The sequence below is a fragment of the Pseudoclavibacter sp. JSM 162008 genome, from assembly GCF_041366455.1.
GTDB lineage: Bacteria > Actinomycetota > Actinomycetes > Actinomycetales > Microbacteriaceae > Pseudoclavibacter.
Window position 1 is genome coordinate 1 of record NZ_JBEWYX010000005.1, and the last position, 56810, is coordinate 56810.

Genomic DNA, 56810 nt, shown 5'->3' on the forward strand with positions numbered 1-56810 from the left:
GGCCTTCCTCGGGCTGGTGTGTGGTCAGAGACCACCAGCATCGAGGAAGGCCCGCCTCATGCGGCGGAGCGACCCAGAGTGGGGAATTTCGATGAGCAGAACCGAGGAATTTCAGTGAGCGCCGTCATACGCACGACCTTGGCCTCGTCGGGCACTTGACGGAGCCGGAAGCGGGAAACACAGCGCGAGCTAGCCGGGGCTGCCCTGCCTTGTGCCGAGCCATGCCGCCAGTTCCGAGGCTTGAACCAAGCGCGGGGCGGCGCGCGACGCCAGTCTCCTGGCGCGCCAAGGTCGCCATAGGGAGCCACGTGGGGGCTGTCTGTCTGTTGCTGCGTGATACCTGACGGGTGAGGCGTCGCGGCGAGTGGAGGGTGCCGTGAGGCAGGAAGAACGAGGCGACATGGGGGTGGACCGGCCTTTCAGAGCCACAGGGTGAGGGGTGAGCCCTCTTCCCTCGAATTGCTCGCCGCTGCGCTGCTTCGGTTCGGGAGGAAGTCCCGTACCAATCACCCATCTCGCCACTGTCACCAGTGTCCCGGGATATGCAGGCCCCCCCGCAGGCCAGCAGGGTAGGCAGACCAAGCACAGGAGGCCCGACAAGGTGGTTAGACACCGACAGGCCTGTCGGTGTTCGATCTTGGCCCGTGTCGATACTGGATCTGTTTCACGTGGAACCCGGTGCTTGTTCCCACACTTCGGGACTGCACGCCAAGGCAGTGCCCCGTTCGTAAGTAGAGCCTCGAGTGCAGAATGCTGAACCCGAGGGGTGCAGCATGCTGAACCCGAGTCTTGTTCTACGCAATACGTGATCCGACCGACCGACACGAGGCTGGTCTGGGCTGCCGTTTCACGTGAAACGAGCACATGGGACGCGGGCCCCGGACCTGGCCATGCGTGTGGGCCTCGCTGCTTCAGACTAAACGCGACCAGAATGTCCATCCTCGCCGTGGCTGTAACTGGTCGTTCCACCAGAAACAGAATCGCACATCGTTTCCGCGATGAGCGTGCGAGATCTTTGTTCCTAGAGAGGCGAGACCACCTCATCTCCTCCGCACGCAACCTGCAACCTCGTCGTTCCACGTGAAACGAACAGTGTTTTACTGTTTGGCAGGTTCCCAAACTAGTCGTTCCACGTGAAACGGAACCATGCATTGTCTCTGTAGTGAGTGTAGGAGCTCGTCGTTCCACGTGAAACCGGAACCGGCCTACTGATTGGCAGGGGCCGGAGCTAGTCGCCCTACCTGAAACGGAAGCGCGGCACAGGACTCGGACGTGCCAGCCTTTCGCGCGAAGCGAGTCGTTCCAGGTGAAACTAGGCATGCCTGTTCTCTCGGTAATCACTCGAGCTGGTCGTTCCGCGTGAACAGAACTGAAGCGATCCTCGGCGTGGACCTCGTCATCCCGCACGAAGCGAGTCGTTCCACGTGAAACGAAAGTTGCTGGCTGGCGAGGAATTGGGCCGCGGAGACTGGCTCGGTGTCTGTCTTCGATCAGCCCGACTGCGCCGCGCTACAGCGCCGTAGATGAGATGCTCGTCATCGCTCACGAGCCTTCGCGAGCAGATTCGGTTGGATGAGGGCACCGTGCTCATCTGTTTACGGGCCGCGACGCGCAGGACGTATATCGCCCGTGGAGATCGCTCCCCTGGGAATGGGGTGGTGATGGAGACCTGTCCAACGAGCAGTCGGCTCGGGCCCAACGCCACACAATTCGGACCGCACGGCGCGCAACTCGCACCAAATGCCTCACAGCGCACAGCAGCGCTACAACGCCACAGTCTTGCCGCTCACCGGCGACCAGTTACGTCTCGCAGCTCTCGGCCTGGCGCCTCGAGATACTCGGCATAGGGGCACGGGCACGGGCTGTGGAGATGAGGTCAGGGATGGCGGTGGGGCAGTGACCGCAGTGTTGCTCACCGCACACACTACGCCGGCCAGGACGGTTAGAACACGGAGGGAGCCGGAGTGGGCGCCTGGAGGATCTTGCAGCGCTCTGTCCGTTGTTTGACCCTGGGACTGCACGTTGTGCCTTCCGTCAAGCCGTCGCAACATTGCAGATCGCCAAGATCACTCTGCTCGAGACACGCGATTTGGCGATGCACTGCCTGGCCAGCACCAAGGACGGACGCCGGCGCTCATCCCAGCGGCACCGAGCACCGCGGCCCACGTGGTTCCACCACTCGAACACAGGAAGCAGGCCAGACCGAGATTCAGTAGCCTCATAAGGCGACCATGCCTTCGTAGTCATGCCGTGTCTCGATCTGTCTAACCCGGCCGGTGCGTAGTCCAGCCCTGGCCAGGGCAGGCCCAGCGCCAGATCCGTCTAGCCTTTGAGACCCAAGGGGTGCCGCTGGGATGAGACCTAACCCCTAGCGCTCGATGACCTGTAGGTTCCAGGCGAGAGTTGCACTCACCCCGTCACTGCCCCCTCGATCGAATGTTCGTCGACTCCGTACTCCGTTCCCATCCTCCGGCCGTTAGGTCAGTTCGGGAATCCACGAACAGCTCGCGCAATTTGTGTCCCCACTCGCGCGCTCCGTTTCGTCAGCGGACTACATCGACGGCGGCATTCAACCGGTAGAGACGGTTTCGACATCCCTGTAAACGGTCTCACCGCTTGAACTGTGTAGTCGGACGGGCGGGCTGCACGAGCACCAGCCCCTAACGACGGTGTTGTCTTCCGGGACCAGACAGGTTTCCCAATGTGAACCAGGTCACTGAACTGGATCGGCCTGGGAGCCCGTTGCGAGATCCAGAGGTGGGCACCTCGTTTCACGTGAAACAGTTTGGCTCGGCAGCGCACGCCGTTGGTGGTTTGCGTTGTAAATCGCACAGCGGCCCAGATGCGCCGCGCGGGAGTCCGTCCGATCAACCCCTGGAGAGTCTGTAGTGCGGGGCGGGAAGCTAGCAATGACCAAGCCGCCGGACCATCGGCGGGACGAGTGCGGCTGGCCTCATCCACGACCGATCCGTACGCTCGATCTCGCACTTCGCACGGGAGAGTAGACCCTGGTGGGGTGCGCCCAATCCACTCTCTCAATTCTGAGTGCGAACACTCCCCAAGGGGAGCATGTTTCACGTGGAACAACGCACATGGCGAAGTACATGTACGAGATTCGGCCCAGTACTCCGCTAGTCGCCGGGATTGCCTGTTCATGCCCCGTTCCACGTGAAACCCTTCGAGTCCAGCCAGTCTTCGACACGATCGACTCATACATGCGCGAGCTGTTGCATATCCCGGGCACGACAAGAGGCTTGCATAGGCCATTTCCTACACGGCTCGTGCAGGACCCGGCTCGAGCATGACCGGGCCTTGTTAGCTACACGACCGTGCGGCCAATAGGCACACGGTTCCACGTGAAACAACCTCGTGCGGAGAACCGGGCTTAGCGCGAACGAGACGGCCAAGAGACCCTCGGGCCTCGGGCTTTTGCACGCAGCTTGACACCCGCGGTCATGATGGCCCGGGTTGCCGGCTCGCTAGGGTGTCTGCTTGTGCACCGATCACGTGCCGCCTCTGTCGGCTATCCATCCCGTCGCGAACGAGCACGTCCCTGACCCTCACGAGAGACGTCGTGGATTAGTACCTCTCGAAGGTTGAGACCTCCCGAAAGTCGCGTGCAGACGGCCATCCTGCGCCTGGGCAGACGGACGTTCACGTGCAAGCCCGCGAGAGGTTGGCTGGAGTCAAAACCAAGAGCGGGCCCGTTTCAGATCCCTATTGAAGTCACGCCTTGTGAGTTGGGAGATGAGATGGGCCCCTCCCTCTGCGCGACAGGGCAACGCTCAGAGTCCGACGCTGTTGCGCAGCGAGAACCTAGTGCGAGTATCGACAAGCCCCACCACTTGCGTTCTCCACCCGACCTCGGGTTTTCTGGACCAAAACGTCGAGACCATCGATCGACACAGCCGAAGGCCACCGACGCATGAGAGCGAGGTTCTCTTCTACCCTTTCCTGAGGCAAGCTGCCGAGAAATCGAGGCGCAAGGCCCACTCTGGCGGTACGCACTTCGGAAACGAATCAAACCAGCCTGTTTCACGTGAAACGGGTGCAGAAGCCACCGAGCTCGTCTCAAACCGGCGTCAGGAAACGAAGGAAGCATGTCTTGCTGGCGAAAACGCGGTCGTTGTCTGCGTTCGAGCACGACTCTCTTCAGAACGCCCGCCGATCATCCACATATCAGTCGATCTGGGTGCATTCAAACTTCTGAGTTGCATCGAAGGAATGGTGCGAACCCACGAGGCAGCATCCTTGAATCGAGAATAATCGATACAGGTCCTGATTTTAGACAAACGCGTAGCGATAGTCCTAGTCGACCGTTGCGCGGATGACCCGTGTGGTCTCAGTGTCGAGGTTCTCGCCGAGCTCTTCAACGCGAACATCTGTCAGACCGAACTTTCGGATCGCCTTGCTGGCCTTCTCGATCTCAGCTTCAGCCGATCGCCCCTTGAGGAACACGAGCTCCCCGCCTGAGCGAACAAGAGGCACCGTGATCGGGATGAGTTTGCTCAGCGCAGATACGGCCCGCGCGGTCAGCTGATCGAAGGTGAACTCATCGTGCACTTCCTCAGCTCGCGCTCGACGCACCTGGACGTTCGTGAGAGCGAGGGCATCCACCTCACGCTGCAACCACTCCGTGCGCCGCTCCATGGGTTCGATCAACACGAAATTGACGTCAGGACGCGCGATGGCCAGCACGAGACCAGGGAGGCCGGCACCTGAACCGATATCGCCGACGAGCCCGGGACGCAGCAAGGGGGCCATGAGAACCGAGTTGATGATGTGCCGAGTCCAGAGGCGGGGGTACTCGAGCGGACCGACGAGGCCGAGCTGCTCCCCGTATTCCGTGAGGTCAGACGTGAACGCGCGAGCGAGTTCGATCCGGTCCTCAAACAGCACCTTCGCGATAGCCGGCTCGACCTCGAGTTCGTTCGGGTGGTCAGTCATGGCGCGTGCCCCTCTCGCAACGTGGATGTCTCAAAGCACCGTAGATCGCGGCGCGCTCAGCTCGTGCCAGTTTGACACGATGCGATTCTTCACAGACCAACCAAAACGCAACCCGCGGCCTAACTGTGGATAACTCTGTGCATAACAGCGCATCCACAGCGCTCGAATCGAAAATCCGTAAGAAAGACCAGTTGACCTGGCCTTTTACCCCGAGAGGCAATTCCAGTCCAATTCCCCAGATAATGGCCTGTGGAAACTACTGTGGATAACTCCGCGCGTCAGACCAAAGGTGCCGGGCGGATGACCGTGTGACGCTCGCGCGCTTCGCCTTCAGACTCAGACACATAGCCGCGCTCGGAGACGATGTCGTGAACGATCTTTCGTTCGTACGAGGACATCGGGGGCAGGGCCGCGGACGAGGCGCCCTCCTCGATGCGGGTGATCGCGCGGTCGACGAGCCCGGCCAGCTCGCCCCGTCGCGCATCGCGGGAACCGCCGATGTCGAGGATGAGTCTCGAGAATTCACCCGTCTCCGCCTGCACCGCGAGGCGAGTCAGGTGCTGCAGCGCATCCACCGTCTCCCCATCAGCCAGCTTCGACAGGTTCGACTCCCCGTCGGAGTTCACCGAGATGTAGGTGCGCGACTCACGAACCTCGATGTCGAGGTCACCATCTACATCACTGATGTCGAGCAGCTCTTCGAGGTAGTCGGCGGCGATGTCACCGTCGTCACGGGCATCCGATGTCTCTGCGTCAGCGGGGATGGCCTCGGAGGTTGCTTCAGTCATTCGGGTTCCTTAACACAGAGGGGCGAGGCGAGGGGAAACTACTTCTTCGCGGGTGGGCTGCTCTTGCCAGAGGCTCCACTTGCGCCGGGCTTCCCGCCCGTTGCTTTCTTCTTGGCACGGTTCTTTGACACGGGCTGAGCGCGCTGTGCCGGCTGCTGCACGGGGGCTTCCACGATGACGTTGCCCTTGGAGTCCTTGCGCTCGGGCTCAACCCACTTGCCGCGAGCCTTCAGGCGCTCCTCACGAGCCTTCGCTGCCTCGGATCCGGGAGTAGGCATGTTGCGGATGATGATGTACTGCTGGCCCATGGTCCAGAAGTTCGAGATGAGCCAGTAGGTCATGACACCCAGCGGGAACATGACTCCGGACACGAGGAACGTGAGGGGCAGGATGTAGAGCAGCATCTGCTGCTGGCGGTACATCGGCGACTCCTTGGTCGCCTGCGACACGTTCTTCGAAGTGATCTGCTTCTGCGTGATGAACTGCGAGACCGTCATGACGACGACCATGACACCGGCGAGGATCTGGACGCCGACGTTGCCGTCGTTGTTGAGGAACGTTGCACTCAGTGGAGCGCCCCAGATGTCCGCCTGCGAGAAGGACGTCGCGAGCTCCTGGTTCAGCGCACCGACACCCACCGTGTTGTGCTGCGCGCCGTTGAGCACCGAGAAGAGACCGAAGAAGATCGGCATCTGCACGAGCAGTGGCCAGCATCCCGCCATCGGGTTCGAGCCGGTTCGCTGGTAGACAGCCATGGTCTCGCGACGCATGGCCTCCATGGAGAACTGGTCACGCTTGCCCTTGTACTTGTCCTGGATCTTCTTGATCTCAGGAGCGACATCCATCATCGCGCGCTGGGACTTCACCTGCTTCACCATGAGCGGGATCATGGCGGAGCGGACGACGAGCACCAGGCCGAGGATGGCGAGGATCCACGTCCAACCATCAGTGCCGTTGAGACCGAGCGTCGTCCACAGCGTGTGGAAACCGACCAAGATGAGCTCGATGACCCATTTGATCGGCCACAAGATGGTTCCGAGGATATCCATGAGTGCGGTGACGTCTTTCTCTTAAGTCCCGCTAGTGCCCTGGACGACAAATCCGCGAGCAGTAGTGGTGGTGGTTCGGTGTTCTGGCTCGGGCACGTCGTCAATGCCTCCAGCAGCCCAGGGGTGGCAGCGAACGAGTCGTCGCCCGGTGAGGAAGCCGCCCCGGAGGACGCCATGAACCTGCACAGCCCTTAAAGAGTACGCGGAGCAGCTGGGGTGATACCGGCAGACGTCACCGTAGAGCGGTGAGATCACCAAGCGGTACGCGTTCAGCAGTGCGATGACCACGTTCCGAGGAACGAGCGCGGCTCGTCGAAGGGCGCGCACGGTCACCTCCCGGACTTGGACGCACGAGCATCCGCGTCGCTGGGTGCAGCGATACGACGCACGGCTCGCAACGACCCGAATCTCGCGCGCTCGCGCAGATCATCGAACCCGAGTTCTGCCGCTTCCGGATGAACCCGATAAACGATGTCGAAGCCAGAACCGACCTCAGGGAGCAGCTCTCTGGAGACCGCCTTGAGGCGCCGACGAATGCGATTGCGCACGACAGCCACACCTACCCGCTTCGAGACAATGAAGCCGAAGCGGGTAGGTGTGTCATCGTGTTCGCGCTCGCGCACGCTGACCGTGATTCCTCGAGCACCCACGCGAACGCCGCGTCGAACGATGGCTTGATAGTCATCGCCCTTCGTGACGCGGTTCGCGTAGGGAAGCAAGAAGCTACGCGGAAAGCTCGGTGCGACCCTTGCGGCGACGAGCCGAGAGGATGGCGCGACCCGCACGGGTGCGCATACGCAGGCGGAAGCCGTGGGTCTTCGCGCGACGGCGGTTGTTTGGCTGGAAAGTACGCTTCGACATGAGAACTCCGGAAGATACGACCCGATCGGCGGACGCCGTACGGATTTTTCACAAGTGCCCTACCGATGGGCACAACTGCCTTAACCTACGTGACCCGCGCCCGGCAGTCAACTGTCGCCAGAGGGCCAGCATTATGCTCACACCGGTGCCCGGCAAGTGTGCGACATGCCGAATCCTCGCAAAGCGATTGGCGCGCGTGGCGATCCAGCGTAGGCTGGCCCCCTACCTCCGCGAGTTATGCACAGGCTCACGCCTGTTTGTCCACAGAAGTTGTGGATATCTCGCCGGGTAGATCACAATGACTTGCGCACCAGTGCCACACGGCCGGTGCGTTGACCATGCTGCGAGCGCGCAGCCAAGAAGACGCGGTCCGCAGAGATGCGGTCTCGTGAAGTACAGAGGGACGGGGGAGTGCTTCGGTGACCGACCCGGTTTCAGAGACGTGGCACACGCTGCTCTCCACACTTCGCGAAGATGATCGCGTCCCTGCTTCCCTGCTCGGGTTCCTCGGACTGGTCGAAGCCAAGGGCGTCATGAGCGGCGCGCTGCTGCTCGAAGTCCCCAACGACATGACCCGCACGATGATCGAGACTCGTGCGCGCGTGCCCATGCTGGCTGCGATCGCGGAACTCGGCGAGCCGGAGATCAAGACCTTCGCGGTTCTCGTCAACCCGGATGCGGCTCCGCGAGCTTCGGTCGGTGACCCACTCGCCTCGCACGATTACATCGAGGTCGCCCCGCCGCGGGCCGCGCCCACCCCGACCAGCTCGGTGAACGTCGTCGAAGCAGAATCCGTCGGTCATCATTCGTCCTCAGATCAAGGCGCGCGCACGCAGCCGGACCCTGAGTCGCGGCTCAACCCGCGGTACACGTTCGACAACTACATCATCGGTGGGTCGAACCGATTCGCGCACGCGGCTGCCGTCGCGGTCGCTGAAGCGCCGGCACGTTCGTACAATCCGTTGTTCGTGTACGGCGGCTCTGGGCTCGGCAAGACGCACATGCTCCACGCCATCGGCAACTACGCCGAATCGATCTACCCGGGCATCCAGGTCAGGTACGTCTCGAGCGAAGAGTTCACCAACGACTTCATCAACTCGATCGCGAACAACCGGACGCAGTCGTTCCAGGCGCGCTACCGCGACAACGACATTCTGCTGATCGACGACATCCAGTTCCTCCAGGGCAAGGATTCGACGCAGGAAGCGTTCTTCCACACGTTCAACACCCTGCACGAGCACAACAAGCAGGTCGTCATCACGAGCGACCTCCCACCGAAGCAGCTGACAGGGTTCGAAGACCGGATGCGCTCCCGATTCGAGTGGGGCCTCATCACCGATGTGCAGTCGCCCGACCTCGAGACGCGCATCGCGATCCTCCGGAAGAAGTCGCAGGTCGACAACCTGCTGATCCCGGACGATGCGCTCGAGTTCATCGCGGCACGGGTCTCCTCGAGCATCCGTGAGTTGGAGGGCACGCTCATCAGAGTCACCGCCTACGCCAACCTCAATGGCGAGAAGGTCGACCTGGCGCTGGTCTCCACAGTGCTGAAGGACCTGGTGTCCGATCAGGACACGGGCATCGTTTCTCCCGTGGACATCATCAATCGGACGGCTGCGTACTTCCAGCTGACGGTGGACGACCTCTACGGATCCTCCCGATCGCAGGCGATCGCCACGAGCCGGCAGATCGCCATGTACATCTGCAGGGAGATGACGAACCTGTCTCTCCCCAAGATCGGGCAGCTGTTCGGGGGGCGCGACCACACGACGGTGATGTACGCGCACCGCAAGATCACGAAGCTCATGACCGAGCGCCGCGACGTCTACAACCAGGTCACGGAGCTCACCGCGCGCATCCGCCAGAACGGAAACGGACGCTCCTGAGCGCCCTCCAGCTCCGCATCACGGGCCCTCGGGCACGGATGCGGAGTTTTTCTTGCCCTCAGGGCCTGTGGATAACTTGTGGACTGTGGAATCGACACGCGAGCACGAACTGTGGAAAAAACGCTCGGCGCTGTGGAGTCCGAGAAGTTGTGCACCCCAGTGCTCGTCAGCGTGCACAGGGCGTCCACCGCTCCGCCACAACTTACATTTTTGTAGTTCCCAGGCAGCCGCTGGGGAGTACGGAGTTATCCACAGTGTGCACAGCTGTTAATACGATGATGACAAGAAATCTATTGATATTGGGCGAGTCGATGACATTGGTGAACGGTGGTCGGCCGGCCCTCGCGGGACTGGTATTTTCGCGTGCGCGACGACGGGCTCGTGCCGTGGCAGGCAGCACAGGATGCTCTGACGCTCGGGCACAACACACCGAATCTGGGCGGCTACCATTGGGGCATTCCAACGAGAGGAACGCCTAGTGAAGTTTGTGGTCAACCGTGACGTCTTCAGCGATGCGGTGTCGTTTGTCGTCAAGCTTCTGCCTCAGCGCCCGACCCTCCCCATCCTCAGCGGTGTCGTCGTCGAGGTCGGCGAAGCAGGGGTCACGCTCTCGTCATTCGACTACGAGGTCTCCAGCCGCACCAGCATCGACGCTGATGTGCAGGAACCCGGAGCCGTCCTCGTGCAGGGACGCCTCCTCGCTGACATCGCGAATCGACTTCCTCAGGCTCCCGTCGAGCTGAGCCGCGACGACTCCGGAGTCGTCATCCGCTGCGGCAGCGCGTCGTTCCATCTGCCGACGATGCCGATCGAGGAGTTCCCGAGCCTGCCCGTCGTCGAAGGCGCGAGCGGTTCCATCGCCGGCGACGTGTTCTCGGAAGCCATCTCCCAGGTCGCGGTCGCAGCCTCTCGCGAAGACGTCGCACCCGTGATCACGGGTGTGAACCTCTCGCTGCAGGCCGATTCGATGAGCCTCGTCGCCACCGACCGCTACCGCGTCGCAGTGCGGACCATCGAGTGGCAGAGCTCCCTCACCGAGATCGAGACAGCTCTCGTGCCGGCCAAGACACTCGCCGAGGTCGGCAAGTCGCTCGGCAGCTCCGGTGAGATCACGATCACGCTCGTCAAGGACGACATCCGTGAGCTCATCGCCTTCTCCGCTGGCAACAAGACCGTCACCTCGCTCCTCATCAAGGGCAACTTCCCCGCAGTGGAGCGGCTCTTCCCCGCTGAGACGCCGCACTACGCAGTGCTGACGGTCAGCGACATCGTCGACGCGGTTCGTCGCGTGCAGCTCGTGCTCGAGCGCGAGGCAGCCCTGCGCTTCACGTTCACGACCGAGGGCCTCCACCTCGAAGCGCTCGGCAGCGAGCAGGCGCAGGCCAGCGAGAACCTCGACGCAGTCCTGCACGGCAACGACATGGTCGTCTCGCTCAAGCCGCAGTTCCTGCTGGATGGCGTCGGCGCCATCCACTCGCCGTTCGTGCGCATCGCGTTCACGAACTCCGAGAACCCCAACAAGCCGGGCCCCGTGCTGCTCACGAGCCAGACCTCGCGCGACGAGGGCGAGTCGACGAACTACCGCTACCTGCTGCAGCCGAATCTGCTCATGCGGTAACCAGTGCACGTCACCCGTCTGCTGCTGCACGACTTCAGGAACTACGAGTCCGCCGACCTGTCGCTGGGGCCCGGCGCCCACCTGTTCGTGGGCTCCAACGGCCAGGGCAAGACCAACCTCGTCGAAGCGATCGGCTACCTGGCCACGCTCGGCTCGCACCGAGTCTCCAGTGACCAGGCGCTTGTGCGCTTCGGCCAGGAGTTCGCCGTGGTCAAGATGGAACTGGCTCACGAGACTCGCTCGCTGCACCTGGATGTGCAGATTGCGAGTTCCGGTGCGAACAAGGCGAGGGTCGGCGGCCAGAATGTCAGGTCCCGCGACCTGGCTCGGTACTTCGCAAGCGTGCTGTTCGCTCCGGAGGATCTCACGCTCGTGCGTGGTGAGCCTGGCGCTCGGCGACGGTTCCTCGATTCCCTGCTCGTGACCCATTCGCCGAAGCTCGGCGGCGTGATCGCCGACTACGAGCGGGTCTTGCGACAGCGGAACTCGTTGCTCCGATCGATGCGGGGCCCGCGATCGTCGGAAGCGATGATCGCGACACTGGATGTGTGGGACGAGCGGATGCTGGAGCTCGGCTCCCAGATCATCGCCGAGCGGCTGCTGCTCTGCGATCGGCTGCTTCCGCACCTCGCCGGTTCGTACCAGCGTCTGGTCGGCGCGGACCATCGGCCGACGCTGTCGATGCGCGTCTCCGCCTTCGGCCACGCTGCCTCTGTCATGGGTGACGCCGATGGCGAGGGCGCGGAAGTCGAAGGCGGCGAGGTCACGACCGCGGAGATTCGTGACCGCTTCACCGCGCAGCTCGCCGAGATGCGTCCTCGCGAGCTCGAACGAGGCGTGAGCCTCGTCGGCCCCCACCGCGATGACGCCGTGTTCTGGCTCAACGGTCTGCCGGCGCGAGTCACGGCGAGTCACGGTGAATCCTGGTCGTTTGCGCTTGCCCTCAAGCTCGCGGCCGCCGAGTTGGTGCGCAGTGAGTCACGCGCGGGCGATCCGGTGCTCATCCTCGACGACGTGTTCGCGGAGCTGGACGCCTCGCGCCGGTCCCGCCTCGCGGAGGCGATCGGGGACTTCGAGCAGGTCCTCATCACGGCCGCGGTCCTCGAGGACGTTCCTGAGGGGCTGCGCTCGCAGATCATCCGGATCAGTGCCGGCACGATCCAGACGGGTGCCGCCGATGAGTGAGGGTGCAGAGGTCTACGCGCGGTTCAAGGAGGTCTTCGGCGGGAAGACGACGTCGCTTCGCCGACGCCTTGCGGCGAAGGCCAAGGATGCGGAGGGCACCGAGCTGTCCGAGCCGTTCGGCTTCGGACGTGATCCTGTTGCCGCTGGATCGGCCCTTGCGGCCCTGACCAGGCAATTCGGTTGGAACGGACCACTCAAGCAGGCCGAGCTGATGGACGCGTGGCCCGAGATCGTGGGCAAGGAGACGGCGGCGCATTCCACTCCGCTGCACATCGAGGACGGCGTGCTGCTGGTGCAGTGCGATTCGACTGCGTGGGCGACGCAGCTCCGAGGGATGCAGACGATGCTGCTCACGAACCTCACCGAGAGGTACGCGGAAGCGAAGGTCGAGCGCATCCGCTTTCTGAACCCGGGTGCCCCCTCGTGGAAACGCGGTCCCAGATCGGTTCCAGGGCGTGGTCCACGCGATACCTACGGTTGACAAGGCAAATACGGTACGTCCCCTTGTTTTCGTCGCTTCACGCTCCATTCTCGGGCCTCGAGTCGTGTTCCTTGGTAGACTGAACAGTCGCTAGATCCGCGTCACGCGAGTTTGCTCGCAACGCGGATCTTGCATGTCGCCACACAGCAAGGAGACGCCCGAGTTATGGCATCAGAAACTTCCGACCCCGAGAACACGACTGAGACGCCAGACGACGCTCTGCAGTCGGACGGTCCAGGAACGTCGGAAGGCCAGGAGGGGGCTCCCGCCGAGGTGGTCGAGGCCCGCTCGCAGAACGATCGGGTTGAGAACGACTACGGCGCAGGCCAGATCCAGGTGCTCGAGGGGCTCGAAGCCGTTCGCAAGCGCCCCGGCATGTACATCGGATCCACCGGTCCCGAGGGGCTCCACCACCTCGTGTACGAAATTGTGGATAACTCTGTGGATGAATCGCTCGCGGGGTACTGCGACGACATCCAGGTGACGCTGCAGGACGATGGAGCCGTGCGCGTTCGGGACAACGGTCGAGGCATCCCGGTCGAGCTGCACCCCGTCGAGGGCATCTCCACCCTCGAGGTTGTCCTCACCAAGCTGCACGCCGGCGGAAAGTTCGGCGGCGGCGGATACGCGGTCTCGGGTGGTCTCCACGGCGTTGGCTCCTCCGTCGTGAACGCCCTGTCGTACCGCCTCATCGCGCAGGTCAAGCGCGACGGCTTCGAGTGGGAGATGGACTTCGAGAACGGCGTGCCGACCGGGAACATCCGGAAGGGCGAGCCGACCGAAGACACTGGAACGACCATCACGTTCTACGCGAACTCCGAGATCTTCGAGACCGTCGAGTACGACTTCGAGGTGCTCCGCGCCCGCTTCCAGCAGATGGCGTTCCTCAACAAGGGCCTGCGCATCTCGCTCGCAGACGACCGCGACCAGTCGAACCTCACGGGCGATGGACTCGCCGCGCAGATCACTGAGCTGCAGGACGAGACCGCCGCTGACATCGACGACGCCGAGCGCACGGAGACCGGCGAGCCGAAGGCCGTCACCGAATCCATCGAGATCCCGCAGAAGCGCGCGCAGACGTACCTGTTCGAGCGCGGACTCGTCGACTACGTGCAGCACCTCGTCAGCCGTCGCAAGAAGCAGCCGGTGCACGAGGAGATCATTGAGGTCAACGCCGAGGACACCGAGCGCAAGATCTCGCTCGAGCTGGCGATGCAGTGGATCGACTCCTACTCGGAGTCCATCCACTCGTTCGCGAACACGATCAACACGAAGGAAGGCGGCACGCACCTCGAGGGGTTCCGCGCCGCCCTCACGACGGTCGTCAACCGGTACGCGCGCGAGAAGAACCTCATCAAGGAGAAGGACGAGAACTTCTCGGGTGAGGACGTCCGCGAAGGGCTCGCCGCCGTCATCTCCATCAAGCTCGGCGAACCTCAGTTCGAAGGTCAGACGAAGACGAAGCTCGGCAACACCGAGGCGAAGTCGTATGTGCAGCGCATCGTCGGCCAGGCGCTCCAGGACTGGTTCGACCGCAACCCCTCGCAGGCCAGGGACATCATCCGCAAGGCCGGCCAGGCATCCGCTGCCCGCCTCGCCGCCCGTCGTGCACGCGAGCAGACCCGACGCAAGGGCCTCCTCGAGACCGGCGGCATGCCGGGCAAGCTCAAGGACTGCCAGTCGAAGGACCCGACACGCTCCGAGGTCTTCATCGTCGAGGGTGACTCGGCCGGTGGCTCGGCAGTTCAGGGGCGCGACCCTGAGACGCAGGCGATCCTCCCGCTGCGCGGGAAGATCCTGAACGTCGAGAAGGCCCGCCTCGACCGCGCCCTGCAGAACAACGAAGTGCAGTCGATGATCACAGCGTTCGGCGCCGGGCTCGGCGACGACTTCGACCCTGAAAAGGTCAGGTACCACAAGATCATCCTCATGGCAGACGCCGATGTCGACGGCCAGCACATCACGACGCTGCTGCTCACGCTGCTCTTCCGCTACATGCGTCCGCTCGTGGAGCTCGGCTACGTGTTCCTCGCGCAGCCCCCGCTCTACCGCATCAAGTGGTCCAACGCGGCGCACGACTTCGCCTACTCCGACCGTGAGCGCGACGCGATGCTCGCAGACGGCAAGGCGGCCGGTCGCCGCATTCCCAAGGACAACGCCATCCAGCGCTACAAGGGACTCGGCGAGATGAGCTACCAGGAGCTCTGGGAGACGACGATGGACCCCGCCGTGCGCACGCTCCTGCAGGTCAAGGTGAGCGACGCGGAAGCGGCTGACGCCGTGTTCAGCACGCTCATGGGCGAGGACGTCGAATCGCGCCGGACCTTCATTCAGCAGAACGCGCACGACGTGCGCTTCCTCGATATCTAAGGCACACAGGCACATCTATGGCTGAAGAACGCGTCACAACCACCAACGCCGACGGCGAAGACCGCATCGGGCAGGTCGACCTGCAGCTCGAGATGCAGCGCTCGTACCTCGACTACGCGATGAGCGTCATCGTCGGTCGAGCGCTCCCCGAGGTGCGCGACGGGCTCAAGCCCGTGCACCGCCGTGTCATCTACGCGATGTACGACGGCGGCTACCGGCCCGACAAGGCATTCTCGAAGTGCGCCCGCGTCGTCGGAGACGTCATGGGGCAGTTCCACCCGCACGGCGACTCGGCGATCTACGACGCCCTCGTCCGCCTCGTCCAGCCGTGGTCGCTGCGGTACCCGCTCGCCCTCGGCCAGGGGAACTTCGGCTCCGCCGGCAACGACGGTGCCGCCGCGCCCCGATACACCGAGACCAAGATGGCGCCGCTCGCGCTCGAGATGGTCAGGGACATCGACGAGGACACCGTCGACTTCCAGGACAACTACGACGGCCGCACGCGCGAGCCAGCCGTGCTGCCCGCCCGCTTCCCGAACCTCCTGGTCAACGGCTCCGTGGGCATCGCCGTCGGTATGGCCACGAACATCCCGCCGCACAACCTCCGCGAGGTCGCGGCGGGTGCGCTGTGGCACCTCGAGCACCCGGATGCGACCCGCGAGGAGCTCATGGACGCGCTCATGGAGCGCATCCACGGCCCTGACTTCCCCACCGGCGCCCAGATCCTCGGCACCAAGGGAATCCAGGAGGCGTACCGCACCGGTCGCGGTTCCATCACGATGCGCGCTGTCGTCGCGATCGAGGAGATCCACGGCCGCACGTGCCTCGTCATCACGGAGCTGCCCTACCAGGTCAACCCCGACAATCTCGCGCTGAAGGTCGCCGAGCTCGTCAAGGACCAGCGCCTCACCGGCATCGCCGACATCCGCGACGAGTCCTCCGGCCGAACCGGTCAGCGCCTCGTCATCGTGCTCAAGCGCGACGCCGTCGCCAAGGTCGTGCTCAACAACCTCTACAAGCACACGCAGCTGCAGGAGAATTTCGGCGCGAACATGCTCGCGATCGTCGACGGCGTTCCTCGCACGCTCGCGATCGACGGCTTCATCACGGCGTGGGTGCAGCACCAGGTCGAGGTCATCGTGCGCCGCACGAAGTTCCGCCTCAAGAAGGCGGAAGACGAGGTTCACATCCTCCGCGGCTACCTCAAAGCGCTCGACATGCTCGATGAGGTCATCGCGCTCATCCGCCGGTCGCCGACCGTCGAAGAGGCCCGCACGGGACTCATGGAGCTACTCGACGTCGACGAGCTGCAGGCCAGCGCCATCCTGAACCTCCAGCTGCGCCGCCTCGCCGCGCTCGAGCGCCAGAAGATCATGGAAGACGCAGCGCGTCTCGAAGCGATGATCGCCGAGTACAAGGAGATCCTCGCCGACCCGGTGCGTCAGCGCACCATCATCGCGGATGAGCTGCAGGAAGTCGTCGACAAGTTCGGCGACGATCGACGCACCGAGATCCTGCGAGGCTCCGGCGGCGACATGACCGACGAGGACCTCATCCCGGAAGAGGAGATGGTCGTCACCGTCACGCGCGGCGGCTACATCAAGCGCACGCGCAGCGACAACTACCGTTCACAGCACAGGGGCGGCAAGGGCATCAAGGGCGCCCAGCTCCGCGCGGACGATGTGGTCGAGCAGTTCTTCGTGACGACGACGCACCACTGGCTGCTCTTCTTCACGAACCTCGGCCGGGTGTACCGGGCCAAGGCGTATGAGCTCATCGAGGCCGGCCGGGATGCGAAGGGGCAGCACATCGCGAACCTGCTGCCGCTGCAGCCCGACGAGAAGGTCGCGCAGATCCTCGACATCAGCGACTACCGCCAGGCGCAGTACCTCGTGCTCGCCACCCGCGAGGGGCTCGTCAAGAAGACGGCGCTCACCGAGTACGACACGAACCGCCAGGCCGGCATCATCGCCGTCAACCTGCGCGAGGGCGACGAGCTCGTCTCGGCGATGCTCGCCGACGAGTCCGACCACGTGTTCTGCGTCTCCCACCTCGGAATGTCGCTTCGCTTCGAGGCGAACGACGAAGCGCTCCGGCCCATGGGCCGCTCCACGTCCGGCGTCAAGGGCATGTCGTTCCGCGACGGCGACTACCTGCTCACTGCAGCGGTCACCTCGAGTGATGACGCCTACGTGTTCATCGTCACGGAGGGCGGATACGCGAAGCGGACGTCGGTGTCGCAGTACCGCATCCAGAAGCGCGGCGGCCTCGGCATCAAGGTCGCGAAGCTGAACGAGGAACGCGGCGGGCTCGCCGGCGCGCTGCTCGTCCACGACGCCGAAGAGGTGCTGGTCATCCTCGCCTCCGGCAAGGTCGTGCGCTCCAACGTCGCCGAGGTCTCCGTGACCGGACGCGACTCCATGGGCGTGACATTCGCGAGGCTCGACAACAGCGACTACGTGATCGCGATCGCGCAGAACGCCGACCGTGAGCTCGAGAAGGAAGACGAGGCGGGCGAGGACGGCGAATCCGCCGGCGCCACCGCCTCGGACGACACCGAGTCGGAGACCGAGGCGACCCCTGATGCCTCCAGCGATGGGGAGAGCACGACTGCCGAGAGTGACGAGAGTGAGACTGTGGCAGACTCGGTCACGTCGTTCGAGCAGGACGAGACCGAAGACTGAGGTACTGATCTATGACGAGCGTTGCTGACAAGCTGGCCCAGAAGTCCAGCAAGAAGACTGCGAGCAAGCAGGTGCGCCTCCGTTTGGTGCACATCGACTTCTGGTCTGTCGTGAAGTTCTCCTTCCTGCTGTCGATCTGCTTTGGCATCATCACCATCGTTGCGACGTTCCTCATGTGGACGGTCATCGAGAACACGGGTGTGCTGGGGAGCGTCAACAACCTCCTCAACGACGTCTCCGGTTCGGCAGGCGTTGGAGTCGATGACTTCGTCACGCTGCCGCAGCTCATGCTCTTCTCGCTGGTCGTGGCGCTCCTCAACCTCGTCGCGGGCACTGCCCTCGGCGCGGTCGCGGCGTTCCTCTACAACCTCGCGGTGAAGGTCACGGGAGGCCTCGTGTTCGGTTTCACGAACAGCTAGCGGCTCGATTTCCCCTGCGGTGCACTTTTCGTGTATGTTGGGGCAGTCGCTTCGGGGGCTATAGCTCAGGCGGTTAGAGCGCTTCGCTGATAACGAAGAGGTCCCAGGTTCAAGTCCTGGTAGCCCCACGGTTCGACACTGAAGGTTGGTGTCGTTTCCACCCCGAACGGGGCCTTAGCTCAGTTGGTAGAGCGCCTGCTTTGCAAGCAGGATGTCAGGAGTTCGAATCTCCTAGGCTCCACGGTGACACAGAACCCCGGTCAGAGAAATCTGACCGGGGTTCTTCTGTGTGAGTCGGCCCATCCGGGGCGGACTTGCGGCCGCTTCAGGCGAGTCTAGACGACCACAACCCCGCCCTCGGCATCCGGCCTACGCGTACGGGTGCTCGTACAGGGCGAGCGGTTCGTCCGGGAGATCGCCGAGCGCTGTCGTCATGCGCCCAGGAGGCGTTGCCAGTCCGAGGGAACACGTTCCTCCGGCCCCGGAACCGTTTGCGACCGTGGGTGGCTGTGCGGCGCGTGCAGCGTCGGCCCGTCGAACATCGTCTCCGTCGCGTAGTCCCAGAACCACACCTCGTCAGGCTCGTAGCTGCAGATGACCTGATGACCCGTTGCGTGAACGTGCTTCGTCGCATGCGTGTTCAGGGAGTCGTCGCAGCAGCCGATGTGGCCGCAGAACGTGCAGCGACGCAGGTGCAGCCACCAGCTGCCCGACTGCTCGCATTCCACACACCCCGGACCGGACGGTGGGACGTCCGGTTTGATGTACTGATCAACACCCGTCATCGCCGCGCTCCCTCGTTGGACTGCCGAACGGAGGGTCGGCCGGGGATGTGCCCGAACCGCCCATCTGGGACTCACACTAGGCCGTTGGTCTCGAGACACCCTGCGACGTCCGTCGCGCACCCGTTCGACGCCCGTCGAAGGTCGACCGGTCGGCAGCGGTGCTCCCGGACGGCACGCCAGCGCACGTCGTCCATGCGGTCAGTCGACGAAGGCATCGGGAAACAGCTCGGCCGCATCCACACCGGGTGAGTAAGCACCCAGATCGCTCACGCCCGCATCCGCGAGCACGTCTTCGCACAGCAGCGTCTCGCCCTGGTATCGGCCACGCGGCGACGTGAGGACGACGTGCGCGGCATCCGCGTACAGCTCGGGAGTCCGGCTGCGCCGCATGAGCTCCTCGCCGCCGATGATGTTGGCGACCGCAGCGGTCTGGATGGTCGTGCGCGGCCAGAGGGTGTTCGCCTCGACACCCTTCTCCGCGAACTCGGCACCGATGCCCAGCGTTGCGAGCGTCATGCCGTACTTCGCGGTCATATACGCGGGATAGGTGCCGAGCCATTTCGCCGAGAGGTTGAGGGGAGGTGAGAGGGACAGGATGCGGGCATCCGGCGACTCGAGCAGGTGCGGCAGCGAGGCCCGCGACAGCATGAACGTTCCCCGCTGGTTGATCTGATGCATCAGGTCGTAGCGCTTCTCGTCGATGTCGAGCGTCGACCGCAGGTCGATGGCGCTCGCGTTGTTGACGACGATGTCGATGCCGCCGAACTCGACGACCGCCGTATCGACCGCCCGCCGCAGGTCGGAGTCGTCGCGGACGTCGCCCACGACCGGCAGCGCACGGCCACCGGCCTCTCGTACCTCCTCGGCGGCCGTGTAAACCGTGCCGGGCAGCTTCGGGTGGGGCTCACCGGTCTTCGCCAGGAGCACGACGTTCGCTCCATCGCGTGCCGCGCGCTTCGCGATCGCGAGTCCGATGCCGCGGCTCCCGCCGGACATGATGATGGTCTTCCCAGCGAGGGAACCTGTCTGCGCTGACTGGGTCAAATCCGCACCTCCGTGTGCATCGTGGACATGTTCACGCTACCCACGCGCATCCCGAACCTCATGTGCGTTGTGGCACCGAGACAACGAGAGCGCCGAAATGGTCACCCCGACCGGGTCGGAGCGACCATTTCTACGAACTCGAGCAGTCCGTGGCGTGCTCGGACGAGGGAGTGCCTAGTGCTCGACGGCCTCCTCGGCCCCGTACCCGGTGAGCGAGCGCACATCCATCTCGGCGGCGACGCGCGGATCCTCCTTCTTCTGCGGCAGGACGGACCCGAGCCAGCCCAGCAGGAAGCCGACGGGGATCGAGACGATGCCCGGGTTGTTGAGCGGGAACCAGGCGAAGTCGATCTCCGCGCCGAGCATCGCCGTCTCGGCACCCGAGACGACCTTCGAGAAGAGAATCAGGACGATGGCCGTCGTGAGACCCCCGTACATGCTCCACAGCGCGCCGCGAGTGGTGAACTTGCGCCAGTACAGCGAGTAGAGGATCGTCGGCAGGTTCGCGCTGGCGGCAACCGCGAAGGCGAGCGCCACCAGGAACGCGATGTTCTGGCCCTGCACGCCGATGCCACCGACGATGGCGACGACGCCGAGCACGACAACCGTGTACTTGCCGACCTTCACCTCCTGCTCGGGGGTTGCCGTGCCTCGCTTCACGACGCTGTTGTAGATGTCGTGGGCGAAGGATGCGGCAGCCGTGATGGCGAGGCCGGCGACCACGGCGAGGATGGTCGCGAACGCCACGGCGGAGATGAAGCCCATCAGGATGGGCCCGCCGAGCTCGAGGGCCAGCAGCGGGGCCGCCGAGTTCACGCCTCCCGGCGCATCCTTGATGGCGGGAGCTCCGACCAGCGCCGCCGCCCCGTAGCCGAGGACCAGCGTGAACACGTAGAAGCCGCCGATGAGCCAGATGGCCCAGACCACGGACTTTCGGGCCTCCTTGGCGGTGGGCACCGTGTAGAAGCGCATGAGCACGTGCGGCAGGCCGGCCGTGCCGAGGACAAGAGCGAGCCCGAGCGACACGAAGTCGATGGGGTTCTTGCCGTATTGGAGCCCCGGAGCGAGGATCGCGGCCGGGTCTTCAGCACCGTCGAGCGCCGCCTTGTCGACGGCCGCCTGCAGGAGCGCGGACAGGTCGAAGCCGTTGATGACCAACACCCAGATCGTCATCGCGCCAGCGCCGCCGATGAGCAGGAACGCCTTGATGATCTGCACCCAGGTCGTGCCCTTCATCCCGCCGATGAGCACGTAGATGATCATGAGCACGCCGACGACGGCGACGACGATCGCGACGCCGATGTCGTCCGTGATGCCGAGCAGGAGCGCGACGAGACCGCCGGCGCCGGCCATCTGGGCGAGGAGGTAGAAGAAGCAGACCGCGAGGGTCGTGAGGGCCGCCGCGACGCGCACGGGCCGCTGCTTGAGGCGGAACGACAGCACGTCGGCCATCGTGAACTTGCCCGTGTTGCGCATGAGCTCGGCGACCAGCAACAGCGCCACCAGCCAGGCGACGAGGAACCCGATCGAATAGAGGAACCCGTCATAGCCATTGACGGCGATAGCACCGACGATGCCCAGGAAGGATGCAGCGGAGAGATAGTCGCCGGAGATGGCGAATCCATTCTGCGTCCCCGAGAAAGAGCGACCGCCCGCATAGTAATCGGCGGCGGTCTTGCTGTTTCGGCTCGCCCTGATGACGATGAAGAGCGTCACGGCGACGAACGCCGCGAAGATCGCGATATTCAGGACGGGGTCGTTGTCTGCCACCGCGCTCGCCCGCGGGGCGATGAGCTGGACGCTCATGCCTGGTCCTCCTTGGTCAGCTGGACGCGCAGGTCATTCGCGAGCGGATCGAGTCTCCGGTTGGCGTAGGAGACGTACCACATGGTGATCGCGAAGGTCGTGACGAACTGGCCGATGCCCAGCAGCAGACCCACGTTGATGTTCCCGAAGACGGGCGTGGCCATGAAGTCGTGCGCGTACGCGGCGACGATGATGTAGGCGCCGTACCAGACGAGGAAGAAGATGGAGAGTGGGAAGACGAAGGAACGCTGGCGTTTCTTCAGTTCCTTGAAATCGGCCGATTCCTCGAATTCGACATAGTCGATTCCGCCGGTCGGCGGTGGTGACGTTTCATTCTGCATGGGGCCTCCTTGCCTCAGTGCATTGCTGCGTTCGTCAGGGATGGACGTGTATTCCGGAGCGGCTGACGGCGGCATTTCTTCGCATCATTGCGAACACGAAAGCCTCATCGCCTGCGTGATAGCATCCACGCTACGCATACGACGAAGTATCGAACTACCCCCGGAAGTTGGTAGTGACGCACATGATGTTCCCAGAGGCAGCAACCGAAGCTGACGTCTTCGCTCAGGCTGTGGCGCGCCTGCGGGACTCCACGGGGTGCCCCCTCTCGTTCGGCGGTCCGACGTACCGCGACACGACGGACGTGCATACGATCTGCGGCAACCAGGGTCGCGGCCTCGTGGGGCTCAGGGTGCAGCTGGGTCGCGGTCTCGGAGGTCGGGCAATGCTCGAGCGTCGCGCAAAGGTCACCACGAACTACCGCGGCAGCAGTCGCATCACGCACGACTACGACGTGCAGGTGCTGTCCGAGCACGTCCAGAGCCTGATGGCTGTGCCGGTCATCGTCGACAAGCACGTGCGGGGTGTCCTCTATGGCGGGTTCCGGGCGGCCCCTGACTCTCAGTCGATGTCGCTCGGTCAGGCGGTCGCGCTCGGGAAGAACGTTGAAGACGAGCTGCGGCTGCGGGATGAGCTCAGGCGTCGGATGCGGGTGGGGTCCGCGAGCGTCTCGGAGCTGGGAGGCGGTGGCCTCACCGCGACGCAGCTCGAGGAGCTGAGGGGAACGTTCTCCGAGCTGCGCGAGGTGGCATCCCTCCTCGGGGATGCTGAGGTGCGGGCCCGGCTACGGGGCATCGAGGAACGCCTCGTGAGGTTCGCCGGCGACCACGGGGATCCGCGCAGCAGAGAGGCTGCCGCCACCGCAGATCTCCCTGAGGCTCCGGTCAGGCTCTCGCCGCGGGAGCTGGATGTGCTCGGTCAGATCGCGCTCGGGCTGACGAACAAGGACATCGCCAGGAAGCTGATTCTGACCGAGAGCACGGTCAAGAGCTACCTCGGGACCGCAATGACGAAGCTGGATGCGGGCTCTCGCTACCAGGCTCTTGCGAAGGCCAGGCACTTGGGCCTTCTGCCCTGAGTTGCTTGGCGATTCCAGCGCAACATTGTTGCGTAGGTGACGCCGTCAGTGGACTGTTACGCAACGTGTCAGGATGTATCGGCGCGGCGACGCGCTGTTCTCTTATTCTTGCGAGGCCCTCTAGACCCTTAGAGGATTGCCGGCGTTCGCGCGCCGCATTGAAAGGACCCTCCTCCATGTCACGTTTCACCAAGATCGCCGCAGCAGTCGGCGCGATCGCCCTCGTTGGAGGCCTCTCCGCGTGCTCCACCGGCGCCTCCGATGAGAACACCATCAGGCTCGGTGTCGTCGGCGCATCCGACCCGTACTGGGACGTCCTCGTCGAGGAAGCGGCAGCTGAGGACCTCACGGTCGAGCTCGTCGACTTCTCGGACTACAACCAGCCCAACCCCGCCACGAGCGAGGGTGAGCTCGACGTCAACGCGTTCCAGCACATCATCTACCTCGCGCAGCACAACGCCGCGAGTGGCGACGACCTCGTGCCGATCGGCTCGACGGCCATCTACCCCCTCGGCTTCTACTCGTCGCAGTACGACTCGGTCGACGCGATTCCGGACGGCGCAGAGGTCGCAGTCCCGAACGACGCTTCCAACCGCGCCCGCGGCCTCCTCGTGCTCCAGGAAGCTGGCCTCATCGAGCTCAAGGACGGCGGCTCGCCGTTCTCCACCCTCGACGATGTGCTCCCCGAGTCGCGTGTCACGGTGACCGAGCTCGAGGCTTCCGTCACGGCAACCTCGCTGCCTGACCTCGCCGGCGCGATCATCAACAACGACTTCGTCGAGAACGCTGGCCTCACCACGGAAGACGCACTCACGCGGGATGACCCGCAGAACGAGTCCGCGTTCCCGTACATCAACATCTTCGTGACGACGGCCGAGAACGCCGACAACGAGAACTACCTCAAGCTCGTCGAGATCTACCAGAACTCGGAGGGTGTTGCGGCAGCGGTCAAGGAGACGTTCGGCGAGACCGCCGTGCTCACCAAGACGCCTGTCGACGAGCTGCAGACGACGCTCGACGAGCTCGTCGCAGAGATCGAAGCCCAGGGCTAGGACTCACCCCTAGCGCGCTCGCCGCCCGAGACCCGATGATGATCATCAGGCCTCGGGCGGCGATCTCGCTTGCACCAACGAATGGCGTCCCGGCGCCGCTCACCAGCACCACCACACGGGTCCACTGAAGAAGGCGAGAGCGAACACATGGCCCTCATCACACTCACCGACGTCGTCAAGGAGTATCCGGCACCCAAGCGCGGAGCCCCGGTCATCAGAGCCGTCGACGGAGTCTCGCTCAACATCGAGGCCGGCGACATCTACGGGGTCATCGGATACTCGGGTGCAGGGAAGTCAACGATGGTGCGTCTCATCAACGCGCTCGAGCCGACCACGTCCGGCAGCATCCACGTGGATGGGGTCGACATCACGAAGCTGCCCGAGACGAAGCTGCGCTCTGTGCGCGCGGGAATCGGGATGATCTTCCAGCAGTTCAACCTCTTCAACTCACGCAACGTCGCCGGAAACGTGGCGTATCCGCTGCGCGTCGCCAAGACGCCGAAGGCAGAGCGCGAGAAGCGCGTCGCCGAGCTGCTCGAGTTCGTCGGACTCTCCGAGAAAGCGCGCGCCTTCCCCGACCAGCTCTCCGGCGGGCAGAAGCAGCGCGTGGGCATCGCGCGCGCCCTCGCGACGAACCCCAGCATCCTCCTCGCCGACGAGTCGACGAGCGCGCTCGACCCGCAGACGACGGCGGACGTGCTGCAGCTGCTGAAGAAGGCAAACGAGGAGCTCGGGGTCACGATCATCGTCATCACGCACGAGATGGACGTCGTGAAGGAGATCGCGAGCCACGTCGCCGTCATGGAGCACGGCAAAATCGTCGAGCAGGGCGAGGTGTTCGACATCTTCGCGAACCCGGAGGCCTCGGCAACGCAGCGCTTCGTCTCGACGGTCGTGCAGGGCATCCCGGATGCCGAGCTGCGCGCAGACTTGGGTGCCCGCCACCCTGGCACGCTCGTGACGCTGAGCTTCCGCGACGGGCGGACCAACCAGGGTCAGGCGCTGCGTATCCTGCACGAAGCAGGCATCACTGTCGAGCTCGTGTACGGCGGAATGAACGAGATCCGCGGGAAGTCGTTCGGCGACCTGACCTTCGCGCTGCAGGGTGACGCGGATGCACGACGCCGGGCCCTCGATGAAATCGGCGGCCTCGCGGTCGTCACGGAATTCGACGACATCACTGCGGGAGGTGCGGCATGAACGAGGTCATCGAACTCCTGCCGAAGCTGTTCGAGGCGACCGGCGAGACTCTCTTCCTCGTCTCGCTTAGCCTGCTCTTCGGTGGGCTTGGCGGGCTCCTGGTTGGGCTCGTGCTCTATCTGACGCGCCGCGGCAACCTCTACGAGCAACGTTTCGCGAACGCGGTCATGAACGTAATCGTGAACTTCTTCCGACCCATCCCATTCATCATCTTCATCGCGGCCGTCCAGCCACTCTCAAGACTCATCGTGGGTTCTGGTATCGGTACAAATGCGGCGATCGTTGCGCTCTCGCTTGCGGCCACTTTCGGCATATCTCGCCTTGTCGAGCAGAACCTGCTGACTGTGTCACCAGGTGTCATCGAGGCGGCGCGCGCGTCGGGTGCGGGACGTTTCCAGATCGTGTGGACCGTCATCGTGCCTGAGGCACTTGGGCCGCTCATCCTCGGATACACGTTCGCCGTGGTCTCGCTCGTCGACATGTCGGCGGTGGCCGGATTCATCGGCGGTGGCGGACTCGGTGACTTCGCGATCCAGTATGGCTATCGACAGTTCCAGCCCGAGGTCACGTGGGCAGCTGTCATCGTGATCGTGATCCTCGTGCAGGGGCTCCAGTTCCTCGGCAACTGGGCCGCGCGCAAGACGCTGCGTCGCTGATCCCGCTCGCTACGCACCATCCGGCGCGCGTCGGCGCCTCCCTGTGCGGGAGCGCGGCGCGCGTCGGCGTACGATAGCGTGCGCCCGTGGTTCGGGTCGGCCAGGCACCGGGCCGCTGACCTCGAGACCCCGGCAGAGATCTTTGGGGGTTCCGTGCATCGACGACTCGCTTCCTACGGTGTCATCGTGCGCGACGGGCAGATCCTCCTCGCGCACTGGCATGACCGTGGTCGCTCAGGCTGGACCCTGCCCGGGGGCGGAACGGACCCAGGCGAGGACCCCATCGACGGCGTCGTCCGCGAGATCTGGGAAGAGACCGGCTACCACGCCTCCATCGACCACCTCCTCGGCATCGACTCGCATATCATCGCGGGCCGTGACCGGCTCGAGCCGGGCAAGACTCCGATGCAGTCGGTCCGGATCGTCTACGAGGCGAGCATCGTGAGCGGCGAGCTGCGCAACGAGCGTGGCGGCTCAACGGATGAGGCTCGCTGGTTCGACCTCGCGGAGGTGGCCGCGCTTCGCACCGTGTCGCTCGTGGATGTGGGGCTCAGGCTCCACGCGGAACGCCCCGCCAACGGGCACCTGCGTTCTCTCCGCGCCGCTCACTGAGTTCCGGCTTGTGTGCGCGTCTCCTCGGTGCTGCGACGCCCGCGGAGACCCCGTGACACGGCGACAGCGTTGACGCCGACGATCATGGCCATGCCGACCCACTCGTGCGCGACGGGCACCTGACCGAGCACGGCAACTCCGGCGAGCGCCGCGAACATCGGGTTGATGCTCATGAACACCCCGAAGAACCTCGTGGTCACCCAGCGCAGCGCGATGATGTCGATCGAGTAGGGGATGACGGAGCACAGCAGGCCGGAGAGCGCCGCGAGCAGCAGGGGCCAGCCCAGGAACTTCCCGTCGGCGATCAGCTGCACGGTGATGGGCAGCGTCAGCAGGCTCGAGACCAGCGTGGCCGTGGCCGGCGCCTGGAGGCCGGTCAGGCGGCCTCCGAGCATCCGGTTGAGCAGGATGTAGCTGGCCCAGCAGCAGGCGGCGAGCAGGCCGAACGCGTAGCCGAGGAGATCGCTGGATCCGTCGGGCAGCAGCAGCACGTACACGCCGACGGCGGCACCCGCGGCGAGGAGCAGATCGGCCCGCGTGCGGGACGAGGAGAGCGCGACGGCGAGTGGGCCGAGGAACTCGAGGGTGACGGCCAGCCCCAGCCCGATGCGATCGACCGCCGCGTAGAGGGAAAGGTTCATGGTCGCCAGGACGAGTCCGAGCAGCAGCGCGGGCCACCACTGCGTCCAGGTGAAGCTCCGCAGCCGTGGCCGGGCGACCGGGAGCAGGATGGCGGCCGACACGAGCTGGCGGACGGCGACGACTCCCGCGGTGCCGAGGGAATCGAAAGCGAGCGCTCCGATTGCGGCCCCGAGCTGATTGGAGAGCCCGCTGCCGGTGAGCATCGCAGACCCGGCGAGGACGCCGCGCGGCGCGGCAGCGTTCGGCATCGTCGTGTCCGCGGTCCCAGTCATGGGCCAATCGTGTCCCTGGTGGGTCGCGCGCAGAAATGCATGACACGCGGGAGTTATACGCTGGGCGCATGAGTCTTGAGCTCCGCCACCTCCGCGCCCTCGCCGCGGTCGTCGACGCGGGCACCTTCACCGATGCGGCCATCGAGCTGCACTGCTCGCAGGCGGCCGTGTCGCGTGCCATCCTCGCGCTCGAGACCCAGCTCGGTGCGCAGCTCCTCTCCCGCTCCACACGCCACGTGGCACTCACACCCCTCGGTGAGCGGATCCTCGCCCGCGCACGCCGCGTCCTGCTCGAAGTGACCCTCATCGGCGACGAAGCGAATGCGGCCACCCGGGAACTCCGCGTCGGTTACGCCTGGTCGACGCTCGGCGCGCACACCAGCACCGTGCAACGCCGCTGGCGAGCCGAGCATCCTGAATCACATCTCGTCTTCCGGCAAAGCAACACGGCGACGGCCGGACTCCTGGATGGTGAAGCCGAGCTCGCCGTCCTCCGCACGGCACCCCGCGATCCCCGCATCGAGACCGTTCTCGTCGGGAAAGAGCGACGGGTCGCAGTCCTGTCGAAGGAAGACCCTCTCGCGCGCAGGCGAACCCTGGTCCTCGACGACTTCGCCGGCAAGACCCTCGCGGTGGATGCACGGACCGGCACCACAGTCGGCTCACTCTGGCAGGCCGACCGATCGCCCATCTTCATCCCGACCACCTCCCTCGACGAGTGGCTGACCCTGATCGCGGATGGCGATGTCTTCGGCGTGACCAGCGAGGCCACGGCCGCCCAGCACCCTCGGCCGGGGGTCGTCTACCGGCCCCTGCGCGACGCTCCGGCCATCGAAGTGCGGCTCGCCTGGTGGCGGGGCGCGAAGCCCGTGATGGCGGACGCGCTGGCACAGCTCATCACCGGCACCTACGACGAAGCCCCGCAACTCACGAGGTGAGCGCGGGGCCAGTCAAACGCAGGAGCGCGCGAACTACTTCGCGGCCGACGCGGGCGAGACCGTGGTGACGGGAGCGTCGAGCTCCTCGTCAGCGATCCACAGGTCGTCGTCTGCGCGGAAGGTCTGCCAGAGGGCGTAGCCCACAGCAGCGACAGCCGCGACGCCAGCACCGATGAGCAGCCAGCCGCCGACGCCGACGCCGGAGCTGTTGTACTTCTTGTCGTACGCCTTCGACGCCTTCTTGGCGCGCGAGTTCAGCTCTTTCGAGACCTTCTTCGCGGAGCCGGCGACATCCTTGAGGTCGTGGTTCTTCGAAGCGAGGTTGCTGACCGTGCCAGCCACCGAGCCCGAGAGGCCGGCGACGACGGGGAGGACCTTGCCGTTGAAGCGGACGCTCGCGTCTTCGTACTTCTCGCGGGCCACGCTGTAGCCGCGGTCGAAGCTCGGGCGAACATTGTTGTCGTAGCTCTTCTGCAGAGCGGGGACGAGCTCGGACTCAGCCAAGCCCTTCGCGCTCACTCCAGCGGACTGCAGGATGCCACGAGCGTGCTCGATGACAGACTGCTGCTCGCTCCACAGGTTTGTTGCGTCCTTGCGGAGACGCTTGAGTTCACGCGACTGCTTCCGTGAAAGGGCCATTGGTACCTCCGGACGTTGACAAGTAGGTAGTGCATATCTTGGCACGCTTCTGCCACACGCAACCTGAATCACCGCACGCTGTCGGCGGACAGGCAGGAGAGAAGTCGGACGGCTATGGAAAGATGACGAGCATGTCAATCGCCACTGCACTTGCAACGATCAACACGAACCACGGCCCCATCAAGGTGGAGCTGTTCGGCAACCACGCGCCGAACACGGTCAAGACCATCGTGGGTCTCGCCACGGGCGAGCTGGAATGGACCGACCCTCGTGACGGCCAGACCAAGAGCACGCCCCTCTACGACGGCGTGATCTTCCACCGCATCATCCCCAACTTCATGATCCAGGGCGGCGACCCCACGGGCACCGGAACCGGCGGCCCCGGTTTCGCGTTCGACGACGAGATCCACCCCGAGCTCAACTTCAACGAGCCCTACATCTTCGCCATGGCGAACGCCGGCAAGCAGCTCGGCCGCGGAACGAACGGATCGCAGTTCTTCATCACGACGGACCCGACGCCGTGGCTGCAGGGCAAGCACACCATCTTCGGCCGCGTCGCCGATGACGAGTCGCGCACGGTCGTGGACGCGATCGCCAAGGTCCCCACCGATGGTCGTGACAAGCCGCTCAAGGACGTCGTCATCGAGAGCGTCACCGTCGAGCAGCTCTAGGCTCCAGGTTCCTCTTCACGAATGACATCACCCGAGCTGTCGCAGCAGCGAGAGAACTTCTGCTATCGACACCCAGACCGACAGAGCTTCGTGCTCTGTCAGCGGTGCGGCCGCACCGTCTGCCCCGAGTGCCAGACGCTCGCGCCTGTCGGCGTGATCTGTCCTGAGTGCATCCGGGAGTCGAATGCGAAAGCCAAGGCCGCTCAGCGTCCTTCAGCACGAACGCGGCTGCGACGGCTTGGGCAGGACCAACGACCGCTCGTCACGTACGCCATCATCGGCGTCTCGACCGTCCTCTGGCTCCTCCAGCAGGTGACCGGCGATCTGGTCACTGGCCTCCTCGTCTATCACGGCATCTACTCCCACGTCGGGAGTGGTGCGTTCGAACCGTGGCGCATGCTGACGTCCGCCTTCGCGCACTCGACCGTCTTCCACCTCGCGTTCAACATGCTGACGCTGTGGATCTTCGGGCGCGTCCTCGAGCAGGTGTACGGGCATCTGAGGTTCGCGGCGCTCTATATCGTCAGCGCGCTCGGGGGCTCGCTCGCGATCGCACTCGTCGCACCGAACACGACCGTCCTGGGCGCATCCGGTGCCGTCTTCGGCCTCTTTGGCGCCTACTTCGTCGTCATGCGGCAAGCGCGCATGAACACGATGTCGCTCATCGTGCTCGTGGGCATCAACGTCGTCATGGGGTTCGTCATCCCGGGCATCGCCTGGCAGGCCCACCTCGGTGGCCTTGTCACCGGCGCGCTCTGCTCGTGGCTGTTCCTGTGGGAGTCGAAGTCGGCGAAGCCCTCGCGGAAGGGGCTCTGGATAGTGGCGGCGCTCGGTGTGCTCATCGTGGTCGGCGCCACCGCGAGCGTCTCGCAACTGCCGCTGGGCATCGCCGGGTAGTCACTCGGAACGCAAGAAGCCGCGCATCCATCGGGATGCGCGGCTTCTTGCTATGCGGCTTCTCCGCCACAGAGAGCTGTGCACAGAAGTTATCCACAGGGTTATGCACATCTGGGGATGAATTACACAGCTGTAATTCGAGCTCCTGTGGAGAAGAGAAGCGGCTAGCGCCAGTTCGTCGTCATGATGAAGCCGATGAACGCGATGCCGAACCCGACGAGGATGTTCCACGACCCGAGCTCGGCGATGGGAAACGCGCCGCTCGTCAGGTAGAAGACGATGATCCAGAGGAACCCGACGATCAGGAAGCCGAACATGAGCGGCTTGAACCAGACCGGGTTCGGGTTGCGCTCATCGCTGTCGGCGACACCAGCTGCGCGCTTCTGCCTGCGCTGCTTCTCGGTCGCCGCGAGAGCGGCCGCTGCGGCGGACGCTTCGGACGAACGGTGCTTCTTCGTACCGGCCGGAGTCTTCTTCTCCGGCTCGTCGGACTTGGAGCCGCTGGACTTCTCACGAGACATGCGGGCCATCCTATCTATGATTGCTCCTATGCCATCTGCTGAACGGCCTGGACGAGACGACGGGACCACCTCGATCGAGTCGCTCCTCGCCGACGACGACGGCTACCAGACTCGGGCCCAGCGACGTGCCCTCGAAAACGAGACCCGCCAGCGTCAGAGCTCGAGCAGAGGTCAGCGTTCCTCATCCGGCTCCAGGCCGCGCCGCAAGCTCAGCGTCGTGGGTGTCTCCGGAGAAGTCCTCATGACGCTCGGAGTCGTCATGCTCCTCTTCGTCGGTTGGAAGTACTGGCTCAACGACCTCATCGTCGGCGAGGAGCAGAACCAAGCCGGGCAGGAGCTCAGCCAGGTGCTCGCCGAGGGTGGCGAGGAAGCCACGACCGTGACCACGACCGACCCCGCGATCGGCATCCCCATCTCCTCGGCACCGACCGTCACCAACGAGCGGTTCGCGATCCTCTACGTGCCCACCTGGGGCTCCGACTACGCCCGTCCCATCGCGCAGGGCATCGAGCAGCATGAGGTGCTCGACCACAACATCGGCCACTACCCGGATTCGCAGATGCCCGGCGAGGTCGGCAATTTCGCGATCGCGGGCCATCGCCTCGCCTACGGGGCGTCCATGCAGAAGATCCACGAACTGCAGCTCGGTGATGAGCTCGTCGTCGAGACGGCCGACGGCTGGTACACCTACTCCTACAGATCAGGTGAGTACGTCGCACCGACCCAGGTGGACGTGCTGGGTTCGGTGCCCCGGTACCCCGAGCAGACGGGCACCGACCGGCTCATGATGATCATGAGCTGCAACCCGTTCTGGTCGACCGCTGAGCGCATCATCGGCTACGCGGTCTTCGACACCTTCACTCCGAGAGCCGACGGTCCGCCAGCATCGATAGCGGCCTCGGTCGCGAGCCAGGGAGGTCTCTGATGTACGGCGCCCTCTGGCGAGTGCTCCCCGGCCCTTGGCCCGTGAAGCTGCTCATCGCCCTGGTCCTCATCGCCGCGGCACTCTACGGCCTGGTCTTCTTCGCGTTCCCCTGGGTGGATGCCCTTCTCACACCCCAGAACGACGTCACCGTCGGTCTCGGCGTGCTGTCCCAGGCTCCGGCTCAGAACTGAGCGAGGGCCCCTCCCGCGAAGCGGAAGGGGCCCTCGACTCTGGTCAGCTGCGTGCGTGGAGGCGGATCAATCCTCCGGTGGCGTCGACGGTTCACCGCTCGGGGTGGCGTCGGGAGTCGTCGTCGTCGGTGTCGGCGCGGGCTCCGACGTGCAGTAGGTGACCTCGACCTGCGAGTGCTGGGCGACGGGTCCCGGAGGCACCGACATGTTCACGATCGGGTTGCCCTCGACCGCGAGGCAGCCCGGGTCCTGCTTCACGACCGCGAGGAGCCCCAGCTCTCGCAGGGTCGCCGTCGCCGATTCGAGCGGTTGTCCGAGGAGGTCCGGCAGCGCTACGTTGCCCGTGGAGGTCACCAGGTTGACGCTGGAGGCCGCCGCGACGCTCGAACCGCCCGCGGGGTCACTGCGTACGATTGTGCCCGCTGCGACGGTCGGGGAGTCCTCTGACGTGATCTGGCCGACGCTCAGTCCGGCACCTTGCAGGGCAACCGTCGCCTGCTCGACGGTCATGCCGTTGATGTCTGGCATGGTCACCGCCGACGGTCCCGTCGAGACCACGACCGTGATCTCCTGACCGAGTGAGACGCTGAGTCCGGATCCTGGAGTCGTGCTGATGACCTGGTTCTCGGGAACATCGTCGCTCGTCTGCGCTTCGCGCACCGGAGTCAGACCGACCTCCTCGAGCGTCGTGCGCGCTGCGTCCCACTGCTCGCCGACGACATCCGGCACATCGACACTCGTATCGGGGAGCTGACCTGCCTGCGGCAGCTGGGAGACCCAGATGCTGACGGCGACGATGACGACGACGAGGAGCGCCGCGGCGCCCCAGATCCACATCGCCGGAGGGCGACGCTGCACCTGCGGTGCGCGGTCATCGGTCTCGGAGAGCGAGTTGAACGCCGACTCTGTTGCACTCACACCGGAAGGCGCTGGGCCGAACAGCTGCGTGCGGTCGTCGTCCTCCACCTTCGTCGCGAAGGCCGGCATGATGCCCTGGGCTGCGAGGTCGAGGTCACGGCGGAACTCAGAGGCCGACTGGTAGCGGTCCTCCCGGCTCTTCGCGAGCGACCGCTTCACGACGGCGTTCATGGCCTTCGAGACCTTCGGGTTGATCTCGTTCGCGTCGATCGGGCGCTCGGTGACGTGCTGGTACGCCACGGCCACCGCTGAGTCGCCCTGGAAGGGGACCTTCCCCGTGAGCATCTCGTAGAGCACGATGCCAGCCGAGTAGAGATCGCTTCGTCCGTCGACGTTCTCGCCCTTCGCCTGCTCTGGCGAGAAGTACGAAGCGGTGCCGAGGATGGCGGTGGTCTGTGCGATCGTGCCAGCGGTGTCGGAGATGGCACGGGCGATGCCGAAGTCCATGACCTTGACCGTGTCCTCCGGCGTGATCATGATGTTTCCCGGCTTGATGTCGCGGTGCACGACACCTGCACGGTGCGAGTACTCGAGCGCCGTGAGGATGCCAGTCATGTACTCGTGGATCTGCGTGTCCGCGAGGGGAGCGCCGGCCATGACATCGCGGAGCTGCTGCCCCTCGATGTACTCCATGACGATGTAGGGGACGACGAGCTCGTGCCCGTCGGCGCGCACGAACGTGTCCTCGCCTGCGTCGAAGACGCGCACGATCGTCGGATGCGTCATTCGCGCGGCCGCCTGCGCCTCCTGGCGGAAGCGCGAGCGGAAGTCGGGCTCACCCGAGAGCTGCGTGTTGAGGAGCTTGACGGCGACGCGTCGGCCGAGGCGCTCATCGGTCCCGAGGTAGACCTCAGCCATACCTCCACGACCAATTCGCCGGCCGATGTCGTATCGGCCCGCGAGCGTGCGTTCGCCCTGCATCACGGAAGCAAGCTCCTCTCCCCTTGGCGGTGTCCACCAAGCTCAAGCCTCGTCAGTCTGCCGATCTTATCTCGCCCGGAATGGGTGAACGGTGCCATCGGTGCTGTGAACCGCACGTTTCATGTGCATGCATGGAGTTGAGCGAATTCGTTGCCTCGCGCCACCGAGCGGGAGCGACCCTCGTCCCCTACGCTCCGGGAGGAGTGGACGAAGACGGCGTCGGGTCGGGCGTGTTCACTTCCGGGACCGTCGCGGAACCCGTGGGTGAATCGGCACTGGTGTTCCCCGAGCCGCAAGTCGCGCTGTAGGAGGCCTCGACGATCGAGGATCCCTCGCTCACCGTGGCCGTGGCCGTGGTCGCGGTTCCAGGGTCAGCCTGCAACTCGGCACCCGACACGTTGACGTTGTAGCTCGAGAGGCTCTGACCAGGAGGGCACTGGAACGAGGGCCAGCTGATGCTGGCCTGCGTTCCGGCCGCGTTGACGGTGACCGTGGGGGCGGTCGTCGGCGTGTTCGGCGTCGCCATGCTGTCGTAGACCGTGAGGGTCACGGTCGAACCGAGGTCGACGGTGCCGGTCGGGCTGACCGCGGTCACCGTGTTGACGTCATCCGGGTTCGTCGCCACAGGTCCGACGGCACGAGCCGGGGTCAGTCCCAGCTCGGAGATGCGAGTAGCTGCGGTGTCGTAGTCGAGGCCGATGAAGTCACCCTGCGCGATGGACACCGTTGTCGGCGTGCTGACCGTCGGGGTCGGCTCTTCCGGTGGGGTCTCCACGGCCGTCGTCTCTGCAGTGGTCGCCGGCGGCGTCGTCGCGGCGGGCGCGTTGCTGTTCAGCAGCGCGACGGCGAACCAGGCGAGCGCAGCGGCGAAGAGCACGATGGCGCCGATGAGCACCCAGACCCACGCCGCGGGCTTCTTCCGCTCGTCCGTGGCAGGAGAGACGAGTGCATCCGACTGTTCCTCGCCCTCGACGGGAGTGCCGCCGATGAGCGTGTCGAAGTCGTCCTTCATGACCTCGGTGGTGCCCGCGGCGGTGCCGAGCACCGTGGTGCGCGCACCCTCATCCATGACCGCCGTGCGGTCGAGCGGGGCGGTCGCGTCGCCGACCTCGTCAGCAGCGGTGAGCCCGAGGACCGCTGGCACGGCCTGCGCCGCGCGGGTCACGTTGCCGTCGCGGAGCGCACGAGCAGCCCTGGCGAACACCTCGGCGGACGCCGGGCGGTCGTCTGGCTTCTTGGCGATCGCGGCGAGGACCAGGTTGCGGACGGGCTCGGGCACCGTGACGGGCAGCGCAGGCGGCTCGTCGTTGATGTGGGCCATGGCGATCGCGACCTGCGACTCGCCGGTGAACGGACGCCGCCCGGCGAGTGCCTCATAGGCGACGATGCCGAGCGAGTAGATGTCGGTTGCGGGGTTCGCCGCGTGACCCGAAGCCTGCTCGGGCGAGAGGTACTGCACGGTGCCCATGACCTGACCGGTCGCCGTCAGGGGCACCTGGTCGGCGATGCGGGCGATGCCGAAGTCGGTGATCTTCACCCGGCGGTCGGGGGTGATGAGCAGGTTTCCGGGCTTGATGTCACGGTGCACGAGGCCGGCCTTGTGGGCGGCGTGCAGGGCGAGCGCCGTCTGCGACACGATGTCCATGACCTGGTCCGGAGGAAGCACACGCTCGCGCTCCAGCACGGTCGACAGCGCCTCCCCGGGCACGAGCTCCATGACGAGGTAGGCGGAGCCGTTCTCCTCGCCGTAGTCGTACACGTTGGCGATGCCCTCGTGGTTCACCAGAGCGGCGTGCCTCGCCTCGGCACGGAAGCGCTCGAGGAAGCCGGGGTCGCCCATGTACTCGTCTTTGAGGATCTTGATCGCCACGGTGCGACCGATCACCTGATCGGTCGCCTCCCAGACCTCGCCCATACCGCCGATGGCGATGCGCGAGCTCAGCTTGTACCGGTCTCCGAACGAAACACCTGCAGCTGGTCTCATCTGCTCAGCACCGCCTTCATCACTTGCTGCCCAATCGTCGCCGCCAGGCCGTTGCCCGTCCCAGACTGTCCCATTCCGCCACCGTCTTCGAGCACTACCGCGACCGCGATCTGCGTATCGCCTGATTCGGCGAATCCTGTGAACCACAGCGAGTACGGCTCGCCTTCGCCGTTCTCCGCGGTCCCTGTCTTCCCAGCCACGTTGATCCCGTCAATTCTTGCATTACTGGCGACGCCCGAGTTCACGCTTCCCTCCATCATCGACTGGAGTGATGCCGCAGTCTCCTCGCTGATGGCTCGCCCGAAGCTCGAGATCTCGGGCCCCTGGATCTCCTGGAACGTCGGCGTCTGGATGCTCTCTACAAGCGATGGGTTCATGACCTCGCCGCCGTTGGCGATTGCCGCAGAGATCATTGCGAACTGGAGTGGAGTCGCCCGCACGTCGAACTGGCCGAAACCGGTGAGAGCGAGCTGCGCGTCGTCTTCGAGTGCGGTCGGATACGTGCTGGCGCTTGCCGTCATCGGCACCTCGAACTCGTGGTTGAAGCCGAAGGCCTCAGCCATCTCGCGCACGCGCTCGGCCCCGAGGTCCATGGCGAGCTGCGCGAACGGCACATTGCAGGACTGCTCGAGAGCGATGCGGAGATTCGTCGTGTCGCCGCTGCCGCACTTCGCGCCAGCTGAGGGGTTGTTCACGGAGACGTTGGTGCCGGGGAGCGTGAGGGTCGCCGGATTGGGCAGCGGCGACTCGGCGGTCGCGAGGCCGTCCTCAAGCGCGGCAGCGGCGACCACGAGCTTGAAGACGGAGCCTGGCGGGTTCATGTTGCCGCCGATGGCCCGGTTGCTGAGCGGATCGTTGGGGTCGGCCAGCAGCGCGTTGTACGCCTCGAGCACGCTTGTCTGGTCGTGGCTGGCCATCGACGCCGGGTCGTAGGTCGGTGTGGAGTACATCGCGAGGATCGCGCCCGTCGCAGGGTTGGTCGCCACGACCGCGCCCTTGAGCTCGCCGAGTGCATCCGCGGCCGTCTGCTGCGCGACTGGGTCGATCGTCGTCTCGACGGCTGCTCCTGCCGGGTCCTGGCCGGTGAAGAGGCGCTCGAGCCCCTGGAAGAACTGCGTGTCGCTGTTGCCGGATAGCTCGGGGTTGAGTGCGCCTTCGAGTCCCGTCGACGCCCCGTCGACCGAGTAGTACCCGGTCACGGCCGCGTACAGCGGCCCGTTCTCGTAGAGACGCTGGTACTTGTACTCCGAGTCGACGGGGGTCGAGGACGCGATCGGGGTGCCGTTAACGAGGATCGGACCACGCTGGATCTCGAAGCTTTCCTCGCGGGTGCGGCTGTTGCGCGGGTCGTCCCGCAGCGTCTCGGCTTGGAAGACCTGGATGCTGGTCGACGCCACGAACAGCGACATGAACATGATCATGACGAGGACGCCGACCAGGCGGATGTTCTTGCTCATTCGTCGATCACCTCCGTCGGCACGTTACGCACGGTGTCGCTCAGTCTCAGCAGGATGGCGACGATGATCCAGTTGGCGAGCAGGCTCGAGCCGCCGGCAGCCATGAACGGCATCGTGAGGCCCGTCAGCGGGATGACCCGCATCACGCCACCCGCGACGACGAACACCTGCAGGGCGATCGTGAACGCGAGCCCGGTCGCGAGGAGGCGGCCGAAGTCGTCGACGCCCTGCTGGCCGATGCGGAACCCGCGTGCCACGAAGATCACGAAGAGCAGCAGTACGACGAAGATGCCGGCCATGCCGAGCTCCTCGCCGATGGCCGCGATGATGAAGTCGCTGGAGGCGAGGGGGGTCGTGCCCGGGCTGCCGGAGCCGAGTCCCTTGCCGATGAGGCCGCCGGCCCCGAGGCCGAAGAGGCCCGTCACGAGCTGGAAGCTGCCGCCGTCGGCGTCGTACATCTCCTGGTCGAACGGGTCGAGCCAGGCGTGCACTCGGAACTCGACGTAGCCGAGCGTGTTGGCCGCGATGAGCGCACCGCCGATGAACAGGCCGAGGCCGATGAGAACCCACGACAGACGCCCGGTCGAGACGAAGACCATGACGAGGAACAGGCCGAAGTAGAGCAGCGAGGTGCCGAGGTCACGCTGGAAGACGAGCACGCCCATGCAGACGGCCCAGACGACGAGGATCGGACCGAGGTCCCGGATGCGGGGGAAGCGCATCCACAGGAACTTCTTGCCGACGACAGAGAGCGAGTCGCGGGCCGTCACGAGGTAGCCGGCGAAGAAGATCGCCAGGGCGATCTTCGCGATCTCACCGGGCTGGAACGAGAAGCCGGCGATGCTGATCCACACGCGCGCCGCGACGTCGGTGCGCCCGAGGCCAGGGATGAGCGGCAGCAGGAGCAGCACGATCGCCACGGCCATGAACACGTACGTGTAGCGCTGCAGGACCCGGTGGTTCTTCAGGGCGATGAGCACGGCGATGGCGACGCCGACGGCCAGCATCGTCAGCACGATCTGCTGCGTCGACGGAGTCCAGAAGACGCCCTCGAGGTCAGGGTTGCTGAGATCGATCCGGTAGATCATCGCGATGCCGAGGCCGTTGAGCACCGCCGCGATGGGCAGGATGAAGGGGTCGGCGCCAGGCGCGCGGAAGCGCAGCACGATGTTCACGCCGAGGGTGAGGGCCCCGATGATGGCAGAGAGCGTGACGACGTTGAAGTCGAAGGTGCCGCGCACGCCCAGCTGCACCAGCAGCAGCGCGGAGAAGTTGATGATGAAGGCGAAGACCAGCAGGCCGAGCTCCATGTTGCGGAGCCCCTGGCCGGTCTTGCGGGGCGCGCCAGGCACGACGGGCGCCTGCTCGCGGGCCCCGCTCCGGAACGGGCTACTCAGGGACGGCATCTCGAAGCCGTTCCACGATCTCGTTGGCCGCCTCGCGGTCACCGGCGCTGATCGTTCTGTCGACCTGCGACTGCTGGTACTCGGGCAGTGAGGAGATCTTGATATCGGTCGTCTCGGTCAGCTCGTGCAGCGTGATCGGTCCGATGCCCTGCTGCACGCCCTGGTAGATGGCCACATAGCCGACGTTCTCGCCGACGTAGTACTGCTGCTGCGTCCAGTTGTAGGCGAAGAGGCCCGCACCGGCGACTGCTGCGATGAAGACGATGGACGCGGCAAGCCACGAGAACTGCCGGACGCGCTTGCGCCGCTTGTCCTCGGCGATCAGCTCCTGGAGTGCCTCGTCGCTGAAGGGCACGAACTCCTCGTCCTGCGGGCGAGGCGCGGGACGCCGCAGCGGGTGCAGGATCGACGGGATGATCTGGTTGCTGCGCTTCTGCAGGTTCGCGGAGTAGCGCAGCGGGTTCGCGGCCGAGCCGACGACACGCGTCTTCATCGGCTCGAGCGGCGCCGTGCCGATCTCCAGCAACACGACCGTCACGTTGTCCGGCGCCCCGTTGTCGAGCGCCAGCTGCACGAGGTCATCGCTGATCTCGCGGCTCGACTCGTCCATGCGAGCCAGCGTCCGCTCGATCTGCGACTCATCGACGTAGCTGGAGAGGCCGTCGGAGCAGAGCAGCCAGCGGTCGCCCTCCTGGATGTCGAACACCTCGGTGTCGACATCGGGTCGCGTCTCGACGTCACCGAGCACACGCATGAGCACCGAGCGTCTCGGATGCGTGAGCGCTTCCTCCGGCGTGATGCGGCCAGCATCCACGAGTCGCTGCACGAACGTGTGGTCGACCGTCATCTGCACGAGGGAGCCGTCGCGGTAGCGGTACACCCGCGAGTCGCCGATGTGGGCGAGCACCAGGGACTCGCCGACGAGGCTCAGGGCGCTCACCGTCGTGCCCATACCGCGAAGCTCGCTGTGCTCCTCGACCGCCCCCGCGATGAGCGAGTTCGCATCGAGCAGCATCTCCGTCATGGCGTGCTGGGCGTCGTCGGTGCCCGCGTACTGCTCGTCGTTCTCGGCGAAGTGCTTGACGGCGATCGCGCTCGCGACGTCGCCGCCCGCGTGTCCGCCCATGCCATCGGCCACGACGAACAGGTGGGTTCCGACGAACCCGGAGTCCTGGTTGTTGCTCCTGACCTTGCCGACGTGTGACACGGCGCCGGCGCGCGCGATGACCAGCATGCCTATCGCAGCTCGAACGTCGTCGTCCCGATGCGGACAGGGGTGCCGATGGGAACGTGGGTCGGCTGCGAGACTCGCTTGCCGTTCACGTACGTGCCGTTCGTGGAGTCGAGGTCCTGCACCATCCACGCGTCGTTCCAGAGCAGGAGGCGCGCGTGGTGCGTCGAGCTGTAGTCGTCTTGGATGACGAGGTCGGAGTCGCCTGAGCGGCCGATCGAGAGCGGCTCGCTGCGGAGGGTGAGCTCGGTGCCTCGCTTCGGGCCAGAGGTGATGACGAGCTTGCTCGGCCGCTCAGAGCGTGCGGATGCGCTCGGCACCGGGGTCGACGGGCGCTGGACTGCCTCGGTCGGGTCGCTGGGCGCCTGTGGTCGGACGGGAGCCGGTGCCGCCGGGGCAGGCGCGCTGTCGCTGTCTGCCGAGGCGAAGACCTGTTGGCGCGACTTCTCCATGGCCTGCTTGTACGCGGAGGAGCGCGTACCGAAGAGGTCGCTGCGGAGCGAGTAGATGACGGAGAAGACGAAGATCCAGAGCGCCGCGAGGAAGGCGAGGCGAAGGACCAGGAGGGTCAGTTCACTGGTCATGTTCTGCCTCCCTGTAGAGGGAGGTACCCGGTGTCGTCACTCGGGTCGGCCTGGGGGATCACCCGGAACACAATACGGTGACGACCGATCTGGATCGTCGAATCGGGCTCGAGACCCGCCTGCGAGATCGATCGGCCGTTGACCTTCGTGCCATTCGTCGAGCCGAGATCGCGGATGCCCGCGCGCTTGCCGTCCCACACGACTTCCGCATGCTTGCGGGAGGCGCCCGTGTCGGCGATCGTGATGTCAGCCTCCGAGCCTCGACCGATGACGGTCGAGCCGATGCCCACGTGGATGCGCTCCCCGTCGACGTCGAGGATCGGCGCCCAGGCGACCTGCCCCTGGACGCTGCGCGAATCGACTTCGATACGCCCCTCGGAGAGCGAGTCGTTCTCGAGGAACTTGATGCTGAGCCCGCCGGAGAACTGGTAGCCCTGCTTCGCCGCATGCTGTTCGACGACGCGCATGAGCTCATCCTGGATGCCGGCGATCTGCGAGATGCGCGTGTAGTCGACCTGCGACATCTGCACGTTGAAGCGATTGGGGACGACCACGCGGTCGCGCGTGACGACCGACGCCCTGGTGTCCATCTCGCGTTTCAGCGCAGCGCTGATCTCGACGGGCTGGAGCCCAGAGCGGAAGGTCTTCGCGAACGCACCGTTGAAGACACGCTCGAGCCCACGCTCAAATCTGTCGAGGATTCCCACTTGACTCCTGGTTCTCAAGGGCACGCCGCAGCCCGCACCGGGTGGCGCGAATCTGTTTCATGCTAACGGCACTGGGCTGGATGTCCGACTTCAGGTGCCTTCCTGTGGGTTGGCAATGGGCATTCGGTGGCCGGGCCGCTCGGCCCGGGCCGCGATTTTCTGGGGGTCCTCGGGCGTGCATCCACGCGTCGGTTTCGCAGTCGGGGGAAGTGTCTGGTAATCTCTCGGAGGTTGGCGCGAGTGGCGGAATTGGCAGACGCGCACGGTTCAGGTCCGTGTGCCTTCGGGTGTGGGGGTTCAAGTCCCCCCTCGCGCACCAGAGTCCCAGAGCAGGTCACCTGCATCGGGAACACAGAACCCCCGGAACTTCGGTTCCGGGGGTTCTGTCGTTCTCATGGCGACGCGTCTGCGCTTATGTGCGCTCGCAGGACTTGCTACAGTTGCCGATCTGTCGAGCGTCGCCGCTCGGGTAGGTCGAGGCGGCGACGTCCTCGGTCCGAGGCTTGAAACCTCCAGCACTCGCTTTCTGAGAACCTGGAGGGTTTTCTTGTCTCTTGACGCGTCTTCCGTCACCCGCGCATCCGCGCCACGCACCATCTCCAAGTGGTGGGCACTCGCGGTGCTCGCCCTCACCCAGCTCGTCGTCGTCCTCGACGGCACGATCGTCACGATCGCGCTGCCGCAGGCGCAGCTCGATCTCGGCCTCACCGACGTGCAGCGCCAGTGGGTCGTCACGGCCTACGCGCTCGTCTTCGGGGCGCTCCTCCTCCTCGGCGGTCGCATCGCCGACTACTGGGGGCGCAAGCGCGCCTTCCTCGTCGGCATGATCGGCTTCGGCGCCGCCTCCGTCTACGGCGGCTTCGCGCAGAACGCCTTCGACCTCATCCTGGCTCGCGGCCTGCAGGGACTGTTCGCCGCACTCCTCGCTCCAGCCGCGCTCGCCCTGCTCACGGTCAGCTTCCCGTCAGGCAAGGACCGAACCACCGCATTTGCGGTCTTCGGCGCCATCGGCGGAAGCGGCGCTGCGGTCGGACTCGTCCTCGGTGGGGCGCTCACCGAGTTCGCCAGCTGGCGCTGGTGCCTGCTAGTCAACGTCTTCTTCGTCATCGCCGGTGTCATCGGCGCGCTCATCGTGCTCAAGGAGAGCAAGGCAGAGGGCGACAACACCTACGACCTGTGGGGCACGCTCACCGTGTCACTCGGCCTCGGCTCACTCGTCTACGGGTTCAGCCTCGCGGAAGAGGGCTGGGGTTCGCTCGGCACCATCGGCTTCCTCGCGCTCGGGGTCGTGCTGCTCGCCGCCTTCGTCTGGATCGAGACTCGGGTCGCCCAGCCGCTGCTCCCGCTCCGGGTCGTGCTCGACCGGGTGCGCGGCGGAGCGTTCCTGATCCAGGCTGTCATCGGCAGCGTGCTCATCGGGGCGACCATGTACCTCGCACTGCACCTGCAGATCGTCATGGGCATGGAGCCGCTCGTCGCCGGTCTCGCCAACGTCGCCATGACGGTGGTCATCCTCGCGTGCGTTCCCGTCTGCGCACGCCTGCTCCCGAAGTTCGGCCCGCGTCCGTTCATGATCGTCGGCCCGATCATCGTCGCCGGCGGACTCCTGCTGCTCTCCGGCGTGACCGTCGACGGCGGCTACGTCACGCACATCCTGCCCGGACTCGTACTGCTCGGCATCGGCCTCGCCATGATCTTCGTGCCCCTGCAGAACCTCGCACTCACGGGCGTCGAGCCGCACGACGCCGGCGCAGCGGCGGCGACCGTCAACTCCACCATGCAGATCGGCGGGTCGATCGGCCTCTCGGTCTTCACCGTCTTCTACGCGAACGCGGTCGCCGCGGGTCTCGAAGCAGGCGAACCCCAGCTGCAGGCCTTCACGAACGGCTACTCGGCCGTGTTCCTCGCGGCGGCGGGCGCCATGCTCCTCGCAGCGCTCATCGCCGGCTTCATGATCAGGGGCACGAAGGACCGCCCCCTCGTGCAGCAGGAGGCGTAGGAGCAGGACACGCTCGTCTCGATGCACTGAGACAGCCGAGGCAGCTGCACGGGTCGAGGCCCAGGGCTGCTGCTCTCGCGGCTGACCAACATCAGTGCAATATCCGGCGTTCTGGCGCAGAACACGCGCCCGAGATAGGCAATTGCACTGAAGTTGGTCAGCCATTCGGCTGAACGCAGGCCTGAGCTGCGTAGCCGGCCGCGGTCACTCGCCGGCGTCGCTCCACCGCTCGAAGCCGTGGCCGCCGACCTCCCGGCCTCCCAGCTGCACAGCGTCGTCGCCGAGGTTCACCGCGAGCCTCGCGAGTTCACCGTCGTCGCCCTCGGCGACGAAGAGCGCCGCCGTGTTCGAGAGGTCCTCCGTGCGGATCCTCGCCGTCGCGAGCCACGGGTGCTGGCGCCGGAACGCGATCGCGTCGCGGTGAGCCTGGGAGTAGGGGTTCTCGGGCCACTGGCTGGGGTCGGCCGGGAACTCCGGACGGATGGCATCGTCCCCACCCGCGCGCTCCTCCTTGACCGCTTCGAGCCCGCGCTCGTCACCCGCGTACACGCTGGGGGCGCCGGGGAAGAAGAAGAGCATGGCGATGGCGGCGGCATGGTTGCGCTCGTCGTCGATGGCACTCGCGATGCGCGTCACATCGTGGTTGCCGAGGAAGGTCATCGGCAGGAAATGCGCCGTGAAGTCGTTATGGCGCTGCAGCGACCAGTCGAGCTCGAAGAGGTTCTGCTCCTGCACGGAAGAGCGCAGCGCCTTCCACAGCTCGTACTGCGTGACCGAGTCGAGCCCCGAGTCGGCGACGTACCCGTCGTAGTCGCCGTGGATGACCTCGCCCACGAACCATGCGTCGGGGAACCGCTCACGCAGCGGGTCGATGGTCGCGCGCCAGAAGAGCGGACTCACGGCGTAGGCGGCGTCGAGGCGCCACCCGTCGGCGCCTCGCTCCAGCCAGTGCGCCATGGCACGCGAGACGTACTTGATGACCTCGGGATGCTGATGGTTCAGCACGACAAGCGCGTCGTGACCCTCGAACACGTCGACGGCGAGGCCGTCCACCTCGCGCGCATCCGACCCTCGCGCGAACCTGGCAGCCGCGGCGGAATCCGGCCCGGCCTCGACCGCCTCGCGCCACCAGGGGTGGTCGCGGCCCACGTGATTGAAGACGCCGTCGAGGAGCACGCGGATGCCGCGCTCGCGGCAGGCGGCGATGAGCGCGTCGAAGTCGGCGTCGTCGCCGAGCCGAGGGTCGATGCGCAGGTGGTCGACCGTGTCGTAGCCGTGGGTCTGCGATGCGAAGACGGGACCGAGGAGCAGGCCGTTGAGCCCGAGGCCGACAAGCTCGTCGAGCCAGGCGGTGATGCGGTCGAGGCGATGCTCAACGGATCCGGGCAGATCACCGCCGGTCGTGTCCGCGCCCACGAACCCGAGTGGGTACACATGCCACCAGAGAGCGGTCTGCGGCCAGGGCTGAGGAGCTGAGGTCATCTCCCCAGGCTAGTGACGCGGGCTGAGAGAGCCGGATCCGACTCGGCGTGAAAGACTGCCATTCGTCCTTCCCCTGACAGCACCGAGGAGTCCCCACCGATGTCGATCACCCCGCGCTCAGGCTCCTCCTACTTCCTCTCCCACGGCGGATACGAGGCGTCGATCTCCAGCATCGGGGCGACACTGCGCGAGCTCACGCACCACGGCAGGCACCTCGTGCACGGCTTCGACATGGACGAAGTGCGGCCGGCGTACAAGGGGGCGACGCTCGCACCGTGGCCGAACCGCATCATCGACGGCCGCTACCGCATCGACGGCCAGGAGTTGCAGCTCCCGCTCTCCGAGCCGAAGCGCGGGCACGCGCTCCACGGGCTCGCCCTCTGGCTCGACTTCCAGCCGGAAGACGTCGGCACCGACTTCGTGCTCCTCGCCGCCACGATCGAGCCGCAGACCGGCTACCCGTTCCGCGTCGAGGTCCGCACGAGGTACCAGATCGGCGAGGACGGCCTCACGACCACCATCGAGCTGCGCAATGTGGGCGTCGGAACCGCCCCGGCTGGCGCATCCACCCACTCCTACCTCGTCGCAGGCGAAGGGCAGATCGACGACTGGACGCTGCAGTCGCCGGCGCAGAAGCTCATGCACGCGCACGGCGCGCGCCTGCTCCCCGGCTCCGTCGTCTCCGTCGAGGAAGTCGCCGGGGCGTTCGACTACCGCGAGGCGCGACGCATCGGCGAGATGGAGATCGACCACGCCTTCACCGACGTCTTCGGCGACAGCACCACCGCCACGGTGACCCTCACCACCGCTGACGGCACGGGGGTCGGCATGACCTGGGGCACGGATGCGCCGTGGGTGCAGGTCTTCACGAGCGACCAGCCCGGCATCGACTGGGACCGCCAGGCCGTCGCGGTCGAGCCCATGACCTGTGCGCCAGACGCCTTCAACTCGGGCCTCGACCTCGCCTGGCTCGAACCAGGCGAGAAGCTCGAGACGTCGCAGCGGATCTTCGCGATCTAGAGAGCCGCGAGGAACGCCAGCGTCAGGACGCTAGAGCGTCACGACCCCGATCGAGGCGATGAGAGCGTGGTCCTGCTCGAGGTGGGGGAGCATCGCCGCGCCGTCGAGCGGGTGGCTCTCGCCCACCGCCACGCGAGCCTGAGGGACGCGCTCGAGCAGCGAGCTGCGGAACGCCGCCGCCACGTGCGGCGACGAGAACACGTTGCCGATCGCGCGGACCTGCACCTCGTCACGCGACCCCGGCAGGCCGACGCGCGCGAGCCCGGCAGCGACCGAGGCCGCGAGCTGCGAGCCAGCAGCCGCGAGGATCTCGGCGGCCACCGCATCCGTCTCCGCGAGGTCGCCCACCGACCTCGCGAACGAGGCGATGTGCCGCACCTTCCCCTCGTTGGTCTGCAGCGACACGTACATGCTGGGGAGATCAGGGTGGTGAGCCAGCACGACCTCGGTCAGTGCCGTCTCGGGGCCGCGACCGTCGAACGCGCGCATGACCGCATCCAGTGCCGCACGGCCGATCCAGTAGCCGGAGCCGGCATCACCGACGAGGTAGCCCCAGCCATCCACCTGCGCGAGCCGCTCTTCCCCGACGGCCAGCGTGACCACGCCGGTGCCAGCCGCCACGACCGCGCCCAGCTCAGAACCGAGCGCCCCAAGGAACGCCGAGATCGAGTCGTGCGCGATGAACACCCTCGCGACCCCGAACGGCTCCACCAGCAGGGCGAGCTCATCCGCGACGGTCTGCGCGTGCGTCACACCGGACACGCCGCCAGACACCGTGACGCCCGTCAGGCCGGACTCCCGCAGCGACTGCTCGACGACGCTCGCGAGCTGCGGCGCCAGCGGCAGGTCGGTGCGGATCGCGGCGAAGGAGCGCACCTCGCCCGCGTCGATCTGCGAGCGGATGCCGCTCTGACCGGCATCGATGGCAAGAACGGGTGCTGGGGAGAACGTCGTCGTCATATACCGAATCGTATTGCAGTCAGGCGACAACGCCCTCCCACTCCGGGGAGAGGTGCCCGAGCCGGAAGCACGCCAAGAGTCTTAGGGTGATGGCATGACGACACCGAGCCAGTGGAACGGGCAGCAGCGACCGGACGGCCAACCGAACTCGCCGCAGAACTTCGCGGCGAATGCCGGGCAGGGCACCCCCGACTATGGAACGCCGCCAAGCGGCCCACCTTCCTCCTACAACGGGTCCGGCCAGGCGGCTCAGGGGCAGCAGCAGGCGTACGGGCAGCAAGCCCAACAGCCCGCCGGCTACCAGCAGCCGGCAGGCGGGGAGTACCAGCAGCCGGGCGCCTACCAGCAGCCAGGGGCCTACTCGCAGCCCCGGGCCTACTCGCAGCCCGGGAACACCCCACCGCGTCGGGTGCTCACCTTCTCGACGCTCCGCGAAGAGCTCTCATTCGCGACCAATCGCTTCGGCATGATCTCCCTCGCGAGTGCGCTCGGCGGGTGGCTCCTCACGACTCTGCTCTCCTTCATCATGAGCGCCGTCGCGCGGACCGGGAGCTTTGAGATCTACGCAGTCCTGAACCCGGTGCTGACCATCCTGCAGATCCTGAGCGCGGCCGCAGCCATCGTCTTCGGAGTGCTCGCGTTGCGTGCCAGCGGATGGCGCAACATGCCAGCCTCGGTGGGCTCCGTCCTGGGTGTCGTCATGATCGTCCCAGCGATCTTCTACTTCCTCTTCGGGCTGATTCCGTACTCCTACTGATCAGCATCCGGGCAAGTTCTTGTAGGGGTCCGCAGAAGGACAGCGCGTTTCGTCGTACTAAGCTCACACGTTGGCTGCGGAAAACGCGGCCGTGCGTGGTCGAGCCGGCCCGTGCATCCAGTCGATGAATGAGGCGAGAGTTCTGAACGTTCCAGCGAGCCCCCACCCCAAGTCAACAGCCGGTCACGTCGTGCCGCCGGCGGATGCCAGGTCCTGGCTGCTCGTCCCGGCATCCAGGCCGGAAGCGTTCGATGCCGCAGCGGAGTCCCGCGCCGACGTCGTCATCCTCGACATCGAAGATGCCGTCGACCCGAAGCACAAGGCCGCCGCACGCGCCGATGTCATCTCCTGGCTCAAGGCCGGCAACTCCGCCTGGGTTCGCATCAACGACACCCTCTCCGACTTCTGGGCCGACGACGTCGACGAGCTCGCGGGCGTCCCCGGACTCCTCGGGGTCGTGCTCGCCAAGACCGAGCAGGCCGAGCAGGTCGTCAACACGTACCAACGACTCGGCGCGCGCATCCCCGTCGTGCCGCTCATCGAATCGGCACTCGGACTCGAGGAAGCCACGAACATCGCCCGCGCCGACGGTTCCTTCCGTCTTGCCTTCGGCAGCGGTGACTTCCGTCGCGACACCGGCATGTGGGCGACCCGCGAGGCCATGGCCTACGCCCGCTCGCGCCTCACCGTCTCGTCCAAGGCGGCAGGCCTGCCCGGCCCCGTCGACGGACCGACCACCGATGAGAGCCTCCGCGTCCTGCGCAACGAGTCCGAGTGGACGCTCGAGCACGGCATGACCGGCAAGCTCTGCCTCCGCCTCGAGCAGACCGCCGTCGTCAACGAGGTCATCTGCCCGCAGACGAGCGACATCCTCTGGGCCCGCGAGTTCCTCGCAGACTTCGACGCTGCTGGCGGCGTCGTCCGTGACGGCAGCGACCTGCCCCGCCTCGGCCGCGCGCGCAAGATCCTACGCCTCGCCGAGGCCTTCGGCATCACCGTCGAGGTCTAGTCGCACCCGACCGACAGCTCGACCGAAGGCCTGCGGGCCGCCTGCCCCTCGTTCGCCGGTGGGGTGGCGGCCCGTTCGCTGTTCCCAGGAGAGTGTGGATGCGCGCTCGCTAGAGTCGGCACGTCAGATTCCCGAGCGAGGAGCAATCTTGGTCACCACTCTCAGCGTCGGCGACAGCGCCCCCGACTTTGCGCTCACCGACCAGCACGGCGAGATCATCCGGCTCAGTGACCTCACCGGGTCGCCCGTCGTCGTCTACTTCTACCCGAAGGCGGGCACGACCAAGTGCACGCAGCAGGCGTGCGACTTCCGCGACAACTTCGACGCCCTGAGTGGCGCTGGCGTCACCGTGCTCGGCATCTCACTGGACCAGCCGCGAGAACTCGCGATCTTCGGCGAGGAGCAGCAGGTTCCGTACTCGCTGCTCAGCGATTCCGGGGCGACCGCGATGGAGTGGGGCGCGTGGGGCGAGCGTCCCGTCGCCGGCATCGCGGGCACCGGCGTGATCCGCTCGAGCTTCATCGTCGACGCAGCGGGCAAGCTGTCGTACGTGGCCTACGACGTCGACCCCGATGGGCACGTGCAGGCGCTTCGCTCGCAGCTCGGCGTCTGACGACGGAGGACGACACAGCGGGGCAACCAGCCGTAACGGTCGGTCACGCCGCGCGGGGGTGGCCCTCGCGTGCGTGACAATCGGAGACACATCCACTGTCTCGAGGACCACATGACCGACACCGCCATCGCCTCCACCTCTGTGCTCGACAACCCCGCCTGGCACTCGCTGACCGGTGCTCACGCGCACCTCGCGATCGGCGGGGACCTCGTGAAGCGATACCCGGCGGACGTATCGCCGTTCCTCGGTGTGCGCTCCTGGGATGAGCCGCACGTGTGGGACGCGATCGCCGAGCTCCTGGGATCGGGGGCCGAGCTCGCGATCTCGCACGCAGACCCGGAGGTTCCGTCCGGATGGGCGCAGACCTGGCGCGGAGAAGGTGTGCAGCTCGTGCAGACGCCGCGCCTGCAGACCAAGCCGGACGAGGAGGTCGTCGAACTCGGTGCCGACGACGCCGATGACATGCTGGCGCTCGTCGAGCGGAACCAGCCAGGTCCGTTCCTCCCGCGCACGTACGTGATGGGGCGCTACATCGGCATCCGCCGCGACGGGAAGCTCGTCGCCATGGCGGGTGAGCGGCTCCACCCGGCTGCATGGACTGAGATCAGCGCCGTCGCCACGGACGCCGACTACCGACGCCAGGGCCTCGCCTCCCGCCTCGTGCTCGACGTGGCCTTCCACATCCAGGAACGCGGCGACCAGGCCCTCATGCACGCCGCGGCCAGCAACACGGGCGCCATCACCGCCTACGAGAAGCTCGGCTTCGAGCTGCGCCGCGCCACCCCGTTCACGGGCGTGCGCGTTCCCTGAGCGGCCCTGGGCTGAGCCCTTCGGCCTCGCTACTCGTCGTCGGCAGGCGGGGGTGGGAACGCGCGGCCCTGGGGGAGCGCGATCGCCTCGCTCACCACATGCTCGCGCAGGTATTCGCGCAGGTACGGCGTCGTGAACTGCACACGGCCGTAGCCCGCCGGTTCGATGATGCCGGCGTTGATGAGACGCTGCCGGTATACACCGACGTAGCCTGCCTTCGCGCGCATCCGCTGGCGGATCTCGCTCGAGAGCGATGGACCGTCGTCGCTCGCCATCGCGGCGAGGTAGGTGCGGTCGCCGACGGACAGGGCCGCGAGCGTCGGCTCGTAGATGTACTGGCCCATCGCCTGCCGCGCGAGGCGGACAGCGCGACGCGTGTGCTGAAGGTCGATGCGCTCGGCGCCGCCGGCCTCCTGCCACGACTTCGAGCCGATGAACTGCACGAGGAACGGGTACCCCTGCGTGCCCCGCACGGCGTAGTCGAGCGCCTCGTCGTCGATGCTGCGACCCCCGCCGACGATGGGTTCCGAGAGCGCTCGTGCTGAGGCCTCGTAGCTGAGCTGCCCGAGCTCCTGAACGTGCGCGCGGCGGAGGAACGTGAGCATCCGGTCGCTGCGCAGCTCGTTGATGTTCGGCTTGAGGCCAGCCCCGACGAAGGCCACGTCAAGGCCTTCGCGGAAGGCATGCTGCACCACCGTCGTGATCTCGCGGAGGTCGTCGATGGCACCTCGGTGGATCTCGTCGACCGTGATGAGGACGCCGGTGCCGTTCGGCGCGAGGAGGCCCGTGAGTGCCGTCAGCTGCGATCGCAGGTTGGCGACTGGCCTGTGCCGGTCTTCGACGGTCGAGATGAACCCGCCGGAGCTCATCGGCAGCGTGACTCCTGTGATGCGCCGCTTGCTGGCCCGCGGGTCGTGCTCGGCGAGCAGCTTCGGGAGGGCCTCGGTGGTGATGCGTTCCGCGAGTCCCTTGGTGGCCGTCTCGGAGATGACGAGCCAGCCGCGCGACACTGCGATGTCCTCGAGCGCGTTGAGCATGACGGTCTTGCCCACCCCGCGCAGACCGGTGACGAGGGTCGCCCGCCCCACCTCCCCGGGAGTGCCGTCGATCGCCGCCTCGAAGGAGGCCAGCATCGCAGACCGCCCGACGAGCAGCGGTGGCGTGACCCCGAAGGACGGCGTGAACGGGTTCGGGGGCGCGGATGCTCCTCCCGCTTGCTTCGGCACCGGACCGCGACTTCCGGTCAGGCCGAGGGCTCGGACGTGCCCGCCTCGACTTCGCCCGCGAACACCTCGCCGTCGATCTCGACCTCGTCGGTGTCGTCGAACCGGATCTCGAGCACGAGCGTGTGGTCGTCACCGCGGGCGATGATCTCGCCGGTGCCGCTCACACCCGCCAGCTCTCCGGTGCCCGAGTCGGGCACGATGTGGAGCAGCCCGCCGCCCGCGGCCGGACGGCCCCTCGCGACCGTGTTCGCGTGCCAGAAGGCGAGCGTGCCCGACTTGCCGGCGATCGTGCCCTCGAAGGCGTCGATCGCGACGTAGGTGCCGGACCCGTGCTTCTCGTTGAAGGCACCCGCGAAGAGCACTTCGCTGCGCCCCTCGATGTCACCCCCCGAGATGGCACGGACGATGAACGCACCCCCGAGCGGGGCTGCGGTCTCGATGCCGACGGCACGGCCGTTCGCATCCCAGGCTTCGATCGTGAAAGAGCTCTCTACGCGCATGCCATGAGGATACGACGCAGCACCGACAAAGCGGCGGGAGCCGCGGGGGTCAGTCGAGAGCGAGGAAGGTGCGAAGCCGCTCGGCAGAATCGGCGACCGCCACCGAGCCCGCTTCCTCACCCAGGCGTCCGTACCCCCAGGACACGTAGACGGCGGGCACGCCGTGCTCCGCTGACCCCTGGACGTCGTAGAAGCGGTCGCCGATCATGAGCACGTTGCTGAGGTCGACGCCCGCGACGTCGAGCCGCCTGAGCGCCTCTTCGATGACGTCGGCCTTCGCCGAGCGCACCTCGTCGTCCGAGGCTCCCGTGATCGTGAGGAACTGGTCGGCGACGCCGTAGCTGTCCAGGATGACCGCCGCGGAGCTCTCCGGCTTGCTCGTCGCCGTCGACTGCGGGATACCCGCCGCGTGCACGTCGCGGATGACCTGCAGGATACCCGGGTACGGGTCGCCGATGAACGAATCCGACTCGCGGTAGATGGTGCGGTAGCGCTCGGTGGCCTCGATCGGGTCGAGCCCGTAGGCGGCGAACGTCTCGTGGATGGGCGGGCCGACGTGCTTCAGCAGCTCGGCGTCTCCGGGAATCGGGAGGCCGTAGCTCGAGAGCACGGCGCGCAGGCTGTTGAGGATGCCGGGCGCCGAGTCGCTGATGGTGCCGTCGAGATCCCAGAGGACAGCCGTGTACGGGGCGATGCCGGTTCCGCGCTCGAGGTCGACCCGTCGCGTTCCCGGCGTCGCTGCCGGCTGGACGACCTCGGTCGACTGGGGTGCGGTGGGGACCGGACCGGTCATTTCAGTGGAGCTTGTGTGCGTCATGTCCGAGCCAGTGTAGTGAGAAGCACCCGAGCGCAAGGCGACAGACAGCTGAACGGCCGGGGTGGCCCGTCAGAACAGGCGCATGTGGCGTGGGTCGACGCCGCGCATCTCGTCGTAGTCGAGGATGACGCAGCGGATGCCGCGGTCCTCAGCCAGCGTGCGGGCCTGCGGGGCGATCTCCTGCGCCGCGAACACACCGGAGACGGGGGCGAGCAGCGGGTCGCGATTCATGAGCTCGAGGTAGCGCGTGAGCTGCTCGACGCCGTCGATGCCACCGCGTCGCTTGATCTCCACGGCCACGGATGCGCCGGTCTCGTCACGCGCGAGGATGTCGACGGGACCGATGGCCGTCATGTACTCGCGGCGCACAAGCGCGTGCCCCTCACCGAGCAGTTCGATCTGGTCGGCGAGCAGCTTCTGCAGGTGCGCCTCGACCCCGTCCTTCTCGAGCCCCGGGTCCTTGCCGAGATCGTGCGAATGGTCGCTGAAGACCTCGCCGATCGTGACGAGCAGCTGGTCGCCGGTCTTCGTCTGCGTGACCCGCCAGAGCGCCGTGACGCCGGCGTCGGCCTGGGTCGCATCCGGTGCCTCTTCGACGATCGAGCAGGGCGCGCTCATCCAGTTCAACGGCTTGTAGCTGCCCCCGTCGGAGTGCACGAGGAGGCTGCCGTCAGCTTTGCGCATGAGCACGCGAGGGGCCATGGGCAGGTGGGCGGTGAGGCGGCCGATGTAATCGACGCTGCAGTTCGCAATGACAAGACGCACCCGTCGAGGGTAGTCGTTCGAGACGCGACGTACGGCCACGCGCGCCGGTGTCCGGCAGGGACCGGAGTGACGGCATTCAGGCGCCGACGGACCAAGAAGCCGGCCGACACCGGGCCGCGATATCCGGCTTTCCCGCGCTGGTACGGTGATGATCGGAAGGCAGCCCTCAGCCTGGGCGGGGAGGTTCATCGTGGCGGATGCAGATCGTGAGACCTGCGATGCGGTCGTCGCGGACCTCCGCCGACTGCGAGCCGAGTCGGGCAGCATGCCCTTCGCGGAGATCGCCTCGCGCATCCAGGCCAACCGTCGCAGCGCTGGCTCCGATGCGTCGGGTCCAGCCCGGACCACGGTGTTCGAGGCCTTCCGACCCGGCAGATCTCGGCTCGACGCGCGACTCATCGGCGAGATCGTGGAAGTGCTGGGTGCCCCGCCAGCGACGATCCCCGAGTGGGTCGCCAGGGCTGGCGGCGCCATCGCGTCGGCACACGCCGAACTGGCGGTGCAGGGGACGAGAGCGGAGGGGCCGGATGCCGTCCCGCCCGAGGCCGAGGAGTCCCAGCCGGCAGGCGAGCAGCTGAGCGGACGGCCCCTGGCCGTGGGCACCGCACCTGGCACGCAGACCGCCAGCGACGCGCGCACGCGCCGACAGCTCGGGCCGCGGCAGATCATCCTCATCATCTCGGCGAGCATCCTGCTGAACCTCGCCGGCCATCTCATCGTCAACTTCCTGCGCCTGCCCCTGTTCTTCGACATGATCGGGACAGCGGTCACGGCCATCGTCGTCGGCCCGTGGGCTGGCGTCGCCGTCGCGATCGTCACCAACACCGGCGGTGTGTGGCTCAGCGGACCCCACTCGATCTGGTTCTCGCTCGTGAACCTCGTCGGCGCTCTCGTCTGGGGTTACGGGGCGCGCCGCTTCGGCATGGCGTCGACGCTCCCTCGCTACTTCATCCTGACGATCCTCGTCGCGCTGTCGTGCTCTGCGGTCGCGGTTCCGCTCCTGCTCAGCCTGTTCCACGGCGGAGTGGGCCATGCCGGGGAGAGCATCGTCTGGACGCTGCAGATGCTGGGGCAGCCCCAGGGCCTCGCCGTGCTGGGGTCGAACCTCGTCAACTCGCTGGCGGACAAGCTCATCACGGGATTCGTCGCACTCGTCGCCGTCTCGTCGATCGCTGCACGGTGGGTGATCCCCGGGATCGGCGACCGATTGCGTCGACCGCTCGCAGACGCGCCGGAGGGCGCGGCCTAGCTCTTCGCTCCCGACAGGGCGAGCACCCCGCCGAGCCCGATCATCATGGCCCCGCCCGTTGCGGACATGCCCGAGATGCGCTTCGGCGACTTCGCGAACCACGCGCGGGCCGTTCCGGCGGTGAGCGCCCACGTGCCGTCGAAGATGAGGGCGAGCAGCAGGAAGCAGAGGCCGAGCTCGAGGAGCTGCGTCCAGGCCGGACCGGCGCCCGGCGACACGAACTGCGGCAGCACCGCCACGAAGAACGCGATCGTCTTGGGGTTCGTGCTGCCGACGATGAAGCCCTGCCGGAGGAGCCTGACGGCGCTCGCGGGTCGGGGAGCCTCCGCGGTCAGATGCGCGTTGCGGTTCCGGATCGCCTGCACACCGAGCCACACGAGGTAGACGGCGCCGACGATCTTGATGATCGTGAACGCGAGCACCGACGACGCGACAAGCGCCCCCACGCCGAGGGCCACGGCGAGGACCGCCGGGATCATGCCGATCGCGTTGCCGACCACGCTCAGCACGCCCGCACGGCGACCGAGCGCGATCGACCTCCCGATGACGAAGAGCACGCTCGGTCCCGGGATCAGGATGAGCAGCACCGACGCGACAGCGAAGGCGAGCAGGCTTTCGAATGGGACCATGACGCGAACCTAGCGCCCGCCGCAGCGGCGCGCGAGCACTTCTCGCGCTGGGGGCAGGAACAGCTACCTGGCCGCTCCCGGCACCAGCCACTTCGTTCCGCGCTCGCGGGCGCCCAGCACAAGGGCGCGTGCGCCCATCGTGCCGACGGCGTAGGACGCCCAGAGCAGTCCGAGCCCCGCGGCTCCCTGCATCCCGAGCGGCAGCACGATCGCGACCCCTGCGACGAGCACGAGCAGCGGAGGGATGCCGGCGAGGGCGAGATAGCGCACGTCGCCAGCCCCGATGAGGATGCCGTCGAGCACGTAGACGAATCCGGCAATCGGCGTGCCGGCGGCGAGGATGAGGAGCCCGATGGGCAGGAGCGCCAAGACCGCCGGGTCGCTCGTGAACACGTACCCGAGCACCCACGCGAGGGCCGCGAAGACGACCGCGAGGATCACGCCGAACCAGAAGCCCCACTGCTTGAGGCGGCGAGAGATCGCCGTCACCTTCTTGATCTCGCCCGCGCCCAGCGCGTGGCCGACCATGGCCTGGCCGGCGATCGCCAGCGCGTCGAGGGTGAACGCGATGAGGCTGTTGATCGAGAGCAGGATCTGCAGTGACGCGAGCTCCGCCACCCCCTGCTGGCCGGCTGCCCAGACCAGCACCACGAGCGACGCGCGCAGCGTGAGGGTGCGGAGCACCATGAACGCGTTGGCCGAGAACACGATGCGCGGGTCGCCGATGCCGGGCCGCAGAGAGACGCCGAGCTCCCGGCCCGCCCGGATCGCGATGACGATGTAGACGATGGCCATGCCCCACTGCGCGATGACCGTGCCGATCGCCGAGCCTGCGATGCCCCAGCCGAAGCCGTAGATGAAGACCGCGTTGAGCGCCGCGTTGACGGCGAAGCCCGCGATGGCGACGACGAGCGGCACCTTCGTGTTCTGCAGCCCGCGCAGAAGGCCCATGGCGGCGATCACGAGCAGCATCGCCGGGAGGCCCCACAGGCTGAGCGACAGGTAGGTGTTCGCCGCCTCGATGACGCCGGGGTCACTCGTGAAGACGCCGACGAGGGGCGCGCTCAGCGGCAGGCCGACCACCAGGAGCACGAGGCCGCAGAAGGCGGCAAGCCACATCCCCTCGATGCCGGCGCGGATCGCCCCCGGCCGGTCGCCTGAGCCGAGCAGACGAGCCACGACGGGAGTCGTCGTATAGGCGAGGAAGACC

Annotated in this window: 51 protein-coding genes, 3 tRNA genes and 1 pseudogene (1 of these 55 running past the window's edge); 27 read left to right on the forward strand and 28 right to left on the reverse strand. The window is 66.1% G+C overall.

The window, feature by feature from the left end; all coding sequences use genetic code 11:
• Nucleotides 1–4308 precede the first annotated feature (4308 nt).
• From rsmG to rpmH, 6 genes are all read right to left on the reverse strand, one after another.
• Nucleotides 4309–4947: a 16S rRNA (guanine(527)-N(7))-methyltransferase RsmG gene (rsmG, locus tag ABVF28_RS05360; RefSeq protein ID WP_371029743.1), complete on the reverse strand. Its 639-nt coding sequence runs from the start codon at nt 4945–4947 to the stop codon at nt 4309–4311.
• Between the two features lie 278 nt (nt 4948–5225).
• Nucleotides 5226–5735 (reverse strand): protein jag, encoded by a 510-nt coding sequence (locus ABVF28_RS05365; RefSeq protein ID WP_371029744.1) that lies wholly within the window; start codon nt 5733–5735, stop codon nt 5226–5228.
• Between the two features lie 38 nt (nt 5736–5773).
• The gene (yidC, locus tag ABVF28_RS05370; protein WP_371029745.1) at nt 5774–6784 is read right to left on the reverse strand and encodes a membrane protein insertase YidC; all 1011 of its coding nucleotides are present in this window, start codon (nt 6782–6784) and stop codon (nt 5774–5776) included.
• Between the two features lie 21 nt (nt 6785–6805).
• Nucleotides 6806–7117, reverse strand: a complete 312-nt coding sequence (yidD, locus tag ABVF28_RS05375; RefSeq protein ID WP_371029746.1) for a membrane protein insertion efficiency factor YidD — start codon at nt 7115–7117, stop codon at nt 6806–6808.
• Nucleotides 7114–7503 carry a ribonuclease P protein component gene (rnpA, locus tag ABVF28_RS05380; RefSeq protein WP_371029747.1) on the reverse strand — a complete coding sequence of 130 codons (390 nt, stop codon included), beginning with the start codon at nt 7501–7503 and terminating at the stop codon, nt 7114–7116. The genes yidD and rnpA overlap by 4 nt, the downstream gene beginning before the upstream one ends.
• Nucleotides 7504–7507: 4 nt before the next feature.
• Complete coding sequence (gene rpmH / locus ABVF28_RS05385; protein ID WP_068484134.1) at nt 7508–7645, reverse strand: 50S ribosomal protein L34; 138 nt, start codon at nt 7643–7645, stop codon at nt 7508–7510.
• A 419-nt stretch (nt 7646–8064) separates the two neighbouring features.
• Here rpmH and dnaA point away from each other — a divergent pair, with 419 nt between their 5' ends.
• From dnaA to ABVF28_RS05430, 9 genes are all read left to right on the forward strand, one after another.
• Nucleotides 8065–9531: a chromosomal replication initiator protein DnaA gene (dnaA, locus tag ABVF28_RS05390; protein WP_371029748.1), complete on the forward strand. Its 1467-nt coding sequence runs from the start codon at nt 8065–8067 to the stop codon at nt 9529–9531.
• A 478-nt stretch (nt 9532–10009) separates the two neighbouring features.
• Nucleotides 10010–11149 carry a DNA polymerase III subunit beta gene (gene dnaN / locus ABVF28_RS05395; RefSeq protein WP_104310790.1) on the forward strand — a complete coding sequence of 380 codons (1140 nt, stop codon included), beginning with the start codon at nt 10010–10012 and terminating at the stop codon, nt 11147–11149.
• A 3-nt stretch (nt 11150–11152) separates the two neighbouring features.
• Nucleotides 11153–12334, forward strand: a complete 1182-nt coding sequence (gene recF, locus ABVF28_RS05400) for a DNA replication/repair protein RecF (RefSeq protein WP_371029749.1) — start codon at nt 11153–11155, stop codon at nt 12332–12334.
• Nucleotides 12327–12815, forward strand: coding sequence for a DUF721 domain-containing protein (locus ABVF28_RS05405; RefSeq protein ID WP_104254431.1), 489 nt, complete (start codon nt 12327–12329; stop codon nt 12813–12815). The genes recF and ABVF28_RS05405 overlap by 8 nt, the downstream gene beginning before the upstream one ends.
• 165 nt (nt 12816–12980) lie before the next feature.
• Nucleotides 12981–15185, forward strand: coding sequence for a DNA topoisomerase (ATP-hydrolyzing) subunit B (gene gyrB, locus ABVF28_RS05410; protein ID WP_371029750.1), 2205 nt, complete (start codon nt 12981–12983; stop codon nt 15183–15185).
• A gap of 17 nt (nt 15186–15202) precedes the next feature.
• Nucleotides 15203–17869 carry a DNA gyrase subunit A gene (gene gyrA, locus ABVF28_RS05415; RefSeq protein WP_371029751.1) on the forward strand — a complete coding sequence of 889 codons (2667 nt, stop codon included), beginning with the start codon at nt 15203–15205 and terminating at the stop codon, nt 17867–17869.
• Between the two features lie 11 nt (nt 17870–17880).
• The gene (locus ABVF28_RS05420; RefSeq protein ID WP_104254434.1) at nt 17881–18288 is read left to right on the forward strand and encodes a DUF3566 domain-containing protein; all 408 of its coding nucleotides are present in this window, start codon (nt 17881–17883) and stop codon (nt 18286–18288) included.
• A 54-nt stretch (nt 18289–18342) separates the two neighbouring features.
• Nucleotides 18343–18416 (forward strand) — tRNA-Ile (locus ABVF28_RS05425).
• A 40-nt stretch (nt 18417–18456) separates the two neighbouring features.
• A tRNA-Ala gene (locus ABVF28_RS05430) sits at nt 18457–18529 on the forward strand.
• Nucleotides 18530–18719: 190 nt separating this feature from the next.
• Here ABVF28_RS05430 and ABVF28_RS05435 read toward each other — a convergent pair.
• The 4 genes from ABVF28_RS05435 to ABVF28_RS05450 all read right to left on the reverse strand — a co-directional run bounded on the left by ABVF28_RS05435 (nt 18720) and on the right by ABVF28_RS05450 (nt 22264).
• On the reverse strand, nt 18720–19073 hold the full coding sequence (locus tag ABVF28_RS05435) for a UBP-type zinc finger domain-containing protein (RefSeq protein ID WP_371029752.1): 354 nt from the start codon (nt 19071–19073) through the stop codon (nt 18720–18722).
• A 198-nt stretch (nt 19074–19271) separates the two neighbouring features.
• Entirely contained in the window at nt 19272–20117 is an 846-nt protein-coding gene (locus ABVF28_RS05440) for an SDR family oxidoreductase (protein WP_371029753.1), read from the reverse strand.
• A 174-nt stretch (nt 20118–20291) separates the two neighbouring features.
• Nucleotides 20292–21923: a cation acetate symporter gene (locus ABVF28_RS05445; protein WP_371029754.1), complete on the reverse strand. Its 1632-nt coding sequence runs from the start codon at nt 21921–21923 to the stop codon at nt 20292–20294.
• Nucleotides 21920–22264, reverse strand: coding sequence for a DUF485 domain-containing protein (locus ABVF28_RS05450; RefSeq protein WP_104310796.1), 345 nt, complete (start codon nt 22262–22264; stop codon nt 21920–21922). The genes ABVF28_RS05445 and ABVF28_RS05450 overlap by 4 nt, the downstream gene beginning before the upstream one ends.
• Before the next feature lie 182 nt (nt 22265–22446).
• Between ABVF28_RS05450 and ABVF28_RS05455 the strand changes: the two genes are divergently transcribed.
• From ABVF28_RS05455 to ABVF28_RS05475, 5 genes are all read left to right on the forward strand, one after another.
• Nucleotides 22447–23340 carry a LuxR C-terminal-related transcriptional regulator gene (locus ABVF28_RS05455; RefSeq protein WP_146080709.1) on the forward strand — a complete coding sequence of 298 codons (894 nt, stop codon included), beginning with the start codon at nt 22447–22449 and terminating at the stop codon, nt 23338–23340.
• Nucleotides 23341–23516: 176 nt separating this feature from the next.
• Nucleotides 23517–24392 carry a MetQ/NlpA family ABC transporter substrate-binding protein gene (locus ABVF28_RS05460; protein WP_179555475.1) on the forward strand — a complete coding sequence of 292 codons (876 nt, stop codon included), beginning with the start codon at nt 23517–23519 and terminating at the stop codon, nt 24390–24392.
• Nucleotides 24393–24539: 147 nt separating this feature from the next.
• Entirely contained in the window at nt 24540–25592 is a 1053-nt protein-coding gene (locus tag ABVF28_RS05465; RefSeq protein ID WP_371029755.1) for a methionine ABC transporter ATP-binding protein, read from the forward strand.
• Complete coding sequence (locus tag ABVF28_RS05470) at nt 25589–26248, forward strand: methionine ABC transporter permease (RefSeq protein WP_179555473.1); 660 nt, start codon at nt 25589–25591, stop codon at nt 26246–26248. The genes ABVF28_RS05465 and ABVF28_RS05470 overlap by 4 nt, the downstream gene beginning before the upstream one ends.
• A gap of 153 nt (nt 26249–26401) precedes the next feature.
• A complete protein-coding gene (locus tag ABVF28_RS05475; protein WP_104310960.1) occupies nt 26402–26860 on the forward strand; it encodes an NUDIX hydrolase in 459 nt (152 codons plus the stop codon).
• Here ABVF28_RS05475 and ABVF28_RS05480 read toward each other — a convergent pair.
• Entirely contained in the window at nt 26854–27774 is a 921-nt protein-coding gene (locus ABVF28_RS05480) for a DMT family transporter (protein WP_371029756.1), read from the reverse strand. The two genes, ABVF28_RS05475 and ABVF28_RS05480, sit on opposite strands and share 7 nt — an antisense overlap.
• Before the next feature lie 68 nt (nt 27775–27842).
• On the opposite strand from ABVF28_RS05480, the gene ABVF28_RS05485 reads away from it, so the two are divergent.
• Complete coding sequence (locus tag ABVF28_RS05485; RefSeq protein ID WP_371029757.1) at nt 27843–28712, forward strand: LysR family transcriptional regulator; 870 nt, start codon at nt 27843–27845, stop codon at nt 28710–28712.
• Nucleotides 28713–28745: 33 nt separating this feature from the next.
• On the opposite strand, the gene ABVF28_RS05490 is transcribed toward ABVF28_RS05485, so the two are convergent.
• Nucleotides 28746–29351, reverse strand: coding sequence for a hypothetical protein (locus tag ABVF28_RS05490; protein ID WP_104254443.1), 606 nt, complete (start codon nt 29349–29351; stop codon nt 28746–28748).
• A gap of 131 nt (nt 29352–29482) precedes the next feature.
• Between ABVF28_RS05490 and ABVF28_RS05495 the strand changes: the two genes are divergently transcribed.
• Both ABVF28_RS05495 and ABVF28_RS05500 read left to right on the forward strand, forming a co-directional pair.
• Nucleotides 29483–30022 (forward strand): peptidylprolyl isomerase, encoded by a 540-nt coding sequence (locus ABVF28_RS05495; protein ID WP_104310961.1) that lies wholly within the window; start codon nt 29483–29485, stop codon nt 30020–30022.
• 21 nt (nt 30023–30043) lie between these two features.
• On the forward strand, nt 30044–30919 hold the full coding sequence (locus tag ABVF28_RS05500; RefSeq protein WP_371029758.1) for a rhomboid family intramembrane serine protease: 876 nt from the start codon (nt 30044–30046) through the stop codon (nt 30917–30919).
• A gap of 164 nt (nt 30920–31083) precedes the next feature.
• On the opposite strand, the pseudogene ABVF28_RS05505 reads toward ABVF28_RS05500, so the two are convergent.
• Nucleotides 31084–31320 (reverse strand): annotated as a pseudogene (locus tag ABVF28_RS05505) (cell division protein CrgA); the annotation flags it as partial.
• A 148-nt stretch (nt 31321–31468) separates the two neighbouring features.
• Here ABVF28_RS05505 and ABVF28_RS05510 point away from each other — a divergent pair.
• Nucleotides 31469–32365, forward strand: coding sequence for a class E sortase (locus ABVF28_RS05510; protein WP_271986174.1), 897 nt, complete (start codon nt 31469–31471; stop codon nt 32363–32365).
• Nucleotides 32365–32556, forward strand: coding sequence for a hypothetical protein (locus ABVF28_RS05515; protein ID WP_104310805.1), 192 nt, complete (start codon nt 32365–32367; stop codon nt 32554–32556). Before ABVF28_RS05510 ends, ABVF28_RS05515 begins: the two co-directional genes overlap by 1 nt.
• A gap of 66 nt (nt 32557–32622) precedes the next feature.
• Here ABVF28_RS05515 and pknB read toward each other — a convergent pair whose 3' ends face one another.
• The 7 genes from pknB to ABVF28_RS05550 form a co-directional block, all read right to left on the reverse strand.
• Nucleotides 32623–34395, reverse strand: coding sequence for a Stk1 family PASTA domain-containing Ser/Thr kinase (gene pknB / locus ABVF28_RS05520; RefSeq protein WP_371029868.1), 1773 nt, complete (start codon nt 34393–34395; stop codon nt 32623–32625).
• 187 nt (nt 34396–34582) lie between these two features.
• Complete coding sequence (locus ABVF28_RS05525) at nt 34583–36379, reverse strand: protein kinase (RefSeq protein ID WP_371029759.1); 1797 nt, start codon at nt 36377–36379, stop codon at nt 34583–34585.
• Nucleotides 36376–37836, reverse strand: a complete 1461-nt coding sequence (locus ABVF28_RS05530) for a peptidoglycan D,D-transpeptidase FtsI family protein (protein ID WP_371029760.1) — start codon at nt 37834–37836, stop codon at nt 36376–36378. The genes ABVF28_RS05525 and ABVF28_RS05530 overlap by 4 nt, the downstream gene beginning before the upstream one ends.
• Nucleotides 37833–39242, reverse strand: a complete 1410-nt coding sequence (locus ABVF28_RS05535; RefSeq protein ID WP_371029761.1) for an FtsW/RodA/SpoVE family cell cycle protein — start codon at nt 39240–39242, stop codon at nt 37833–37835. The genes ABVF28_RS05530 and ABVF28_RS05535 overlap by 4 nt, the downstream gene beginning before the upstream one ends.
• Nucleotides 39226–40476: a Stp1/IreP family PP2C-type Ser/Thr phosphatase gene (locus ABVF28_RS05540; protein WP_371029762.1), complete on the reverse strand. Its 1251-nt coding sequence runs from the start codon at nt 40474–40476 to the stop codon at nt 39226–39228. Before ABVF28_RS05540 ends, ABVF28_RS05535 begins: the two co-directional genes overlap by 17 nt.
• Before the next feature lie 2 nt (nt 40477–40478).
• Entirely contained in the window at nt 40479–41057 is a 579-nt protein-coding gene (locus ABVF28_RS05545) for an FHA domain-containing protein (protein ID WP_179555462.1), read from the reverse strand.
• Nucleotides 41054–41764 carry an FhaA domain-containing protein gene (locus ABVF28_RS05550; RefSeq protein ID WP_371029763.1) on the reverse strand — a complete coding sequence of 237 codons (711 nt, stop codon included), beginning with the start codon at nt 41762–41764 and terminating at the stop codon, nt 41054–41056. The genes ABVF28_RS05545 and ABVF28_RS05550 overlap by 4 nt, the downstream gene beginning before the upstream one ends.
• 234 nt (nt 41765–41998) lie before the next feature.
• Here ABVF28_RS05550 and ABVF28_RS05555 point away from each other — a divergent pair.
• Nucleotides 41999–42083: transfer RNA gene (locus ABVF28_RS05555), tRNA-Leu, on the forward strand.
• 228 nt (nt 42084–42311) lie between these two features.
• Nucleotides 42312–43763: an MFS transporter gene (locus tag ABVF28_RS05560; protein WP_371029764.1), complete on the forward strand. Its 1452-nt coding sequence runs from the start codon at nt 42312–42314 to the stop codon at nt 43761–43763.
• A gap of 204 nt (nt 43764–43967) precedes the next feature.
• On the opposite strand, the gene ABVF28_RS05565 is transcribed toward ABVF28_RS05560, so the two are convergent.
• On the reverse strand, nt 43968–45245 hold the full coding sequence (locus tag ABVF28_RS05565; protein ID WP_371029765.1) for an alpha-amylase family glycosyl hydrolase: 1278 nt from the start codon (nt 45243–45245) through the stop codon (nt 43968–43970).
• A gap of 99 nt (nt 45246–45344) precedes the next feature.
• Here ABVF28_RS05565 and ABVF28_RS05570 point away from each other — a divergent pair, with 99 nt between their 5' ends.
• Nucleotides 45345–46265 carry an aldose 1-epimerase family protein gene (locus ABVF28_RS05570; RefSeq protein WP_371029766.1) on the forward strand — a complete coding sequence of 307 codons (921 nt, stop codon included), beginning with the start codon at nt 45345–45347 and terminating at the stop codon, nt 46263–46265.
• 30 nt (nt 46266–46295) lie between these two features.
• Here the strand turns inward: ABVF28_RS05570 and ABVF28_RS05575 are convergent, their stop codons facing one another.
• Nucleotides 46296–47225 (reverse strand): N-acetylglucosamine kinase, encoded by a 930-nt coding sequence (locus ABVF28_RS05575; RefSeq protein ID WP_104310813.1) that lies wholly within the window; start codon nt 47223–47225, stop codon nt 46296–46298.
• Nucleotides 47226–47319: 94 nt separating this feature from the next.
• Here ABVF28_RS05575 and ABVF28_RS05580 point away from each other — a divergent pair, with 94 nt between their 5' ends.
• The 4 genes from ABVF28_RS05580 (at nt 47320) to ABVF28_RS05595 (ending at nt 50414) form a co-directional block, all read left to right on the forward strand.
• Complete coding sequence (locus ABVF28_RS05580; RefSeq protein WP_371029767.1) at nt 47320–47982, forward strand: hypothetical protein; 663 nt, start codon at nt 47320–47322, stop codon at nt 47980–47982.
• A gap of 124 nt (nt 47983–48106) precedes the next feature.
• Nucleotides 48107–48991, forward strand: a complete 885-nt coding sequence (locus ABVF28_RS05585) for a CoA ester lyase (protein ID WP_179557040.1) — start codon at nt 48107–48109, stop codon at nt 48989–48991.
• A 148-nt stretch (nt 48992–49139) separates the two neighbouring features.
• A complete protein-coding gene (locus ABVF28_RS05590) occupies nt 49140–49604 on the forward strand; it encodes a peroxiredoxin (protein WP_104310815.1) in 465 nt (154 codons plus the stop codon).
• A 111-nt stretch (nt 49605–49715) separates the two neighbouring features.
• Nucleotides 49716–50414 carry a GNAT family N-acetyltransferase gene (locus tag ABVF28_RS05595; RefSeq protein ID WP_371029768.1) on the forward strand — a complete coding sequence of 233 codons (699 nt, stop codon included), beginning with the start codon at nt 49716–49718 and terminating at the stop codon, nt 50412–50414.
• A 29-nt stretch (nt 50415–50443) separates the two neighbouring features.
• Here the strand turns inward: ABVF28_RS05595 and ABVF28_RS05600 are convergent, their stop codons facing one another.
• The 4 genes from ABVF28_RS05600 to nucS all read right to left on the reverse strand — a co-directional run bounded on the left by ABVF28_RS05600 (nt 50444) and on the right by nucS (nt 53722).
• On the reverse strand, nt 50444–51640 hold the full coding sequence (locus tag ABVF28_RS05600) for an ATP-binding protein (protein WP_211891225.1): 1197 nt from the start codon (nt 51638–51640) through the stop codon (nt 50444–50446).
• Between the two features lie 17 nt (nt 51641–51657).
• On the reverse strand, nt 51658–52140 hold the full coding sequence (locus ABVF28_RS05605) for a DUF3224 domain-containing protein (protein WP_104310817.1): 483 nt from the start codon (nt 52138–52140) through the stop codon (nt 51658–51660).
• 49 nt (nt 52141–52189) lie between these two features.
• The gene (locus ABVF28_RS05610) at nt 52190–52957 is read right to left on the reverse strand and encodes an HAD hydrolase-like protein (protein ID WP_371029769.1); all 768 of its coding nucleotides are present in this window, start codon (nt 52955–52957) and stop codon (nt 52190–52192) included.
• A 69-nt stretch (nt 52958–53026) separates the two neighbouring features.
• Nucleotides 53027–53722 (reverse strand): endonuclease NucS, encoded by a 696-nt coding sequence (nucS, locus tag ABVF28_RS05615; RefSeq protein WP_179555454.1) that lies wholly within the window; start codon nt 53720–53722, stop codon nt 53027–53029.
• Nucleotides 53723–53912: 190 nt separating this feature from the next.
• Between nucS and ABVF28_RS05620 the strand changes: the two genes are divergently transcribed.
• On the forward strand, nt 53913–54971 hold the full coding sequence (locus ABVF28_RS05620) for a hypothetical protein (protein ID WP_371029770.1): 1059 nt from the start codon (nt 53913–53915) through the stop codon (nt 54969–54971).
• Here ABVF28_RS05620 and ABVF28_RS05625 read toward each other — a convergent pair.
• Together ABVF28_RS05625 and ABVF28_RS05630 are read right to left on the reverse strand one after the other, a co-directional pair.
• The gene (locus ABVF28_RS05625) at nt 54968–55600 is read right to left on the reverse strand and encodes a LysE family translocator (protein ID WP_104310821.1); all 633 of its coding nucleotides are present in this window, start codon (nt 55598–55600) and stop codon (nt 54968–54970) included. The two genes, ABVF28_RS05620 and ABVF28_RS05625, sit on opposite strands and share 4 nt — an antisense overlap.
• A 63-nt stretch (nt 55601–55663) precedes the next feature.
• Nucleotides 55664–56810, reverse strand: partial view of an MATE family efflux transporter gene (locus tag ABVF28_RS05630; RefSeq protein WP_258067927.1) — the 3' portion only. The gene runs 215 nt beyond the window's last position; 1147 of the gene's 1362 nt are visible here — the last part of the coding sequence; its start codon lies off the right edge, out of view — the gene reads right to left on this strand; it ends in the stop codon at nt 55664–55666.

What these genes read in the sequence shown, in the direction of transcription:
- ABVF28_RS05575 (WP_104310813.1), bottom strand. Translation starts at nt 47,225, where the DNA reads ATGACGACGACGTTCTCCCCAGCACCCGTTCTTGCCATCGATGCCGGT.
- ABVF28_RS05625 (WP_104310821.1), bottom strand. Translation starts at nt 55,600, where the DNA reads ATGGTCCCATTCGAAAGCCTGCTCGCCTTCGCTGTCGCGTCGGTGCTG.
- ABVF28_RS05405 (WP_104254431.1), top strand. Translation starts at nt 12,327, where the DNA reads ATGAGTGAGGGTGCAGAGGTCTACGCGCGGTTCAAGGAGGTCTTCGGC.
- ABVF28_RS05420 (WP_104254434.1), top strand. Translation starts at nt 17,881, where the DNA reads ATGACGAGCGTTGCTGACAAGCTGGCCCAGAAGTCCAGCAAGAAGACT.
- ABVF28_RS05515 (WP_104310805.1), top strand. Translation starts at nt 32,365, where the DNA reads ATGTACGGCGCCCTCTGGCGAGTGCTCCCCGGCCCTTGGCCCGTGAAG.
- ABVF28_RS05545 (WP_179555462.1), bottom strand. Translation starts at nt 41,057, where the DNA reads ATGACCAGTGAACTGACCCTCCTGGTCCTTCGCCTCGCCTTCCTCGCG.
- pknB (WP_371029868.1), bottom strand. Translation starts at nt 34,395, where the DNA reads ATGCAGGGCGAACGCACGCTCGCGGGCCGATACGACATCGGCCGGCGA.
- ABVF28_RS05585 (WP_179557040.1), top strand. Translation starts at nt 48,107, where the DNA reads ATGAATGAGGCGAGAGTTCTGAACGTTCCAGCGAGCCCCCACCCCAAG.
- ABVF28_RS05525 (WP_371029759.1), bottom strand. Translation starts at nt 36,379, where the DNA reads ATGAGACCAGCTGCAGGTGTTTCGTTCGGAGACCGGTACAAGCTGAGC.
- ABVF28_RS05490 (WP_104254443.1), bottom strand. Translation starts at nt 29,351, where the DNA reads ATGGCCCTTTCACGGAAGCAGTCGCGTGAACTCAAGCGTCTCCGCAAG.
- ABVF28_RS05605 (WP_104310817.1), bottom strand. Translation starts at nt 52,140, where the DNA reads ATGCGCGTAGAGAGCTCTTTCACGATCGAAGCCTGGGATGCGAACGGC.
- ABVF28_RS05565 (WP_371029765.1), bottom strand. Translation starts at nt 45,245, where the DNA reads ATGACCTCAGCTCCTCAGCCCTGGCCGCAGACCGCTCTCTGGTGGCAT.
- ABVF28_RS05610 (WP_371029769.1), bottom strand. Translation starts at nt 52,957, where the DNA reads ATGACGCACACAAGCTCCACTGAAATGACCGGTCCGGTCCCCACCGCA.
- ABVF28_RS05580 (WP_371029767.1), top strand. Translation starts at nt 47,320, where the DNA reads ATGACGACACCGAGCCAGTGGAACGGGCAGCAGCGACCGGACGGCCAA.
- ABVF28_RS05365 (WP_371029744.1), bottom strand. Translation starts at nt 5,735, where the DNA reads ATGACTGAAGCAACCTCCGAGGCCATCCCCGCTGACGCAGAGACATCG.
- ABVF28_RS05485 (WP_371029757.1), top strand. Translation starts at nt 27,843, where the DNA reads ATGAGTCTTGAGCTCCGCCACCTCCGCGCCCTCGCCGCGGTCGTCGAC.
- ABVF28_RS05445 (WP_371029754.1), bottom strand. Translation starts at nt 21,923, where the DNA reads ATGAGCGTCCAGCTCATCGCCCCGCGGGCGAGCGCGGTGGCAGACAAC.
- rsmG (WP_371029743.1), bottom strand. Translation starts at nt 4,947, where the DNA reads ATGACTGACCACCCGAACGAACTCGAGGTCGAGCCGGCTATCGCGAAG.
- ABVF28_RS05530 (WP_371029760.1), bottom strand. Translation starts at nt 37,836, where the DNA reads ATGAGCAAGAACATCCGCCTGGTCGGCGTCCTCGTCATGATCATGTTC.
- ABVF28_RS05455 (WP_146080709.1), top strand. Translation starts at nt 22,447, where the DNA reads ATGATGTTCCCAGAGGCAGCAACCGAAGCTGACGTCTTCGCTCAGGCT.
- ABVF28_RS05480 (WP_371029756.1), bottom strand. Translation starts at nt 27,774, where the DNA reads ATGACTGGGACCGCGGACACGACGATGCCGAACGCTGCCGCGCCGCGC.
- ABVF28_RS05495 (WP_104310961.1), top strand. Translation starts at nt 29,483, where the DNA reads ATGTCAATCGCCACTGCACTTGCAACGATCAACACGAACCACGGCCCC.
- ABVF28_RS05465 (WP_371029755.1), top strand. Translation starts at nt 24,540, where the DNA reads ATGGCCCTCATCACACTCACCGACGTCGTCAAGGAGTATCCGGCACCC.
- ABVF28_RS05470 (WP_179555473.1), top strand. Translation starts at nt 25,589, where the DNA reads ATGAACGAGGTCATCGAACTCCTGCCGAAGCTGTTCGAGGCGACCGGC.
- ABVF28_RS05450 (WP_104310796.1), bottom strand. Translation starts at nt 22,264, where the DNA reads ATGCAGAATGAAACGTCACCACCGCCGACCGGCGGAATCGACTATGTC.
- ABVF28_RS05595 (WP_371029768.1), top strand. Translation starts at nt 49,716, where the DNA reads ATGACCGACACCGCCATCGCCTCCACCTCTGTGCTCGACAACCCCGCC.
- rpmH (WP_068484134.1), bottom strand. Translation starts at nt 7,645, where the DNA reads ATGTCGAAGCGTACTTTCCAGCCAAACAACCGCCGTCGCGCGAAGACC.
- ABVF28_RS05510 (WP_271986174.1), top strand. Translation starts at nt 31,469, where the DNA reads ATGCCATCTGCTGAACGGCCTGGACGAGACGACGGGACCACCTCGATC.
- ABVF28_RS05540 (WP_371029762.1), bottom strand. Translation starts at nt 40,476, where the DNA reads ATGCTGGTCATCGCGCGCGCCGGCGCCGTGTCACACGTCGGCAAGGTC.
- yidC (WP_371029745.1), bottom strand. Translation starts at nt 6,784, where the DNA reads ATGGATATCCTCGGAACCATCTTGTGGCCGATCAAATGGGTCATCGAG.
- ABVF28_RS05535 (WP_371029761.1), bottom strand. Translation starts at nt 39,242, where the DNA reads ATGCCGTCCCTGAGTAGCCCGTTCCGGAGCGGGGCCCGCGAGCAGGCG.
- ABVF28_RS05500 (WP_371029758.1), top strand. Translation starts at nt 30,044, where the DNA reads ATGACATCACCCGAGCTGTCGCAGCAGCGAGAGAACTTCTGCTATCGA.
- gyrB (WP_371029750.1), top strand. Translation starts at nt 12,981, where the DNA reads ATGGCATCAGAAACTTCCGACCCCGAGAACACGACTGAGACGCCAGAC.
- ABVF28_RS05435 (WP_371029752.1), bottom strand. Translation starts at nt 19,073, where the DNA reads ATGACGGGTGTTGATCAGTACATCAAACCGGACGTCCCACCGTCCGGT.
- gyrA (WP_371029751.1), top strand. Translation starts at nt 15,203, where the DNA reads ATGGCTGAAGAACGCGTCACAACCACCAACGCCGACGGCGAAGACCGC.
- ABVF28_RS05570 (WP_371029766.1), top strand. Translation starts at nt 45,345, where the DNA reads ATGTCGATCACCCCGCGCTCAGGCTCCTCCTACTTCCTCTCCCACGGC.
- ABVF28_RS05460 (WP_179555475.1), top strand. Translation starts at nt 23,517, where the DNA reads ATGTCACGTTTCACCAAGATCGCCGCAGCAGTCGGCGCGATCGCCCTC.